General features: G+C 72.2%; 44 protein-coding genes, 2 tRNA genes and 1 pseudogene (1 of these 47 only partly in view). 30 read left to right on the forward strand and 17 right to left on the reverse strand.

Annotation, left to right across the window (positions count from 1 at the left end; genetic code table 11):
• Window positions 1-151 precede the first annotated feature (151 nt).
• Window positions 152-3,013, reverse strand: a complete 2,862-nt coding sequence (locus ACZ5Y0_RS05565; RefSeq protein WP_469127307.1) for a DEAD/DEAH box helicase — start codon at window positions 3,011-3,013, stop codon at window positions 152-154.
• A gap of 498 nt (window positions 3,014-3,511) precedes the next feature.
• Here ACZ5Y0_RS05565 and ACZ5Y0_RS05570 point away from each other — a divergent pair, with 498 nt between their 5' ends.
• A complete protein-coding gene (locus ACZ5Y0_RS05570; protein WP_469127308.1) occupies window positions 3,512-4,249 on the forward strand; it encodes a ferritin-like fold-containing protein in 738 nt (245 codons plus the stop codon).
• Between the two features lie 254 nt (window positions 4,250-4,503).
• Here ACZ5Y0_RS05570 and ACZ5Y0_RS05575 read toward each other — a convergent pair whose 3' ends face one another.
• The 4 genes from ACZ5Y0_RS05575 to ACZ5Y0_RS05590 form a co-directional block, all read right to left on the reverse strand.
• Entirely contained in the window at window positions 4,504-4,773 is a 270-nt protein-coding gene (locus ACZ5Y0_RS05575) for a hypothetical protein (protein WP_469127309.1), read from the reverse strand.
• A gap of 206 nt (window positions 4,774-4,979) precedes the next feature.
• On the reverse strand, window positions 4,980-5,207 hold the full coding sequence (locus ACZ5Y0_RS05580) for a DUF3107 domain-containing protein (protein WP_073493074.1): 228 nt from the start codon (window positions 5,205-5,207) through the stop codon (window positions 4,980-4,982).
• Between the two features lie 145 nt (window positions 5,208-5,352).
• A complete protein-coding gene (locus tag ACZ5Y0_RS05585) occupies window positions 5,353-5,994 on the reverse strand; it encodes a TetR/AcrR family transcriptional regulator (protein WP_366062522.1) in 642 nt (213 codons plus the stop codon).
• 219 nt (window positions 5,995-6,213) lie between these two features.
• Complete coding sequence (locus tag ACZ5Y0_RS05590; protein WP_469127310.1) at window positions 6,214-6,435, reverse strand: hypothetical protein; 222 nt, start codon at window positions 6,433-6,435, stop codon at window positions 6,214-6,216.
• Between the two features lie 198 nt (window positions 6,436-6,633).
• Between ACZ5Y0_RS05590 and ACZ5Y0_RS05595 the strand changes: the two genes are divergently transcribed.
• The 7 genes from ACZ5Y0_RS05595 to moeZ all read left to right on the forward strand — a co-directional run bounded on the left by ACZ5Y0_RS05595 (window position 6,634) and on the right by moeZ (window position 15,907).
• Window positions 6,634-7,830 carry an alpha/beta fold hydrolase gene (locus tag ACZ5Y0_RS05595; RefSeq protein ID WP_469127311.1) on the forward strand — a complete coding sequence of 399 codons (1,197 nt, stop codon included), beginning with the start codon at window positions 6,634-6,636 and terminating at the stop codon, window positions 7,828-7,830.
• Window positions 7,831-8,039: 209 nt separating this feature from the next.
• Complete coding sequence (locus ACZ5Y0_RS05600; protein WP_469127312.1) at window positions 8,040-9,344, forward strand: DUF3152 domain-containing protein; 1,305 nt, start codon at window positions 8,040-8,042, stop codon at window positions 9,342-9,344.
• 252 nt (window positions 9,345-9,596) lie between these two features.
• Window positions 9,597-11,420, forward strand: a complete 1,824-nt coding sequence (locus tag ACZ5Y0_RS05605; protein WP_469127313.1) for a DUF3492 domain-containing protein — start codon at window positions 9,597-9,599, stop codon at window positions 11,418-11,420.
• On the forward strand, window positions 11,417-12,745 hold the full coding sequence (locus ACZ5Y0_RS05610; RefSeq protein ID WP_469127314.1) for a hypothetical protein: 1,329 nt from the start codon (window positions 11,417-11,419) through the stop codon (window positions 12,743-12,745). The genes ACZ5Y0_RS05605 and ACZ5Y0_RS05610 overlap by 4 nt, the downstream gene beginning before the upstream one ends.
• A 220-nt stretch (window positions 12,746-12,965) precedes the next feature.
• Entirely contained in the window at window positions 12,966-13,928 is a 963-nt protein-coding gene (locus ACZ5Y0_RS05615; protein WP_469127315.1) for an NAD-dependent epimerase/dehydratase family protein, read from the forward strand.
• On the forward strand, window positions 13,916-14,668 hold the full coding sequence (locus ACZ5Y0_RS05620) for a spherulation-specific family 4 protein (protein ID WP_469127316.1): 753 nt from the start codon (window positions 13,916-13,918) through the stop codon (window positions 14,666-14,668). Before ACZ5Y0_RS05615 ends, ACZ5Y0_RS05620 begins: the two co-directional genes overlap by 13 nt.
• A 60-nt stretch (window positions 14,669-14,728) precedes the next feature.
• Window positions 14,729-15,907, forward strand: a complete 1,179-nt coding sequence (gene moeZ / locus ACZ5Y0_RS05625) for an adenylyltransferase/sulfurtransferase MoeZ (protein WP_469127317.1) — start codon at window positions 14,729-14,731, stop codon at window positions 15,905-15,907.
• A gap of 65 nt (window positions 15,908-15,972) precedes the next feature.
• Here the strand turns inward: moeZ and ACZ5Y0_RS05630 are convergent, their stop codons facing one another.
• The 3 genes and pseudogenes from ACZ5Y0_RS05630 to ACZ5Y0_RS05640 all read right to left on the reverse strand — a co-directional run bounded on the left by ACZ5Y0_RS05630 (window position 15,973) and on the right by ACZ5Y0_RS05640 (window position 21,257).
• Window positions 15,973-17,535: an alpha/beta hydrolase gene (locus tag ACZ5Y0_RS05630; protein WP_469127318.1), complete on the reverse strand. Its 1,563-nt coding sequence runs from the start codon at window positions 17,533-17,535 to the stop codon at window positions 15,973-15,975.
• A gap of 457 nt (window positions 17,536-17,992) precedes the next feature.
• A pseudogene (locus tag ACZ5Y0_RS05635) lies at window positions 17,993-18,477 on the reverse strand (alpha/beta hydrolase); the annotation flags it as partial.
• A 74-nt stretch (window positions 18,478-18,551) separates the two neighbouring features.
• Window positions 18,552-21,257 (reverse strand): lysylphosphatidylglycerol synthase transmembrane domain-containing protein, encoded by a 2,706-nt coding sequence (locus ACZ5Y0_RS05640; protein ID WP_469127319.1) that lies wholly within the window; start codon window positions 21,255-21,257, stop codon window positions 18,552-18,554.
• Window positions 21,258-21,442: 185 nt separating this feature from the next.
• On the opposite strand from ACZ5Y0_RS05640, the gene ACZ5Y0_RS05645 reads away from it, so the two are divergent.
• The 5 genes from ACZ5Y0_RS05645 (at window position 21,443) to nudC (ending at window position 31,979) form a co-directional block, all read left to right on the forward strand.
• A complete protein-coding gene (locus ACZ5Y0_RS05645) occupies window positions 21,443-21,856 on the forward strand; it encodes an MGMT family protein (RefSeq protein ID WP_469127320.1) in 414 nt (137 codons plus the stop codon).
• Between the two features lie 306 nt (window positions 21,857-22,162).
• Window positions 22,163-25,537: an ATP-dependent helicase gene (locus ACZ5Y0_RS05650; protein ID WP_469127321.1), complete on the forward strand. Its 3,375-nt coding sequence runs from the start codon at window positions 22,163-22,165 to the stop codon at window positions 25,535-25,537.
• Window positions 25,538-25,883: 346 nt separating this feature from the next.
• Window positions 25,884-29,384 carry a UvrD-helicase domain-containing protein gene (locus ACZ5Y0_RS05655; protein WP_469127322.1) on the forward strand — a complete coding sequence of 1,167 codons (3,501 nt, stop codon included), beginning with the start codon at window positions 25,884-25,886 and terminating at the stop codon, window positions 29,382-29,384.
• Window positions 29,385-29,472: 88 nt separating this feature from the next.
• Window positions 29,473-30,876 (forward strand): dipeptidase, encoded by a 1,404-nt coding sequence (locus ACZ5Y0_RS05660; RefSeq protein ID WP_469127323.1) that lies wholly within the window; start codon window positions 29,473-29,475, stop codon window positions 30,874-30,876.
• 158 nt (window positions 30,877-31,034) lie between these two features.
• Window positions 31,035-31,979 (forward strand): NAD(+) diphosphatase, encoded by a 945-nt coding sequence (gene nudC, locus ACZ5Y0_RS05665; RefSeq protein ID WP_469127324.1) that lies wholly within the window; start codon window positions 31,035-31,037, stop codon window positions 31,977-31,979.
• Between the two features lie 89 nt (window positions 31,980-32,068).
• Here nudC and ACZ5Y0_RS05670 read toward each other — a convergent pair whose 3' ends face one another.
• On the reverse strand, window positions 32,069-32,311 hold the full coding sequence (locus ACZ5Y0_RS05670; protein ID WP_351094991.1) for a mycoredoxin: 243 nt from the start codon (window positions 32,309-32,311) through the stop codon (window positions 32,069-32,071).
• A gap of 248 nt (window positions 32,312-32,559) precedes the next feature.
• Here ACZ5Y0_RS05670 and ACZ5Y0_RS05675 point away from each other — a divergent pair, with 248 nt between their 5' ends.
• The 4 genes from ACZ5Y0_RS05675 (at window position 32,560) to ACZ5Y0_RS05690 (ending at window position 36,125) form a co-directional block, all read left to right on the forward strand.
• Window positions 32,560-34,764: an ATP-dependent DNA helicase UvrD2 gene (locus ACZ5Y0_RS05675; RefSeq protein WP_469127325.1), complete on the forward strand. Its 2,205-nt coding sequence runs from the start codon at window positions 32,560-32,562 to the stop codon at window positions 34,762-34,764.
• Between the two features lie 167 nt (window positions 34,765-34,931).
• Window positions 34,932-35,258 carry a hypothetical protein gene (locus ACZ5Y0_RS05680; protein WP_469127326.1) on the forward strand — a complete coding sequence of 109 codons (327 nt, stop codon included), beginning with the start codon at window positions 34,932-34,934 and terminating at the stop codon, window positions 35,256-35,258.
• A gap of 175 nt (window positions 35,259-35,433) precedes the next feature.
• The gene (locus tag ACZ5Y0_RS05685; protein ID WP_030038270.1) at window positions 35,434-35,802 is read left to right on the forward strand and encodes a WhiB family transcriptional regulator; all 369 of its coding nucleotides are present in this window, start codon (window positions 35,434-35,436) and stop codon (window positions 35,800-35,802) included.
• Window positions 35,799-36,125, forward strand: coding sequence for a hypothetical protein (locus ACZ5Y0_RS05690; RefSeq protein WP_469127327.1), 327 nt, complete (start codon window positions 35,799-35,801; stop codon window positions 36,123-36,125). The genes ACZ5Y0_RS05685 and ACZ5Y0_RS05690 overlap by 4 nt, the downstream gene beginning before the upstream one ends.
• 171 nt (window positions 36,126-36,296) lie before the next feature.
• Here the strand turns inward: ACZ5Y0_RS05690 and ACZ5Y0_RS05695 are convergent, their stop codons facing one another.
• Window positions 36,297-37,667 carry an ABC1 kinase family protein gene (locus ACZ5Y0_RS05695; protein ID WP_469127328.1) on the reverse strand — a complete coding sequence of 457 codons (1,371 nt, stop codon included), beginning with the start codon at window positions 37,665-37,667 and terminating at the stop codon, window positions 36,297-36,299.
• Window positions 37,660-38,877 carry a TOMM precursor leader peptide-binding protein gene (locus tag ACZ5Y0_RS05700; protein ID WP_469127329.1) on the reverse strand — a complete coding sequence of 406 codons (1,218 nt, stop codon included), beginning with the start codon at window positions 38,875-38,877 and terminating at the stop codon, window positions 37,660-37,662. The genes ACZ5Y0_RS05695 and ACZ5Y0_RS05700 overlap by 8 nt, the downstream gene beginning before the upstream one ends.
• A gap of 237 nt (window positions 38,878-39,114) precedes the next feature.
• Between ACZ5Y0_RS05700 and ACZ5Y0_RS05705 the strand changes: the two genes are divergently transcribed.
• From ACZ5Y0_RS05705 to ACZ5Y0_RS05720, 4 genes are all read left to right on the forward strand, one after another.
• Window positions 39,115-39,714, forward strand: a complete 600-nt coding sequence (locus tag ACZ5Y0_RS05705) for a M48 metallopeptidase family protein (protein WP_469127330.1) — start codon at window positions 39,115-39,117, stop codon at window positions 39,712-39,714.
• Between the two features lie 135 nt (window positions 39,715-39,849).
• The gene (locus tag ACZ5Y0_RS05710) at window positions 39,850-41,529 is read left to right on the forward strand and encodes a TerD family protein (protein ID WP_469127331.1); all 1,680 of its coding nucleotides are present in this window, start codon (window positions 39,850-39,852) and stop codon (window positions 41,527-41,529) included.
• Between the two features lie 11 nt (window positions 41,530-41,540).
• Window positions 41,541-42,221 carry an AIM24 family protein gene (locus ACZ5Y0_RS05715; RefSeq protein ID WP_469127332.1) on the forward strand — a complete coding sequence of 227 codons (681 nt, stop codon included), beginning with the start codon at window positions 41,541-41,543 and terminating at the stop codon, window positions 42,219-42,221.
• An 18-nt stretch (window positions 42,222-42,239) separates the two neighbouring features.
• Complete coding sequence (locus ACZ5Y0_RS05720; protein WP_469127333.1) at window positions 42,240-42,995, forward strand: AIM24 family protein; 756 nt, start codon at window positions 42,240-42,242, stop codon at window positions 42,993-42,995.
• 61 nt (window positions 42,996-43,056) lie between these two features.
• On the opposite strand, the gene ACZ5Y0_RS05725 is transcribed toward ACZ5Y0_RS05720, so the two are convergent.
• Both ACZ5Y0_RS05725 and ACZ5Y0_RS05730 read right to left on the reverse strand, forming a co-directional pair.
• The gene (locus ACZ5Y0_RS05725) at window positions 43,057-43,578 is read right to left on the reverse strand and encodes an NUDIX hydrolase (RefSeq protein ID WP_469127334.1); all 522 of its coding nucleotides are present in this window, start codon (window positions 43,576-43,578) and stop codon (window positions 43,057-43,059) included.
• The gene (locus tag ACZ5Y0_RS05730) at window positions 43,575-45,086 is read right to left on the reverse strand and encodes a zinc-dependent metalloprotease (RefSeq protein ID WP_469127335.1); all 1,512 of its coding nucleotides are present in this window, start codon (window positions 45,084-45,086) and stop codon (window positions 43,575-43,577) included. Before ACZ5Y0_RS05730 ends, ACZ5Y0_RS05725 begins: the two co-directional genes overlap by 4 nt.
• 192 nt (window positions 45,087-45,278) lie before the next feature.
• Here ACZ5Y0_RS05730 and ACZ5Y0_RS05735 point away from each other — a divergent pair, with 192 nt between their 5' ends.
• The 4 genes from ACZ5Y0_RS05735 (at window position 45,279) to ACZ5Y0_RS05750 (ending at window position 48,558) form a co-directional block, all read left to right on the forward strand.
• Window positions 45,279-46,388 (forward strand): SDR family oxidoreductase, encoded by a 1,110-nt coding sequence (locus tag ACZ5Y0_RS05735; RefSeq protein ID WP_469127336.1) that lies wholly within the window; start codon window positions 45,279-45,281, stop codon window positions 46,386-46,388.
• 274 nt (window positions 46,389-46,662) lie between these two features.
• Complete coding sequence (locus tag ACZ5Y0_RS05740; RefSeq protein WP_469127337.1) at window positions 46,663-47,124, forward strand: molybdenum cofactor biosynthesis protein MoaE; 462 nt, start codon at window positions 46,663-46,665, stop codon at window positions 47,122-47,124.
• A gap of 111 nt (window positions 47,125-47,235) precedes the next feature.
• Window positions 47,236-47,400, forward strand: a complete 165-nt coding sequence (locus ACZ5Y0_RS05745) for a hypothetical protein (protein WP_388710095.1) — start codon at window positions 47,236-47,238, stop codon at window positions 47,398-47,400.
• 63 nt (window positions 47,401-47,463) lie between these two features.
• On the forward strand, window positions 47,464-48,558 hold the full coding sequence (locus ACZ5Y0_RS05750; protein WP_469127338.1) for a YlbL family protein: 1,095 nt from the start codon (window positions 47,464-47,466) through the stop codon (window positions 48,556-48,558).
• A gap of 19 nt (window positions 48,559-48,577) precedes the next feature.
• Here ACZ5Y0_RS05750 and ACZ5Y0_RS05755 read toward each other — a convergent pair whose 3' ends face one another.
• Complete coding sequence (locus ACZ5Y0_RS05755) at window positions 48,578-49,120, reverse strand: PPA1309 family protein (RefSeq protein WP_469127339.1); 543 nt, start codon at window positions 49,118-49,120, stop codon at window positions 48,578-48,580.
• Between the two features lie 164 nt (window positions 49,121-49,284).
• Between ACZ5Y0_RS05755 and ACZ5Y0_RS05760 the strand changes: the two genes are divergently transcribed.
• The 4 genes from ACZ5Y0_RS05760 to ACZ5Y0_RS05775 all read left to right on the forward strand — a co-directional run bounded on the left by ACZ5Y0_RS05760 (window position 49,285) and on the right by ACZ5Y0_RS05775 (window position 54,797).
• A complete protein-coding gene (locus tag ACZ5Y0_RS05760; RefSeq protein ID WP_469127517.1) occupies window positions 49,285-52,251 on the forward strand; it encodes a UPF0182 family membrane protein in 2,967 nt (988 codons plus the stop codon).
• Window positions 52,252-52,292: 41 nt separating this feature from the next.
• Window positions 52,293-52,366, forward strand: a tRNA-Met gene (locus tag ACZ5Y0_RS05765).
• 205 nt (window positions 52,367-52,571) lie between these two features.
• Complete coding sequence (locus ACZ5Y0_RS05770; RefSeq protein WP_469127340.1) at window positions 52,572-54,467, forward strand: tetratricopeptide repeat protein; 1,896 nt, start codon at window positions 52,572-52,574, stop codon at window positions 54,465-54,467.
• Between the two features lie 256 nt (window positions 54,468-54,723).
• A tRNA-Met gene (locus tag ACZ5Y0_RS05775) sits at window positions 54,724-54,797 on the forward strand.
• 125 nt (window positions 54,798-54,922) lie between these two features.
• On the opposite strand, the gene ACZ5Y0_RS05780 is transcribed toward ACZ5Y0_RS05775, so the two are convergent.
• Window positions 54,923-55,339, reverse strand: coding sequence for a Fur family transcriptional regulator (locus ACZ5Y0_RS05780; protein ID WP_469127341.1), 417 nt, complete (start codon window positions 55,337-55,339; stop codon window positions 54,923-54,925).
• A 144-nt stretch (window positions 55,340-55,483) separates the two neighbouring features.
• Between ACZ5Y0_RS05780 and ACZ5Y0_RS05785 the strand changes: the two genes are divergently transcribed.
• A complete protein-coding gene (locus ACZ5Y0_RS05785; protein ID WP_469127342.1) occupies window positions 55,484-56,935 on the forward strand; it encodes a catalase in 1,452 nt (483 codons plus the stop codon).
• 71 nt (window positions 56,936-57,006) lie between these two features.
• Here the strand turns inward: ACZ5Y0_RS05785 and ACZ5Y0_RS05790 are convergent, their stop codons facing one another.
• Window positions 57,007-57,402: a CBS domain-containing protein gene (locus ACZ5Y0_RS05790; RefSeq protein ID WP_469127343.1), complete on the reverse strand. Its 396-nt coding sequence runs from the start codon at window positions 57,400-57,402 to the stop codon at window positions 57,007-57,009.
• 142 nt (window positions 57,403-57,544) lie between these two features.
• Window positions 57,545-57,671: the end of a histidinol-phosphatase gene (gene hisN / locus ACZ5Y0_RS05795; protein ID WP_469127344.1), read on the reverse strand. It continues 674 nt past the right edge of the window; 127 of the gene's 801 nt are visible here — the last part of the coding sequence; its start codon lies beyond the right edge, outside the window; its stop codon occupies window positions 57,545-57,547.

The following is a 57,671-nucleotide window of genomic DNA, read 5'->3' on the forward strand; positions in this document are numbered from 1 at the left end:
GAGAACTTCTGGCACGGCGGGTCGGGGGTCGTCGGACTGCCGTGCGCCCCGCGCGGAGGCAACGGCGCGGGGCGCACCTGCCGGGAACGCCGACGGCCCGGTCGCCCCACCAGGGAGGGACCGGGCCGTCGGACTGTGGCCTTGCGGACGATCAGCTCTCCGCGGACTCCGCGGCGGCCGTCGCCTTGCGCGAGCGCCGCGCCTTCGGCTTCACCTCGCCGGCGGCACCGGCTTCGGCGGCCGGTGCCGTGGCGGTGGCCGTGGTCTTGCGGGTGCGGCGCGGCTTGGTCTCCGGCTCCTGCGCGGCCTGGGCCGGGATGTCGACGACGGTGGCCGTCGTCTCCGGCTGGGCGGCCTTGCGGGTGCGGCGGGGCTTGGCCTCCGTGGCCTCGGCGGTGTCGGCCGCGACCTCGGCGGCCGGGGCGGCGGTCTTGCGCGTACGGCGCGGCTTGGCCTCCGTGCCCTCGGCGGCGTCGACAGCGGCTTCGGCGGCCGGGGCGGCGGTCTTGCGCGTACGACGCGGCTTGGCCTCCGCGCCCTCGGCCTTGTCGACCGTGCCCTCGGCAGCCGGGGCGGCCGTCTTTCGGGTCCGGCGCGGCTTGGCCTCAACGGCGTCCTCGGCGACGGGGGCCGGGGCGGCGGTCTTGCGCGTACGGCGCGGCTTCGCCTCCGTGCCCTCGGCGGCGTCGACCGCGGCTTCGGCGGCCGCAGCCGCCGTCTTGCGCGTACGACGCGGCTTGGCCTCGACCACGTCGGCGGCGTCCGCCGCGGCTTCCGTCGCGACCGCGGCCTTGCGGGTGCGGCGCGGCTTGGTCTCCGTGGCCTCGGCGGCGGCTTCGGCGGCCGGTGCCGTGGCGGTGGCCGTGGTCTTGCGGGTGCGGCGTGGCTTGGCCTCCGTGCCCTCGACAGCGGCTTCGGCGGCCGGTGCCGTGGCGGTGGCCGTGGTCTTGCGGGCGCGGCGCGGCTTGGTCTCCGGCTCCTGCGCGGCCTGGGCCGGGATGTCGACGACGGTGGCCGTCGTCTCCGGCGGGGCGGCCTTGCGGGTGCGGCGGGGCTTGGCCTCCGTCGCCTCGGCGGTGTCGACGGCGGCTTCGGCGGCCGGTGCCGGGGCGGCGGTCTTGCGCGTACGGCGCGGCTTGGCCTCCGTGGCCTCGGCCTTGTCGGCCGCGACCTCGGCGGCCGGGGCCGCCGTCTTGCGCGTACGACGCGGCCCGGCCTCGGTGGCCGGAGCGGCGATCTCCACGGCGTCGACCGCGGTCTCGGCCGGGGACGTCGCCTTGCGGGTGCGGCGGCGCGGCCTGGCCTCCGACGCCTCCGCCGCGTCGACCACGGCTTCGGCCTCGGGGGCCTCCTTCACGGACGTCTGGGCGGGGATCTCCACCGCCGTCCCGACCGCCGTCTCCGTCACGCTCACCGGTGCCTCCGCGTTCCTGCGGGTGCGGCGGCGGCGCGGCTTGGCGGCCTCCGGGGCGTCGAGGACCGGGCTCTCCACGGTCGTCGCGACCGCTTCGGCGGCCTCGGGGACGCCGACCGGCGTCACGGACGCCGCCGTAGCGACCTCCTGCGCCCCTGTGGGCCGCCCCCGGCGTCGGCGTCGCGGCGTACGCGGGGAGGTCGCGTCCTCCGCGGCAGGTGCCTGCTCGGGTGCGACGGTCGCGGCGGGGGCCGATGCGTCGAGGGGCTCGCCGTTGCGCGTGCGGCGCCGGCGGCGCGGCGTACGGGCGGGGCGCTCGCGCTCGGCGGAGCGGGACTCGTCCCGGCCGCCCCCAGGGCGCTCACCGCGGTCGTTTCGGTCGTTCCGCCCACGTCCACCACGGCCGCCCGGCTCGCCGAGGTCCTCCATCTCCTCCGCGGCGAGTCCGGCGCGCGTGCGCTCCGAACGCGGCAGGACACCCTTGGTGCCCGCGGGGATGTTGAGCTCCTCGAAGAAGTGCGGGGACGTGGAGTACGTCTCCGGCGGGTCGGGGAACTTCAGGTCCAGCGCCTTGTTGATGAGCTGCCAGCGCGGGATGTCGTCCCAGTCGACGAGGGTGACGGCGATGCCCTTGGCGCCCGCGCGGCCGGTGCGGCCGATGCGGTGCAGGTACGTCTTCTCGTCCTCGGGGGACTGGTAGTTGATGACGTGGGTGACGCCCTCGACGTCGATGCCGCGGGCGGCCACGTCGGTGCAGACGAGGACGTCGACCTTGCCGTTGCGGAAGGCACGCAGCGCCTGTTCGCGGGCGCCCTGGCCGAGGTCGCCGTGGACGGCGCCGGAGGCGAAGCCGCGCTGCTGGAGCTGGTCGGCCAGGTCGGCCGCCGTGCGCTTGGTGCGGCAGAACACCATGACCAGGCCGCGGCCCTCGGCCTGGAGGATGCGCGCGACCATCTCGGGCTTGTCCATGTTGTGCGCGCGGTACACGTGCTGCTTGGTGTTCGCGACGGTCGCGCCCGCGTCGTCCGGCGAGGTGGCGTTGATGTGCGTCGGCTGCGACATGTAGCGGCGCGCGAGACCGATGACCGCGCCCGGCATGGTCGCCGAGAACAGCATGGTCTGACGCTTCACCGGAAGCATGTTGATGATCTTCTCGACGTCGGGCAGAAAGCCCAGGTCGAGCATCTCGTCGGCCTCGTCGAGGACGAGCGAGCGGATGTGTTTCAGGTCGAGCTTCTTCTGGCCCGCGAGGTCCAGCAGTCGGCCCGGAGTGCCGACGATGACGTCGACGCCCTTCTTCAGCGCCTCGACCTGGGGCTCGTAGGCCCGGCCGCCGTAGATGGCGAGAACGCGCACATTGCGCACCTTGCCCGCGGTGAGCAGGTCGTTGGTGACCTGCGTGCACAGCTCGCGGGTGGGGACGACGACGAGCGCCTGCGGGGCGTCGGTCAGGTCCTCGGGCGTGGCGCGGCCGGCCTCGACGTCGGCGGGGACGGTGACGCGCTGGAGAAGCGGAAGGCCGAAGCCGAGCGTCTTTCCGGTGCCTGTCTTGGCCTGGCCGATGACGTCCGTGCCCGTCAGGGCCACCGGGAGCGTCATTTCCTGGATGGGGAAGGCGGTGGTGATGCCGACGGCCTCGAGGGCTTCGGCGGTCTCGGACAGAATCCCGAGCTCTCGGAACGTGGTAGTCAGGGCGGTGCCTCTTCTGTGTGCGCGGTGCGAGGCGAGCGCGGGGGTCGTGTCGGACCGTGCCGGGGACGTCGGCCGCCCGTGGGGCAAAGCCGGCAAGACACGGGACCTCTGCCGACGCTCTAGCGTTCGTACCGCTGAGGGATTCCCTCCGGTCGTCGTACGCGATGTGCCGTACGGCCAGGGAGGGCTGTCGGGTCGGAGCCGATCGGGCCACCGACCGGGCATCCTCATACCTGCGGCCCGTCGAATACTCGGCAGGCGCATTACCACCATACCCCGAACTCGCGCACATGTGATGGCCGATTCGGTCACGTTGTGGTTGTCACACCGTCGGACGTGGTCCTTCGCGTCGTCGTCGTCACACTGATTGACCAGGGACTTCCGTCCCGTGACGGGCGGGCTATTGTGCGCTGCATGACGAGTTCTGACAAGCCTGAGAACGCCGCCACCGGTATCGCCGCCCAGGACTGGGCGAAGGCATCCGCCGACCCGCAGTACCGGGCCGCGGTCGTGGACCTGCTCGGCGCGCTCGCGTACGGCGAGCTGGCGGCGTTCGAGCGGCTCGCCGAGGACGCCAAGCTGGCCCCCACGCTGGAGGACAAGGCGGAACTGGCGAAGATGGCGTCGGCCGAGTTCCACCACTTCGAGCGGCTGCGCGACCGGCTCACGGAGATCGGCGAGGAACCGACGCGCGCGATGCAGCCGTTCGTCGCCGCGCTCGACGGCTTCCACAGGCAGACCGCCCCGTCGGACTGGCTGGAGGGCCTCGTCAAGGCCTACGTCGGCGACTCGATCGCCAGCGACTTCTACCGCGAGGTCGCGGCCCGGCTCGACACCGACACCCGCGCGCTGGTGCTGGCCGTCCTCGACGACACCGGTCACGCCGGCTTCGCCGTCGACCGGGTGCGCGCGGCGATCGACGCGGAACCGCGTGTGGGCGGGCGGCTCGCGCTGTGGGCCCGCCGGCTGATGGGTGAGGCACTGTCGCAGTCGCAGCGGGTGGTGGCCGACCGCGACGCGCTGTCGACGATGCTCGTCGGCGGTGTCGCGGACGGGTTCGACCTCGCGGAGGTGGGCCGCATGTTCTCGCGGATCACCGAGGCGCACACGAAGCGGATGGCGGCGCTGGGGTTGGCCGCGTAGCGCTCCGCGGGCGGCGTCCTGGGTCGGTCGCCTGACCGGAAGGCTGCCTCGTTGCGCAGCCGGGCCGCGGGCGTGGCCCTCGGCGGTGTGCGGCTGTGCGAACAGCTCCCCGCGTCCTCTCGGGCGGCCCCGCGAGGGCGTCCTCGCGGGGCCCTCCGCGAGGGGGTCCTCCGCGAGGGGGTCCTCCGCGAGGGGGTCCTCCGCGAGGGGGTCCTCCGCGAGGTCCTCCTCGGTGGTCCTGCGAGGGCCCGCCGTCAGGCGGTCGCTGATCGGCGGCGGAGTCTCGTCGCCGGGCGCAGGAGCAGGGACAGGGAAGCGGTGGAGACGATCACCGCGCCGAGGAGACCCACGAGCGGCGAACCGGGACCCACCGCGCTGTGGGTGACGAAGTCACCGAACAGGGCTCCGGCGACGCCCGTCGCCAGCACGAGCGTGCGGGCCGGGAGCCGGTGGGACAGGCGGTGGACCGCCGCCCACGCGAGCACGAGACCGAGCACAGCGGAGCCGAGCGCTTCCAAGATCATCCGAGGTCCCTCCAGGCGGCCGGGCTGTGCACCAAGGTCGTAGCCCGTCATACCCGTGACCTGCGGAATGCAATCCTCCCTCGTGGCCGGGTCGTGCTCCGTCCGTGAAAGGGCAATGTGCGGGAATGCGGTGCCCGCGGGTGCGGCGGGACGCGGAAGGGGCCCGGCAGCCGAACGGCCGCCGGGCCCCTTCCGTCGAGCGTCGCCTACAGCGCGCCGAATCCCACCTTGCGCGGGGCGGGCTCGCCCAGCTCCACGTAGGCCAGGCGGTCGGCCGGAACCAGGACCTTGCGGCCGTGCTGGTCCGTGAGGCTGAGCAGCTGCGACTTCCCGGCCAGGGCGTCGGCCACCACGCGCTCGACCTCCTCGGGCGTCTGACCGCTCTCCAGAACGATCTCGCGGGGCGCGTGCTGCACGCCGATCTTGACCTCCACGGCTAAGTCCCTCCGACGATCACGAGGTGCGCGGGCGTCCGCGCCGTACGCTGCACACATTAGCCCGGTGAGGGGACGCGTACCGCGCGGCCGTCCACGCCAGGAGCGAACAGCGAACGGGAACAAACGGCCGGGACGGCGTCGCTCAGTGCTGCTCGATGCCGTGCAGCGGGAATCCCGCGATGCCCCGCCAGGCCAGGGAGGCCAGCAACTGCACCGCCTGGTCGCGCGGGACGCTGCGGTCGCTGTGCAGCCAGGAACGGGCCACGACCTGCGCGAGGCCACCGAGACCGGAGGCCAGCAGCATCGACTCCGCGCGCGAGAGACCGGTGTCCTCGGCGATGACTTCGCAGATCGCCTCGGCGCACTCGTTGGTGACCTTGTCGACGCGCTCGCGCACGGCGGGCTCGTTCGTCAGGTCCGACTCGAAGACCAGGCGGAAGGCGCCGCCGTCGTCCTCGACGTACGCGAAGTACGCGTCCATCGTCGCGCGGACGCGCTGCTTGTTGTCCGTCGTCGACGCGAGCGCGCTGCGCACGGCCTGGATGAGCGACTCGCAGTGCTGGTCCAGCAGGGCCAGGTAGAGGTCGAGTTTGCCCGGGAAATGCTGATACAGCACCGGCTTGCTGACGCCGGCGCGTTCGGCGATGTCGTCCATCGCGGCCGCGTGGTACCCCTGCGCGACGAAGACCTCCTGGGCGGCGCCCAGCAGTTGGTTCCGTCGGGCACGGCGCGGCAGGCGGGTGCCTCGCGGGCGCGCCGCCTCAGTCTGCTCGATGGCTGTCACGCCGCCTCCCAAAGTCGTCCCTCTTGCGGTGTGCCGCCGCGCCGCCATCGTACTTTTCGGTAACCGTGGTGCGCGCGGTGCGAGCGCAGAATTTCACGGACCGGACGACGACAAAAGCCGTAGGTAACGTTTCAGAGCGGGGCGTAGTGGGAAGAAACGCTGCTTCAATTCGGCGGACGGCGGTCGCCGACGTCTCCTCGATGGCCGACGCCAGTCTTCTCAGCGGTAGTCGTCCTCGTCGTGCGAGACGACTCGCGCCTGTTCGACGAGGTCGGCCTCGTTGGCCAGACCGGGGTCGACGCCCTCCAGCGGGTCGTCGTTCCTCGGCGTGACATCGGCCTGCTGCTCGGCGGCGTCGTTCTCCGGCGCCTCGACGCCGATCTCCGCGGCGCCGTCCTCCTCGTCCGCGAACGTCTCCGGATCGGTGGGGTCGATGGCCATGACGGGCTCCCTTCCTACGGACGTCCCTGAAAATGCAGGGGCCACACGCGGGTGCCCTCTGTAAGAGCCTAGGAGACACCCGTTTCGGACGCTATGCGATGTGCCCACGAATCGTGCCGCCATCTCCGCGACGCGCGGCCGGCCTCTTGTGACGCCGAACACACGGGTCCAGACGTGATCGTCTCGTAACATTGCGGCATGTCTTCGACAGAGCTGCCGTCCGTGCCGCCCACCAGCGTGCTGCCGAAGGCCGCGTCGGTGCGGGTCGCCGAGGGCGAGAGAGTGCGGTCGGTCCGCCTGCCCGGCGCCACCCTGACGGTCCGCTCCAGGCCGCCCGCGCGCGCGGGACTCCAACCCGCGCTGTACGTCCACGGCCTCGGCGGTTCCTCGCAGAACTGGTCCGCGCTGATGGCACAGCTCGACGGCGTCGTCGAGAGCGAGGCCGTCGACCTCCCCGGTTTCGGAGACTCCCCGCCGCCGGACGACGGCAACTACTCCATCACGGCACACGCGCGTGCCGTGATCCGCCACATCGACGCGTCCGGCCGCGGACCCGTCCACCTCTTCGGCAACTCGCTCGGCGGCGCGGTGGCCACCCGTGTCGCGGCGGTCCGTCCCGACCTCGTGCGGACACTGACCCTCGTCTCGCCCGCCCTTCCGGAACTGCGAGTCCAGCGCACGGCGGTGCCCACGGGCCTGCTCGGCATGCCCGGCGTGGCGGCGCTGTTCACCCGGTTCACCCGCGAGTGGACGGCCGAGCAGCGGGTCCGCGGCGTCACGGCCCTGTGTTACGGCGACCCCGGGCGGGTCGGGCCGGAAGCGTTCGGTCACGCCGTGGAAGAACTCGAGCGGCGGATGCGGCTGCCGTACTTCTGGGACGCGATGACACGCTCCGCGCGCGGGCTGGTCAACGCCTACACGCTGGGGGGCCAGCACGGCCTGTGGCGCCAGGCCGAACGTGTCCTCGCCCCGACCCTGCTCGTCTACGGCGGCCGCGACCGGCTCGTCGGATTCCGCATGGCCCAGAGGTCGGCACGCGCCTTCCGCGACTCCCGCCTGCTCACCCTGCCGAACGCGGGGCACGTGGCGATGATGGAGTATCCGGAGACGGTTGCCACGGCGTTCCGGGAACTGCTGGAGGAGACGAGGGACCGGGCACCGGCTGTGGAGACGAGGGCCGGGACGAATACCGGCGCGCGCTCCGGTGTGGGGGCGAGGCGGGACGCCGACGGCGGGCCGGGGCCGGATGCGGGGACGGGATACGGAGCGGGCACCGGGTCCGGGTCCGCGCCGGATACGAGGTCCGCGCCGGATGCGGAGTCGGCGCCGGGAACCGGCTCGGGCTCCGGGGCGTTCTCCGAGCGGGCCGGCGGATCCGCGGGCTCGGGGAGCTGAGGGGGGTCGTGGGACGTCACAGTCGACGCGGGCCTGCGCCCAAGAGCGCGCCGCAGAAGGGCACCGACGGTGCCTCCCGGGGATCCGCGCCGGACGAAGCGCGGGGCGATCGCCCCGAGAATCCGGTCCGGCCCGCCGACGGGCCCTCCGCGACACCCGGAATCCCCGACGGGACCTCCGCTCGCGGCCTGCCCCGCTCGCCCGACGGGGTGCCCGCTCGCGGGGCGCCGAGACTCGCGGTCGGCACCCCCGCTCACGGGCTGTCCGTACCGGGCCGGCGCCGGGCCCCCGACAGCACTCCCGCCCACGGCGCGCCGCAGGTCCGCGGCGGGCACCCGGAGCAGCGTGAAGCCGGGGGCGCCTGGGGGGAGTTGAGGGACCGTACGGCGAGCGGTTCAGGCCCGCTGATCCCTCGGCAGCGACCCGAGGCCGCGGCCGGGGCAAGGCTGCGGCGGACGGATGCGGCGGGACCGCGCCAGGACTACCTCGACGCCTTCACCGAGGGCGACGACGTCTTCGCCCGCCGCACGCCCGTGGCGGCCGCGGCGACCACCGCACTCGCCACGGAGACCTGCGTCGTCCCGCGCCCCACCGACGCCTACGTCTCCGTCACCGACCGGGACGGGAGTCCCCGTCCGGCTGCCACGGGCGGCGGCATCGGCGGGTCCGAGGACGAGCCGCCCACCGGTGAGCCGGCGGCCAGGGGTGGCAAGGGCCGGGCCTTCACCGGGATCGCGGCCGCCGCCGTGACCACCGTGTTGGCCATCGTCGTGGCCGGCCAGGTCACCGACGCGCGCGACGACGACTCCCTCCAGTCGCAGGCCACGGCCGGCAAGGCCGCCCAAGGCGCCCGCCACGCCGCCGCGCCCGGCGCCGACCGGCCTAGCCCGTCGGCGTCACCGGGTGTGGTGCCGCTGACGTACGACCAGAAGATGAGCGTGCGGTTCCCGCTCGGGGCCACGGTCGCGGGGTCGGGAAGGTTCGACGCCGTACCCGGCATCGACAAGGCGCCCGGCAAGGGGCAGAAGTACACCTACCGCGTGGACGTCGAGCAGGGGCTCGGGCTGGACGCCGGACTGTTCGCACAGGCTGTGCAGAAGACGCTGAACGACGAACGCAGTTGGGCCCACGGCGGCGGGCGGACCTTCGAGCGCATCCATTCGGGCGAACCCGATTTCGTCATCACGCTCGCCAGCCCCGATACCACCGCCGACTGGTGCGCGAAGTCCGGCCTGGACACCACGCAGGACAACGTCTCCTGCGACTCGGCCGCCACCGAACGCGTGATGATCAACGCCTACCGGTGGGCGCAGGGGTCCAGGACCTACGGCGACGAGATGTACGCCTACCGGCAGATGCTGATCAACCACGAGGTGGGCCACCGCCTCGGTTACGGCCATGTCACCTGCGACAAGGACGGCGACCTGGCGCCGGTCATGCAGCAGCAGACGAAGTTCCTGGAGTACGACGGGGTCCGCTGTCTGCCCAACCCCTGGCCCTACCCGAACAGCTGACGCCTGGCCAGGGGGCGTCGGCGGGGCGTCCGGGGAGCGCCTCCGCGCGCCTCGGGAGACAGCGTTTCGCGCTCGCCCGATCTCTTAGCGCGACAGAACGCCACTCGTACGCGAAAGTTACGACCGTTCACCCCTTTTGGTGGTGCGATGGACAACCGTCCGTCGCACCACCGCCTTGTCCGCATACGTTCGTCCCGCTGCGAGCCGCCGGGTCAACGGCGGCTCCCGAGACGGGAGATCGGGGGTGCACGCGTGCGCATCGGACTACTTACGGAGGGTGGCTATCCGTATGTGAGCGGTGATGCGGGGCTCTGGTGCGACCGGCTCGTGCGCGGGCTCGAGCAGCACGAGTTCGACGTCTACGCGCTCAGCCGCACCGAGCGCCAGGAGACCGCGGGCCAGATCGCGCTGCCGCCCCAGGTCGGCCGCGTGCGCACCGCGCCGCTGTGGACCGCGCGGGACGACGGGGTGGTGCACGGACGCCGGGCCCGTCGGCGTTTCACCGAGCACTACGACGCGTTGGTGTCCGCGTTGTGCGAGGGAGCGCCCGCCGACACGGGCACGGACCGTTCCGCCCCCTTGGCGGACCGTTTCAGCAACGCGCTGTACGGGCTCGCGGAACTCGCCCGCGACGCGGGAGGCCTGGTGAGGGCGCTCCGCTCGGAGGCAGCCGTGCGCGCCCTGGAGTGCGCCTGCCGTGCGCCCGGCGCGCTCGGTGCGGCGCGCGAGGCGCGCGTACCCGATCTCCTCGCCGCCGCCGCACATCTCGAACGCGCCCTGCGCCCCCTCTCGCTCGACTGGTACGAGGACGGCGGAGGCGACGGGCTCGGTTCGGTCGACCTCTGCCATGCCACGTCCGGGGGCGCGGCGGCACTGCCGGGCCTGCTCGCCCGTCACTTCTTCGGCGTGCCGCTGCTCGTGACCGAGTACGGGGTCCGGCTGCGCACGCACTACCTGGGCGCCGGCGAGGGCGGGGCCTGCGGTCCCGGAGCGGATCCGGTTCCGGCCGCCGCTCCGATCCCGGAGGACGCACCGGCCGTGCGGTCCCTGTTGGCGGTCTTCCACGGCCGGCTGGCCGCCGAGGTGTACCGGCAGGCGGCCTGCGTCACGCCCGGCAACGCGCACGCCCGCCGCTGGCAGGAGCGCTGCGGTGCCGACCGGGCCAAGCTGCGCACGGTCTACCCGGGCATGGACGCCTCCCGCTTCAGCGAGGTCGGCGACTCTCCGGACGTCGCCGACCCGCGCACGCTGGTCTGGGTCGGCCGGGTGGAACCGGCCAAGGACCTGGTGTCCCTGCTCCACGCCCTCGCGGAGATCCGCAAGGAGGAGCCGGGCACCAGACTGCGGATCTTCGGCACGGCGGTCGGAGCGGAGGGCGAGGCCTACCTCGGCCACTGCCGGATGCTGGCCGCGCAGCTCTTCCCCGACGAAGCGGCCGGGCCGCACGCCGTCGGCGACAACCCGGTGTCGTTCGAGGAGATCGGCGGCCCTGAGGCACCCGGACTCGCCGAGGCGTACGCGGGGGGCGCCGTCGTCGTCCTGTCCAGCGTCGTCGAGGGGTTCCCGGTCGGCCTGGTCGAGGCGATGTTCTGCGGGCGCGCGACCGTGTCCACGGACGTCGGCGCGGTGGTCGAGGTCATCGGAGGCACCGGACTCCTCGTCCCGCCGCGCAACCCGCGGGCGCTCGCCGAGGCGTGCGTGGCGCTGCTGCGCGACCCGGCGCGCCGTGCGCGCCTGGGCGCGGCCGCCCGCGCACGTGCCCTCGAACTGTTCACCGTCGAGCAGAACATCGCGGCGTTTCACAGCGCTTACCTGGAGATCGTCTCCCGGAGCCCGGTTCGCCGGGTCGTCCTCGACGCGGCCGGCGCACCCCGGCCCTTCGCGGTCCCGGCCGAGGCGTGGCTGCCCGGCCGGTGGACCGGTCTCGGCGGACGGGCCGCCCCCCGCGACCCGGCCGGCTGGACGGCGGGACCTCCGGTGCGGGGTAGGGCCGCGGCGCGCGGTTCCACCGCCGGGCCGGGGCCGTCGTCGCCCCACCTCAGCACTCCCGTCGTCGCGACCGAGGGGGTCCGATGAGCGACCTGGGCGAACTCGACCACCCCGCGAGACGGGCGAACCCCCGGGGCGAACGCTCGCGGGAGTGGCTCGGGAGCGAGGGCGCCTCTGCGTCCACCGACGCTCCGACCGATTCCAGGGGACCGGCGGCGGCCACCCCGGCCGAGCGTCCCGCGCAGGGCCCCGGCGCACGCCCCTGTCCGGGCACCACCCCCGTCACCCCGCGGAGAGGCGGCGCCGTGGACCCGGTGAAGGCGCTGATGCACCGTCATCGGGACCTGTGCGAGCGGGCGGTCGATCCACTGGAGATCGCGGCGGGGCTGGAGGCCCACGGTGTCACCGACCGCACCGCCGCGCGGTTCCGGCACCGGGACGTCTTCACCCTCGCGGAGGAGATGTACGCCCGTGTTCCCCGAGACGGTGACACACCGCCGCGCCCGCCGTCCGCTCCGGCGCCACGGGCCCGCCTGGACTGGGCGCTGCTCGCCCTGCTGCCGGGCGCCCTGAGCGCCGCGACCGTCGTCGGCCTGCGTCTCACCCACGGTCAGGCCCGCCTCCTCGCGGTCGCCGCGGGTGTCCTGGCGGTGACCCTGGCCCTGCGTGCCGTGCTCCGCCGGGGTCCTTTGAGCCTCCGCGACGGTCGGGGCCCGTCGACCCCGCGCGGCCCGCGCCCCGGCCGGCACCGCACCGGCGGCCGGATCGGCTGGCTGCTCGCCTACGCGGCCCTCGGCGACGGCTTCCTGCGCGTCGCGGCCGACGGAGGCCCCGACGGCCTGCCCACCGGAACGGCCGATGGCCCCTGGCCACTCGCCGCGGCCCCGCTCTGCGCCCTCGCCCTGGCCTGCGCGCCCGCCGTATGGTGCGCGCACCTTCTCGTCGTCCGCGCCCGGCACAGGCTCGACACCAGCCGGGGCCTGAACGAGTTCGCCGCCTCCGTACGGCCGCTGCTGCTCGGCACCTTCCTCCTGTTTCTGGGCGCCCTCACGGTCCTCACCGGCCTCTGCGCGGCGGTCCTCGGCGAACCCCCCGCCTACGCGGGATCGCTCACCCTGGGAGCGCTGCTCTTTCTCTCCCGCCTCCTCACCGTCCACGGCTTCACCCATGCCCCGGCGGTCGTCCTCGGGACCGCCGGGGCGGCCGAGGCGATCGCCCTTGCCCTGCTGCTCGCGGGCCGGCTACCCGGCTGCGGCTTCCTGGCCGTACCCGTCGACACGATCGTGGCCGCCTGGGGCCCCGCCGGAGTGCCCGCCCTCGTCTGCGGGGCGGCGGCCCTGACCCTGCTGATCCACGCGACCCGCACTCTCACCAGGGCCTCGGCCCACGCGCGAACGGACCACCCGTGCTGACCCGGAGCCGTCCGCCCGCCCCCGACCACCGCGCGCCGCGCCACCCCCACCGTGCACGGACCGCACGACGCACGCGCTCCTCCACCCATGCAGTCCCCCTAAGGAGAGACCAGATGACCACCTCCCGATCCGGAGCGACCGGAGCCCCCGGGACACCCGCGGTCGCAGGAGCCCGCGCGGTCACCGGAGCAGCCGCGGCACACACCCCGGGAGCCGCACGATGAGGGTTCTGCTGACCGGAGCCAACGGTTACGTCGGCCGCTTCGTCGCCGACCGTCTTCTCGCCGACCCGGCCGTCCAGCTCACCGCGCTCGGCCGCGGCGACGACGCCGATGTCCGCTTCGACCTCGCGAGCGGCAGTCCCGGAGCCCTCACCCGCTTCCTCGACGCGGTCCATCCTCAGGTCGTCGTCAACTGCGCGGGCGCCACCCGCGGCGGAGCCCGGGAACTCACCCGGCACAACACCGTCGCCGTCGCCACCGTCTGCGAGGCGTTGCGCCGCAGCGGCTGCGGCGCCCGTCTCGTCCACATCGGCTGCGGTGCCGAGTACGGCCCCAGCCAGCCCGGTTCCTCCACCGCCGAGGACGCCGTCCCGCGCCCGGGCGGCCCGTACGGCGTCAGCAAACTCGCCGCCACCGAACTCGTCCTGGGCTCCGGCCTGGACGCGGTCGTGCTGCGGGTGTTCTCCCCGGCCGGGCCCGGCACCCCCGCCGGCTCTCCGCTGGGCCGGCTCGCCGAGGCGCTGCGCCGCGCCATGCAGTCCGGAGACGGTGAGCTGAAACTCGGCGGACTCGGCGCCCAGCGCGACTTCATCGACGTGCGGGACGTCGCCCGCGCCGTGCACGCCGCCTCGCTGTCCGCCGCGCAGGGCGTCATCAACATCGGATCCGGCCGTGCCGTCCGCCTCCGGGACGCCGCCGCCGTCCTCGCGCGTGTGGCCGGATACGGCGGCACCCTCCACGAACTCGACGGTCCTCCCGGCGGCCATCTCAGGCCGGCCATCGGTCATCCCCGCCCGGACTCCGACCACGTGGCACCGGTCGTGTACCCGTACCCGGACGGGTGCGGCAACTGGCAGCAGGCCGATGTCCGCACCGCCCGCGACCGGCTGGGCTGGCGGCCGCGCATCAACCTCGAGGAGTCCCTCGCCGACATCTGGATGGAGGCGGCATGTCGTATCTGACCGGCACCCGAACGGGCGCCGCCAGCACCGACGTCCGCACCGGGTTCGGTGTCCCCGGCTTCGCTCATCCCCTCGTCGCGCCGGCCGAGTGGGGGGAACTCGCCCGACCCGGTCGGCCCTTGCACTGGGTCGTCCTCGACGTCGCCGACGGACCCGGTGTCCGCCCAGACCCGCACTGCCTGGAGGCCGCGGGCCGGCTCCGCAACGCGGGCGTCCGCCTCCTGGGCCGCCTCGACGCCATCCACGGCGCCCGCGCCTTCGGCGAGGTGATCTCCGACGCCCACCGGTACCTCGACTGGTACCAGGTCGACGGCTTCCTCCTGGACCGCTGCCCGACCGAACGCGCCGAGCTGGCGGAGGTCCGCCGCACCGTCGGCACCCTCCGCGCGCTCCGTGACGCGCCCCACATCGTCCTCGGCCATGGCACCCATCCGCATCCCGGATACGCGGAGAACGCCGACCAACTCGTCACCTTCTCCGGCCCCTGGAGCGACTACCGCTGGTCGCAGGCGGCCGCATGGACCGCCGACCACCCGCCCGAGCGGTTCTGCCACTTCGTGCACGGTGTGCCTCGCGGGCACCTCGACGAGGCGCTGCGCATCGCGCGCTGGCAGGGAGCGGCGACGATCTGGTTCACCGACCGTCACGACCGCGACGGCGTGGCCGACCCGTGGGAGACCATGCCCGGCTACTGGGACGAGATCGTCTCGCGCATCGGAACAGGTGTCTCGGAATGTTGAAGGCCATGGCAGTGTTACGGGGAGAACAACCGTAGTGATTGACCGACCAACGGAGTCCCCGTGTCGCTGCCACCCCTGGTCGAGCCGGCTGCCGAGCTCACCGTAGACGAGGTCCGCAGGTACTCCCGCCACCTGATCATCCCCGACGTCGGGATGGACGGGCAGAAGCGGCTGAAGAACGCCAAGGTGCTGTGCGTAGGTGCCGGCGGCCTGGGCTCGCCGGCGCTGATGTACCTGGCCGCGGCGGGCGTCGGCACGCTCGGCATCGTGGAGTTCGACGAGGTCGACGAGTCGAACCTCCAGCGTCAGATCATCCACAGCCAGGCCGACATCGGCCGCTCCAAGGCCGAGTCCGCCCGCGACTCCGTCCTCGGCATCAACCCCTACGTGAACGTGGTCCTTCACGAGGAGCGGCTCGAGGCCGACAACGTGATGGACATCTTCAGCCAGTACGACCTGATCGTGGACGGCACGGACAACTTCGCGACCCGCTACCTGGTCAACGACGCCGCCGTGCTGCTGAACAAGCCGTACGTGTGGGGCTCGATCTACCGCTTCGACGGCCAGGCGTCCGTCTTCTGGTCGGAGCACGGTCCCTGCTACCGCTGCCTCTACCCGGAGCCCCCGCCCCCCGGCATGGTCCCCTCCTGCGCCGAGGGCGGCGTGCTCGGCGTGCTCTGCGCGTCCATCGGCTCCATCCAGGTGACCGAGGCCATCAAGCTCCTCACCGGCACCGGTGAGCCGCTGGTCGGCCGACTGATGATCTACGACGCCCTGGAGATGCAGTACCGCCAGGTCAAGGTCCGCAAGGACCCCGACTGCGCGGTCTGCGGCGAGAACCCGACCGTCACGGAACTCATCGACTACGAGGCCTTCTGCGGCGTCGTGTCCGAGGAGGCCCAGCAGGCGGCCGCCGGCGCCACGATCACTCCCAAGCAGCTCAAGGAGTGGATCGACGACGGCGAGAGCATCGAGATCATCGACGTCCGTGAGCCGAACGAGTACGAGATCGTCTCCATCCCGGGCGCCAAGCTGATCCCGAAGAACGAGTTCCTGCTCGGCACCGCCCTGGAGGGCCTGCCGCAGGACAAGAAGATCGTCTTGCACTGCAAGACGGGTGTCCGCAGTGCGGAAGTCCTCGCGGTGCTGAAGTCCGCGGGCTTCGCGGACGCCGTCCACGTCGGCGGTGGCGTGATCGGCTGGGTCAACCAGATCGAGCCGAGCAAGCCGGTCTACTGAGCCGACCTGCCTGCCTGACCGGCGGGGGCCGCGCGCACCACGGGTGCCCGCGGTCCCCGCCGTCGTCATGAGCAGACCTTGCCGTCCTCGGGCACCGTGCCGTCGAGCAGGTAGTCGTCCACCGTCGAGTCGACGCAGTCGCTCCCGCTGCCGTACGCCCCGTGACCCTCGCCCTTCCAGGTGAGCAGCACGCCCACGCCCTTGCCCAGCTCGTCCGCCATCCGCTGCGCGCCCTCGTAGGGCGTCGCCGGGTCGCCGGTGTTGCCGACCAGCAGGACGGGCGCCGCCCCGGGCGCGCTCACCTCCGGGCTGTCGAACTGTCCGGCCACCGGCCAGTCGTGGCACCATCCGGCCGTGTCCCAGCCCAGGAACGTGCCGAAGACGGGTGAGATCTTCTCGAACTCGGGCAGCAGCTTCTTCGTCTCCGCCAACGTCGGCCGCTGCCTGTCGTCCAGGCACGATATGACCCGCTGCGAGTGGGTCGTGGTGCCGTAGCTCCCCTCGCTGTCCCGCTCGTTGTAGGCGTCGGCGAGGGTGAGCAGCTCGGAGCCGTCGCCCTCCTGTGCCGATTCCAGGGCGCTGGTCAGGGTCGGCCAGCCCTCCTTGCTGTACAGCGGCAGGACGATCCCGGTGACGGCGAGCGTCTGGGTCAGCTTGCGCCCGGAGGATGTCGGCAGCGGGTCGGCGTCGATCCGCCGGAGCAGGTCGGCGATCTTCCGGCTGCCCTGCACGGGGTTCTGGCCGGTCGACCTCAGGTAGTTGTCGAGGGCCAGTTGAAACCCCTTCGCCTGGTTCTTCGCGTGCCCCACCGCGTCGGCGCTCGGGTCGACGACCGCGTCGAGGATCACCCGGCCCACCTTCTTGGGGAACAGGTGGGCGTACACGCCGCCGAGTTCGGTGCCGTAGGAGATACCGAAGTAGTGCAGCTGCGGGTCGCCGAGGACCTGGCGCATCAGGTCCATGTCGCGCGCGGTGTCGGTGGTCGAGACGTTCGCCATCAATTCCCCGGCGTCCTTCTGACAGCCCTTGCCGAAGTCGACGGCGTCGCGGAGATAGGCCTGCTCCTCGGCCGCGGTGTCCGGTGTGGAGTCGATCGACTCGGCGGCCTGGGTCTTCCTGTCGCTGCGGCAGCGCACGCCCCCGCTGGCGCCCACCCCGCGCGGGTCCCAGCTCACCAGGTCGTAGTGCTCGCGCAGGGAGGAGACCGTGGAGCCGTACGCCGGCATCGTCGACACGCCGGACCCGCCAGGACCGCCGAAGTTGAACAGCAGGGAGCCGATGCGTTCCTTCCCGGCGCCGCGGGACCTGGCGCGGATCAGCGCGAGATCGATCGTCTCCCCGTCCGGCTTCGACCAGTCCAGCGGCACCTTCACCTTCGCGCACCGCCACTCACCGCTCGGCGCCGCGGAGTCCGCGGTGGGACCGCAGCGGCCCCAGTCGGGCTTCTGTCCCGTCAGTGAGGCGGGCAGGGGTGTCGGGTTCGCGTCCGTGGTGCCGGAGGAGGCCGACGGGCGCGCGCCGGCCGTTCGTCCCTTGTCGTCGTCCCCGTCGTCCGACGAGCCGCCGCAGCCCGTCATCAGCAGTGCGGCGGCGGCCCCCAACGCCGTCCACCGTACGAATCGCGCCATGTGCGTCCCCCCTCGCGGGACCGCCCGCACCGGCGGCGGACGGCTGTCAGGCCATAGTAGGCGGATCGCAGCGCACTCGTCGGAGCCTGTGGACAACCCTCTGACCTGCACTGTCATCGAAAGGCGGGGTGTCACGAGCAGACGGTCCAGGCGGTCGGCACCTTCCCGTTCACCAGGTAGCCGTCCACCGCCGCCCGTCCGAACTTCCCGCTGTCGTACGCGCTGTGCTCCTGCCCCTCGGACGTCAGCTCGACCCCGACGCCCTGGCCAGGGCGTCCACCATCTTCCGGGCGCCCCCCTACAGGGTCGCCGGGTCGCCGGGTCGCCGGCGTTGCCGACCACGAGGACCGGCGCGGAGCCGGCCGCGCTCACGTCGCGATGGTCCGCGGCGCCCGGAACGGCCCGGTCGGTGCGTGTGCGGCGCGCTCGACGGCGTCTTCGGCTGTCATGTCCTGGAGTAGGTGCCGAGGTGCTGATCGTTCACGCAGCGCACGGCGGCGCTGCGGCCCACTCCGGGCGGGTCGAAGCTCACCGGGTCGTAGCGAGTGCGCAGGAGCGCGTAGTCCTCGCCGAACGCGGGCGGGGCGGTGACCCCCCAACCGCCGGGACCGCCGAAGTCGAACGGCAGTGAACCGATCCGCCGATGTCGGGACCGCTGGTCCGCGCCCGGATCAGTGCGACGCCGATCGTGTCGCCCTCGGGCTCGCTCCGGTCGAGGGGCGCCCGCATGGTCGCGCCCTGCCACTCGTCGCCGCCCGGCAGCGGTGAGGGGGCGTTGCCGCCGCCTTCGGACCGGACGGTGCGGGGCGGTTCCCTCCAGCTCAGCTCCTGTGCCGTCAGATCCTCGTTCTGCAAGTCCTCGCACCAGCCCGCCGGCAGCGAGGACGACAGAACGGCGGTGGTGCTGAGCAAGGCCACGCGCGGGCGGGAGAGGTGCGGCATGATCCCATCCCGGGGTCTACCGCACCCCGCGCGCGGGGCACCGTCCGTACGAGGAAAGGGCCGTTCTCGGGCCGTCAGAGGGCGCCCTTGCGGGTGAGGTGGGCGAAGGTCAGCCAGCCAGGCAGCACCGGCAGCCAGAGCGTCAGCAGCCGGAACAGCAGCACCGCGGGGGCGGCGACCTCCTTGGGGAGGCCGACTGCGATCAGACCGACCGTCAGCGTCGCCTCCACGGCGCCGACACCGCCCGGCGTCGGTGCGGCGGAACCGAGCGCGTTGCCGGCGAGGAAGACGACGGCGACGCTGGCGATGCTGATCGAGGTCGTCTCGTCGCCGAAAGCACGGATCGACGCGTCCAGACACATCACGAAGCAGGCCGTCAGCAGCAGCATGCCGCCGATGCCGGTGACCAGCTTCTGCGGCCGCTGGAGCACGTCCAGCATGCGCGGCACGACTCCCGCGAACAGCGACCTCACGCGCGTGACGACGAACTTCCGCAGGAACGGCACGGAGGTCACCACGAGCACCAGCACCGCCACGGTCAGCAGACCCGCGATGACGGTCCGGGACGGCGACAGTGACGGTGTCTTCTCGGTGCCGGTGAGATAGCCGAACGAGAGCAGCATCAGGATGTGGCAGCCGAGACCGAACAGCTGCGAGGCGCCTACGCTCGCCACCGCGAGCCCCGGCCGGACTCCCGCGCGCTGGAGGAACCGTGTGTTGAGGGCGACCCCGCCGACCGCGGCCGGTGCGACGATCTTCACGAAGGACCCGGCGACCTGCGCGGCCACCGTCCGCGGGAACGGCACCCGCTCCGGCACGAACCCCAACAGGCTCATCGCCGCCGCCACATAGCTCATCGCCGAGAACAGCACGGCCGCGGCGACCCAGCCCCACTCGGCGTTGGCGATGAGCGGACCGAACTCGATGTGTGTGAGCTGAGTCAGCAGGAAGTAGGCGCCGATCGCGCCGGCGATGAAGCTGATCAGCGTGCGCGGCCGCACCCGCTCCAGACGGGCGGGCTCCACCGGCGCCTGGGGCCGGATGAGCAGCACCTGGTGCCGGATCTGGGTGAGCAGGTCCTCCTCGCGGGCCTCGTCCAGTGCCTCGTCGATGGCCCTCTTCTCGGCCCGAGTCTCCGCGCGTACGGCCTTCTTCTCGGCCTTGTCCAGGGGAGTGCCGGTCTCGTGTCCGGCCGCTTCGTGGCGGGCCTGCTTGGCCTGCCGGGAGGCCTCCAGGACGGCGTCGCGCTCGCGCTCCGCACGCTCCCGCGCAAGTCTGCGCAGCGTCGCGCGCGTGGAGCGGCTCAACGCGATGGGCTGGAGCATCGGCAGACAGTCGGCGACGGCGTCGGGACCGAGCACGCTCACCGCGGACGCCACCGCGCGCTCGGCGCCCACCCGCAGGCCGAGCGTCACGAGCAGCTGAGAGGTGTCCATGCGCAGCAGCAGATCACCGGCCGCGATTTCGCCGACCCGCATGTCGGTGAGGATCACCGTGCCGGAACGATCCACCAGGATCGCGTCGCCGACCAGCCGGCGATGCGCGATGCGGCGGGACTGGAGGGCGCGCACCTGCTGCCAGGTGTCGTGCAGCAGCTCGTCGGTGATCTCCTCGTCCGAGAGCGAGTCCAGGGTGCGGCCGCCGGTGTGCTCGTACACGAGCATGACGGCGTCGGGGCCCAGCTCGGAGGTCGCGATCAGCTTCGGCGCGTTGGCACCGGCGGCGATCGCCGCGTAGGCCAGCAGTGCCTCCTGCTCCAGCGCCTGGCGCAGCGACTGGAGGCTGCTGCGGGTGGCGAAGCCGCGCAACGTCAGATTGCGCCACGCGCGGTAGAAGAAGCCCTGCGCCTGCTGCTCGCGGTCGACCACCGTGACGTCCAGCGGCCGCCCGTCCTCCAACGTGACGAAGTAGCGCCGGCCGCGGTCCCCGGTCTCCGGGGTCTCCGAGACCTCCTCGCGCGCGGCGCTCGCCGGGCGGAAGCCGACGTGCCGCAGGCCCGCCATCAGCGTCCGCCCCGTGGGCCGGACATTGGGCGAGCCGACCGCGTACAGGGTGCCGTACGCGACGGTCCAGCCGATCAGCACCGTCAGGATGATCGAGAAGGGTGTCGTGTAGCCGGTGACCAGCATGGAGAACGCGTCGAGCATCAGCACGATCCACAGCACCGCGCGCCAGCGCGGCCGTCGTGACATGCCGACGGCCGTCATGTAGGCGATGACGGGCGCCAGGTAGCCGTGGACGGGGTCGGTGAGGGCGTGGATGTCGCCCGGGGACGGCTGGGTGAGCGCCTCCTGGATCGAGTCCGGGGCGGCTTTGGCCACCCACAGGTCGGTGGCGAGCGTCACGCCGTGTGCGAGGACCGCCGCGAGCACGCCGTCGGCGATCCGCAGCCCGTCCCGCTTGATGAGCCGTTCGATGGCGAACGCCACCGGCACGAGCAGGATCGCGATGCTGGACGCCAGCCCGGCGATCTTGATGAGCAGATCGGGCGCCTGTCCGGTGCCCTTGTTGATGTCCTGTTCCAGCCCCGAGGTCGTTCCGTGCGCAAAGGCGGCGACGCCCAGCAGGACGACGACGGCGAGCACGCCGATCAACAGCCGCATGAGGTCGGAGGGGCGGTGCACGCGCGCGGGGAGCAGCGGTTCGTCGCCCTCGACCTCGTCGATGTGTGTCACCTCGACCAGGTCCTGGTCCTGTCCCGACGGGCCGGCGGTGTCCGGGCGCGGCGCAGCGTCAGAGGTTCCCTCCGGGTCCTCGGGATGCACACCCTGCTGCTTCATCGTCTCTTCTTGATCTCGTATCACCGGTCACCGCCCGCACGATGGTGGCATGCCCCACCGACACACAGGGGCATCAGGGTGCAAACGCGAGGCGGACAGTCTGCCCGAAGTACCGCCGTGGGGCGCCGGCCGCACAGGGGCGCGCACCCGCCGCGTTGTCGGTGGCGTGGGGCAGGATGGGGCGGATGAGCGAGCAGAGCCTTCCGGACGCCGCCCGCCCGGAGTACACCGGCGACACGCCGCCGAACCACGCCGACGACGCGCTGCCGGAGTACGCCGAGCGCGTCCTGGAGGTCGCGGACCTGATCCCGCGCGGGCGGGTCATGACGTACGGCGACGTGGCCGAGTGGCTCGAGGAGGGCGGGCCGCGGCAGGTCGGCCGGGTGATGGCCCTCTACGGCGGTGCCGTCCCGTGGTGGCGCGTGGTGCGCGCCGACGGTGTGCTGCTGCCGGGCCACGAACTGCGTGCCCTCGACCACTATCGCGCCGAGGGCACGCCTTTGAAGGCCGCGAGCAGAGCCGCCGAAGGGCATCTGCCGCGCCTGGACATGAGACGGGCGAGGTGGGACGGCGGTGAGCGTGCGGAGGGTCACACCTGACAGCTTCCGCCATCGACCCCGCCTTGCGGGACCTTGTGGCCCGTACGGGGGAAACGAGGCACGTCCGTGACATGGCGTACGTTCGAGGGGCGGGGGACCTGCGTGGCACGCGGGTCGCACGGGCCGTGAGGGAAGGAACGGAAGTCGTCCTTCCGAACTGCCCGTCGGCGTAGCGTCGGCCGCACGCTTCCCCCTCCCCGGGACCACCGCCCGCCTCGGGCGGCACCCGTCCCACCATGACCCCCTCTCGACGGCGCCCCGCGCCGGACGTGACGATCCGCACACCCACCAGGACCGGCGAACCACGTGAGCACCTCTTCCTCCACCAGGCGCCTGCCGCACCCCCAGGGGCGGCAGGGGAGCCGTGGCGCGTACCGGCTGGTGCGTACCCGGCCGACGCCGGTGGATCCCCCTCGTCTGGACGCCGCACAGCGCTCGGTGGTTGACCACACCACCGGCCCCCTGCTCGTCCTGGCGGGTCCGGGCACCGGGAAGACCACCACGCTCGTCGAGTCGGTCGCGGCCCGCGTGGCGCGCGGCGCCGACCCCGCGCGCATCCTCGTACTGACGTTCAGCCGCAAGGCGGCCGCCGAACTGCGCGACCGGATGGCGCTGCGCATGGGCGCCGCACGCGCACCCCGCGCCACCACCTTCCACTCGTACTGCTACGCCCTCGTCCGCGCCGAACAGGACAGCGACCTGTTCGCCGAACCGCTGCGGCTGCTCTCCGGTCCCGAACAGGACGTGGCCGTCCGCGAGCTGCTCGCGGGCCAGGTCGAACTCCAGCGGCACGGTCTCGCACACGTGCGCTGGCCGGACGACCTGCGCGCCTGCCTCACCACGCGCGGATTCGCCGACGAGGTCCGCTCGGTGCTCGCCCGCAGCCGGGAACTGGGGCTCGGTCCCGACGCCCTCGACGCCTTCGCCGGCCGCATCGGGCGCCCCGACTGGCGTGCCGCGGCCTCCTTCCTCGCCGAGTACCTCGACGTCCTCGACCTGCACGGCGTGATCGACTACGCGGAACTCGTCCACCGTGCCGTGCTGCTCGCCCACCGCCCCGAGATCGCCCGGCGGCTCGCCGCGCAGTACGACGCCGTCTACGTCGACGAGTACCAGGACACCGACCCCGCCCAGGTACGCCTGCTGCACGCCCTCGCGGGCGGCGGCCGCACCCTGGTCGCCTTCGGTGACCCGGACCAGTCGATCTACGCCTTCCGGGGCGCCGACGTGAACGGCATCCTGGAGTTCCCGCACGCCTTCCCGCGCCTCGACGGGCACCCGGCCCCCGTAGAGGTCCTGCGCACCTCCCGACGCTCCCGCGCCGCGGTGCTGGCGGCCACCCGGCTCGTGACCCAGCGCATGCCCCTGACCCGCCTCCCGGCGGAGAAGGTCCGCGCCCACCGCGACCTCGCCCCCGCGCGCGAGGGCGGCCGCGTCGAGGTCTACACGTACCCGACGGCCGGCACCGAACTGGACAACATCGCCGACATTCTGCGCCGGGCGCACCTGGAGGAGGGCGTGCCCTGGGGCGAGATGGCCGTCCTGGTGCGGGCCGGCTCCCGCACGATCCCCACGGTCCGCCGCGCCCTCACGGCCGCGGGCGTCCCCCTCGACATCGACGGCGACGACCTGCCCCTGCGCCACGAACCCGCGGTGGCCCCCCTGCTGACGGCACTGCGCGCGGTGGCCACGGCGGAGACGGCCTCGGGCACCGCACGGCCCGGCACGGGCGCCGACCGGCCCGGTGGGCAGGACGCGCCAGGTGACGGTGAAGACGGGCCCGGCGACGCGGAGGCGGCGCAGGCGTCCTGGCTCGACACCGAAACCGCCCTCATCCTGCTCGCCTCGCCCCTCGCGAGCATGGACGCCGCCGATCTGCGCCGCCTCGGACGTGCCCTGCGGGACGAGGAGCGGGCCGCGGGCAACCCCCTGCCGCCGCCGTCGGACGAACTGCTCGCGCGCGCCCTCGCCGAGCCGGAACGCCTGGCCGTGCACGACCCCGTGTACGCGCGCGGCGCCCAGCGCCTGGGCGCGCTGCTGCGGAAGGCCCGGAAACGTCTCGCGGGCGGAGGCACGGCCGAGGAGGCGCTCTGGGACCTGTGGGAGGGCACACCCTGGCCCACGCGCCTGGAGCGGTCCGCCCGCCGGGGCGGCGCGGCCGGCCGCAACGCCGACCGCGACCTGGACGCCGTGTGCGCGCTGTTCGCCACCGCCGCGCGCGCGGAGGAGCGCACCGGCGGGCGCGGCGCGCTGAACTTCCTGGCCGAGATCGAGGCCGAGGACATCGCCGCCGACACCCTCACCCGGCGCGCCGCGCGCCCCGACGCCGTACGACTGATGACCGCGCACCGCGCGAAGGGGCTGGAGTGGAGCCTGGTCGTCGTCGCGGGTGTGCAGGAGGGACTGTGGCCGGACCTGCGCCGCCGCGGCTCCCTGCTGGAGGCCGACCGCATCGGCCGCGACGGACTCGCCGAGCCGCTCACGCCGGGCGCCCTGCTCGCCGAGGAGCGCCGCCTGTTCTACGTGGCCGCCACACGCGCGCGTGACCGGCTCGTCGTCACGGCGGTGAAGGCGCCCGCGGACGACGGCGACCAGCCGTCCCGCTTCCTCACCGAACTCGGCGTCGAGCCCAAGGACGTCACCGGCCGCCCGCGCCGCCCCCTGTCGGTCGCCGCGCTGGTCGCCGAACTCCGTGCCACCACGGTCGACCCACGGGTCTCGGAACCGCTCAGAGAAGCCGCGGCGCGCCGTCTCGCCCGCCTGGCCGCCCTGTCCGACGAGGACGGCCGGCCCCTGGTGCCGTCGGCACACCCGTACCGCTGGTGGGGCATGTTCGAGCCGACCGAGAGCAAGGTGCCGCTGCGCGACCGCGACCGGCCCGTCGTGCTCTCCGGCAGCGCCCTCGAGCAGCTCGCCAACACCTGCGCCCTCCAGTGGTTCCTGGGCCGCGAGGTGAAGGCCGACGCCCCCGCCACCGCAGCCCAGGGCTTCGGGAACGTGGTGCACGTCCTCGCCGACGAGGTCGCCTCCGGACACACTCCGGCCGACCTCGCCGTCCTGACAGAGCGCCTCGACTCCGTGTGGAACGCGCTCGCCTTCGACGCGCCCTGGAAGTCGGCTCAGGAGAAGGAGCACGCGCGCGTGGCGCTCGAACGGTTCCTGAAGTGGCACGTCATGGACCGCACCGGCCGCACCTCGGTCGCCACCGAGCACGACTTCGACGTCACCCTGGAGGCGGGCGAGTACGAGGTCCGCATCCGCGGTCAGATGGACCGCGTCGAGGCCGACGGCCACGGCCGCGCCTATGTCGTCGACTTCAAGACCGGCAAAGCGGCGCCCACCGCGCGCGAGGTGGAACGGCATCCCCAGCTCGCCGTGTACCAGCTCGCCGTCCGAGAGGGCGCCGTCGACGAGGTCTTCGACGGCGCCCGCCCCGAACCGGGCGGCGCCGAACTCGTGCAGTTGCGCCAGGGTGCCGCCCAGCGGGACGGCGGCGAGAGCCTGCCCAAGGTGCAGACGCAGGAGCCGCTGGAGGGTGAGTGGGTCGGCGAACTGCTGGCCACCGCGGCAGGCAAGGTCCTCGACGAACGGTTCGCGCCCACCACCGGCCAGCACTGCACGCACTGCGCCTTCCGCGCCTCGTGCAGCGCCCGGCCGGAGGGACGCCACGTGGTGGAGTGAGTCCGCGGGTCGGGGTGGGCCGATGTGACACGGGGCCGGGAGGGGGCCGTGTGACCCGCGGCCTGAGGTTTCCGATGTGCCGCGCGGCCTGAGCGCCCCGGTGTGGCACGGGGGCGGGAGTGGGCCGGTGTGGCACGTGGTGCGATCGGGCTGTGCGGCCACGCACCGGCCCGTTGTCCGCCGAAAGCGCTGCTGCGCCACCCCGGCGTCGAACCGGGTGCGCGCTGTCCGCCACGCGGCGGACACCCTGGTGTGACGGACCGCACCACCTGTGCTGACCTGCGCGTCCTGCGTGGTGGCAGGCGATTTGTCATCGACTGTCAGTGCCCGCCGCTAGCCTCTCCCCATGCCCGCCCGTATCACCGATCCCGAACAGCTCAAGGAGCTTCTGGGGATCCCTTTCACCCCGGAGCAGACGGCCTGCATCACCGCGCCGCCCGCCCCGCAGGTGATCGTGGCCGGAGCCGGGTCGGGCAAGACGACGGTGATGGCCGCGCGCGTGCTGTGGCTGGTCGGCACCGGCCAGGTCGCCCCCGAGCAGGTCCTCGGCCTGACCTTCACGAACAAGGCCGCCGGCGAACTCGCCGAACGCGTCCGCAAGGCCCTGGTCAGGGCCGGTGTGACCGACCCCGACGTCATCGACCCGGACAACCCGCCGGGCGAGCCCGTGATCTCGACGTACCACTCCTTCGCGGGCCGCCTGCTGACCGACCACGGCCTTCGTATCGGCCTGGAGCCGACGTCCCGGCTGCTCGCCGACGCCACCCGTTACCAGCTCGCCGCGCGGGTGCTGCGTGAGGCGCCCGGACTCTACCCGGCACTCACCCGTTCCTTCGCCGACCTGGTCAGCGACCTGCTCGCCCTCGACTCCGAGCTGGCCGAGCACCTTGTGCGCCCCGAGGACCTGCGCGCGTGGGACGCCGATCTGTTGCACACCCTGGAGGGCGCCAAGCTCAGCAACGCCGACCTGCGCAAGGTGCCCGAGACGGCCGCCGCCCGGCGCGAACTCGCCGAGCTGGTGCTGCGCTACCGGGCCTGCAAGCGGGAGCGCGACCTGCTCGACTTCGGCGACCAGATCGCCCTCTCCGCCCAGCTCGCCCGGATTCCCGAAGTGGGCCGCCTCCTGCGCGACGAGTTCCGGGTGGTGCTCCTGGACGAGTACCAGGACACCTCCGTGGCCCAGCGCACCCTCCTGGCCGGCCTCTTCGGCGGTGGAACCGGGCACCCCGTCACCGCCGTCGGCGACCCCTGTCAGGCGATCTACGGTTGGCGCGGCGCCTCCGTCGCCAACCTCGACGACTTCCCCGAGCACTTCGCCCTCGCCGACGGCCGTCCCGCGACCCGGCAGGCGCTCAGCGAGAACCGCCGCAGCGGCGGCCGCCTCCTCGACCTCGCCAACGGTCTGGCCGAACCGCTGCGCGCGATGCACGCGGGCGTGGAGGCACTCCGCCCGGCCCCCGGCGCCGAGCGCGACGGCATGGTCCGCTGCGCGCTCCTGCCCACCCACGCGGAGGAGATCGACTGGATCGCCGACTCCGTCGCCCACCTGGTGAACACCGGCAAGGCACCCGGCGAGATCGCCGTCCTGTGCCGTACGGCCACCGACTTCGCCGAGATCCAGGGCGCCCTGGTCGCCCGGGACGTACCCGTCGAGGTGGTGGGCCTCTCGGGCCTGCTGCACCTGCCCGAGGTCGCCGACCTCGTCGCCGTCTGCCAGGTCCTCCAGGACCCCGGCGCCAACGCCTCCCTGGTCCGCCTGCTCACCGGCCCGCGCTGGCGCATCGGCCCCCGTGACCTCGCCCTCCTGGGGCGGCGCGCACGGCTGCTCGTGTCCCGCACGCGCGGGGGCGACGGAGACGACCCGGACCGGCGCCTCGCCGAGGCCGTCGAGGGGGTCGACCCCTCCGAGGTGATTTCGCTCGCGGACGCGCTCGACACCTTCCTCGAGACACCCCTGGAGGAAACCGGCGACGACGACGGACTTCCCTTCTCCCCGGACGCGCGCGTGCGCTTCGCCCGGCTCGCGGCGGAACTGCGCGACCTGCGGCGCTCCCTGTCCGACCCGTTGATGGACGTCCTGCACCGCGTCCTCGCCGTCACGGGCCTGGAGGTCGAGCTGTCGGCGTCCCCGCACGCCCTGGCCGCCCGTCGCCGCGAGACCCTGTCGAACTTCCTCGACGTCGCCGCCTCCTTCGCCGCCGCGGAGAGCGAGGCGAGCCTGCTCGCCTTCCTCGGCTTCCTGCGGACCGCCGCCCAGTACGAGAAGGGACTGGACAACGCCCTGCCCGGCGGGGAGAACACCGTCAAGGTCCTCACCGCCCACAGGTCCAAGGGCCTGGAGTGGGACGTGGTCGCCGTCCCGGGGCTCGTCACCGGCACCTTCCCCAGCGGCCAGGGCCGCGAGAAGTGGACCGCCCAGGCCAAGGTGCTGCCGCACGGACTGCGCGGCGACGCCGACACGCTGCCCGACATCGAGGCCTGGGGCTCCCGGGGCATGAAGGCTTTCCACGAGGCCATGAAGGACCACCAGCACACCGAAGAACTACGTCTCGGCTACGTCACCTTCACCCGCCCCCGCTCCCTGCTCCTCGGCTCCGGCCACTGGTGGGGTCCCAGCCAGAAGAAGCCCCGCGGCCCCTCCGCATTTCTCCAGGCCCTGCACGACCACTGCGCGGCCGGATACGGCGAGATCGAGGCCTGGGCCGACGAACCGGAGGAGGGCGAGGAGAACCCCGTCCTTCACCAGGCGTCCGCCGACCACATCTGGCCGCTGCCCCTGGACGACGCCGCGCTGACCCGCCGCCGTGCCGCCGCCGCGACCGTGCTCACCCACCTGGAGGACCTGGCCGCCACCGGGCCAGGCGCACCCACGGCCGCACACGACCCCGAGCCGCACGGCGATGCCGACTGGCCCGTACCGCCGGACGACGACGCACCGGACCCGTACGACGCACCGGACCCGTACGGGGAGCCGGACCCGTACGACGCACCGGAGCCGTACGGCGAGTACGAGCCGTATGACGAGCCCGACCCCTTCGACGAGGCGACCCCCGGTGCTCCCCGCGCCGAGGTCCCGGCCCACGGGGGTGGGCGGACCAGCACCCGCCCCGCCGTTCCGCACCAGGCGTCACCCCCCGAGCCGCGCCGGGCCCGCCTCACCCCCGAGGAGGCCCGTACGGTCGCCTCCTGGGACCGTGACCTGGACGCACTCACCGGGGAGCTGCTGCGCGCCCGGCGGAGCGTCACGGACGTTCCCCTGCCGGTGACGCTGACCGCGTCGCAGCTGCTGCGCCTGGCCGCCGACCCGGACGGACTCGCCCAGGACCTCGCCCGTCCGATGCCCAGCCCGCCCCAGCCGGCCGCGCGCAGGGGCACGAGGTTCCACGCGTGGGTGGAGGCCCGCTTCGAAGAGCTGACCCTGCCCTTCCTGGAGCCGGATGAGCTGCCCGGCGAGGACGCGGAGATCACCGACGAACGCGACCTGGAGGCGCTCAAGGAGGCCTTCGAGCGTACGGAGTACGCCCGGCGCACTCCGTACCGCGTCGAAGTCCCCGTCCAGCTCACCCTCGCCGGCCGCGTCGTACGGGGCCGTATCGACGCCGTCTACGAAGCGGGCGACGACGCCCGCCGGACGTACGAGATCGTCGACTGGAAGACCGGCCGGGGCCGTGACGGCGACCCGCTCCAGCTCGCCGTGTACCGGCTCGCGTGGGCGGAGCAGCAGGGTGTGCCCGTGGAATCGGTCACAGCGGCGTTCGTGTATGTACGCACCGGCGAGGTCGTACGGCCCGGGGATCTGCCGGACCGGGCCGCGCTGGAGCGCCTGTTGACACGGGAGGGGGCGTAGCAGGACGTTCGCGGCGGAACGGCCGCGCGATCAGACCAGGCGCAAGCGCCCGGTCAGGATGCCGGTGCGGCCGGATAGGCTCGTGACCATGAGCCAGACCCCGGACAGCGCCGTCCGCACGTACATCGAACGCCACCGTGCGGCGTTCCTCGACGACCTCGCCGAGTGGCTGCGCATCCCGTCGGTCTCGGCCCAGCCCGACCACGCGCCCGACGTACGCCGCAGCGCCGACTGGCTCGCCGCCAAGCTCAGGGAAACCGGTTTCCCGGCCGTCGAGGTCTGGCCGACGCCCGGCGCGCCCGCAGTCTTCGCCGAGTGGCCCTCCGGCGACCCGCAGGCACCCACCGTCCTGGTCTACGGCCACCACGACGTGCAGCCCGCCGCCCGCGAGGACGGCTGGGACAGCGACCCCTTCGAGCCGGTCGTCCGCGGAAACCGTCTCTACGCGCGCGGGGCCGCCGACGACAAGGGCCAGGTCTTCTTCCACACCCTGGGAGTGCGCGCCCACCTCGCCGCCACCGGCCGGACCGCCCCGGCCGTCAACCTCAAACTGCTGATCGAGGGCGAGGAGGAGTCCGGCTCCCCGAACTTCCGCGCCCTGGTCGAGGAGCACGCCCAGCGGCTCGCCGCCGACGCCGTGATCGTCTCCGACACCGGCATGTGGTCCGAGGACACACCGACGGTCTGCACCGGCATGCGCGGGCTCGCCGAGTGCGAGATCCGGCTGTCCGGGCCCGACCAGGACATCCACTCCGGCTCCTTCGGCGGCGCCGTGCCCAACCCCGCCACCGCAGCCGCCCGCCTCGTCGCCGCCCTGCACGACGAGGACGCACGCGTGACGGTCCCCGGCTTCTACGAGGGCGTCGTCGAACTCACCGACCGCGAGCGCGAACTCTTCGCCGAGCTGCCCTTCGACGAGGAGCGGTGGCTGCGCACCGCCAAGTCGTACGCCACCCACGGCGAGGCCGGGCACACCACCCTGGAGCGCATCTGGGCCCGCCCCACCGCCGAGGTCAACGGCATCGGCGGCGGCTACCAGGGCCCCGGCAGCAAGACGATCGTCCCCTCCTCCGCCTTCGTGAAGCTGTCCTTCCGGCTGGTCGCGGGACAGGACCCCGACCATGTGGAGAAGGCGGTCCGCGCATGGGCCGAGGAGCAGGTGCCCGCCGGCATCCGTCACGAGATCACCTTCAGCCCCGCCACGCGCCCGTGCCTGACCCCGCTGGACCACCCGGCCCTGCGATCCGTCGTGCGCGCCATGGGCCGCGCCTTCGAGGGACCCGTCCGTTTCACCCGTGAGGGAGGCTCGGGCCCCGCCGCCGACCTCCAGGAAGTACTCGACGCCCCGGTGCTCTTCCTGGGTGTCTCCGTCCCCTCCGACGGCTGGCACGCGCCGAACGAGAAGGTGGAGCTCGACCTCCTCCTCAAGGGGGTCGAGACCACCGCGTACCTCTGGGGCGACCTCGCCGAGACCTGGCGCCATGCGCCCTGACGGCCCCGCCCGGTCCGGAGCGACACCGCGCGCGGAGCACACTGGGAAGACCTCCCCGCACGGCGACACCGCACCGGACCAGGTCGCCGCCACCTGCCGCACGTCCCGCTGAACCGCCCGCCGAAACAACCGTTCCACCGGGGGAGTTGGAAGCACCCGTGACCACCTGGACCGACCAGAACGCCGACCGACCCATCTCGCTCACCGCCCCGAGCGGCATCGACCGCGCAGCCCACCACCGGCTGGACGAGGCCTGGCTGGCCGCGGCATGGAGCCACCCCACCACACGCTGCTTCGTCGTCTCAGGCGGCCAGGTTCTCGTCGACGAGACGCCCGACGGCCGGACCGAACTCGTCATGACCCCCTCGTTCGAGGCCCCTCTCACCGAGGCCCACCGCTACTTCCTGGGCACCGACGCCGACGGCGTCAGCTATTTCGCCCTCCAGAAGGACGCGCTGCCCGGACGCATCGACCAGTCCGCCCGCCCCGCGGGCCTGCGCGAGGCCGGCCTTCTGTTGTCCCCGCGCGACGCCGGCCTGATGGTGCACGCGGTCGGACTGGAGAACTGGCAGCGCACCCACCGCTTCTGCTCCCGCTGCGGCGAGCGCACGGTCATCGCCGCCGCCGGCCACATCCGCCGCTGCCCCGCCTGCGGCGGCGAGCACTACCCGCGCACCGATCCCGCGGTGATCATGGCCGTCACGGACGAGGACGACCGCATCCTGCTCGGCCGTCAGGTCCACTGGCCGGAGGGCCGCTTCTCGACGCTCGCCGGCTTCGTCGAGCCCGGCGAATCCATCGAGCAGGCGGTGCGCCGGGAGGTCTTCGAGGAGGCCGGCGTCACCGTCGGCCAGGTCGAGTACGTCGCCAGCCAGCCCTGGCCGTTCCCGTCCAGCCTCATGCTCGGCTTCATGGCACGCGCCACCTCCACCGTCATCGAGGTCGACGGCGACGAGATCCACGAGGCCCGCTGGTTCTCCCGCGACGAACTCGGCGCGGCCTTCGACTCCGGCGACGTCCTGCCCCCCTTCGGCATCTCCATCGCGGCCCGCCTGATCGAACTCTGGTACGGCAAGCCGCTGCCGACCCGCAGCTTCATGTGAGGCCCCACACGAAGAGGGCGGCCCCTGACATCAGGGACCGCCCTCTTCGTCGTACCGCCGGGTCCGCCGACGGTCAGGGGTACGGCGGGCTACGCGCCGATCTTCTGCTTGACCTGGGCCAGCGAGGGGTTCGTCAGCGTGGAGCCGTCCGGGAACAGCACGGTCGGCACCGTCTGGTTTCCGCCATTCGCCTTCTCCACGAACGCTGCGGACTCCGGGTCCTGCTCGATGTTGATCTCGTCGTACGTGATGCCCTCGCGGTCCATCTGGCTCTTCAACCGGCGGCAGTAGCCGCACCACGTGGTGCTGTACATCGTGACAGTGCCCGGCATGTCTCTCGCGCTCCTTCGGTGACTCGGGGATGTGGGGTCGCGCAGAGGGAACGCACGGAGAGGCACCGCCATTCCCGCGCGCGCCCCGAACCGACGTGACGCCTGGCGCAGCCGACCACGCGCCTGCCACGACCAGCCGGGGGCGCCGGCCGAGACGGGCTGTGACTCCGGCCGCATTGGTACGACTACCGGTACCCACCTGTGGACAACCGGCTCTCCCGTCTCCGGCGACCTGGCAGCATGGCTGTGTGACAGCAGCAACGCACTCCACCCTTTTCCCGCAGGTACCGGACTCGGCCGACGCGGTGCTCGACGGGCTCGACCCCGAGCAGCGCGAGGTGGCCACCGCCCTGCACGGACCGGTGTGCGTGCTGGCCGGAGCCGGGACCGGCAAGACGCGGGCGATCACCCACCGCATCGCCTACGGCGTGCGCGCCGGCATCCTGCAACCCTCGAGCGTCCTCGCCGTCACCTTCACCAACCGCGCCGCCGGAGAGATGCGCGGGCGGCTGCGCCAGCTCGGCGCCCAGGGCGTCCAGGCCCGCACCTTCCACTCCGCCGCCCTGCGGCAGCTCCAGTATTTCTGGCCGAAAGCGATCGGCGGCTCCCTGCCCCGACTCGTCGACCGCAAGGTCCAGCTCGTCGCCGACGCGGCAGCCGCCTGCCGTATCCGCCTCGACCGGGGCGAGCTGCGGGACACCACCGCGGAGATCGAGTGGTGCAAGGTCACCCAGACCGTCCCCGCCGACTATCCGGCGGCCGCCGCCAGGACCGGCCGCGAGACCCCGCGCGCGCCCGCCGAGATCGCCCAGCTCTACGCGGCCTACGAGGACCTCAAGCGGGAGCGCGGGGTCATCGACTTCGAGGACGTGCTGCTGCTGACCGTCGCCGTCCTCCAGGACCGGCAGGACATCGCCGAGCAGGTCCGCGCCCAGTACCAGCACTTCGTGGTCGACGAGTACCAGGACGTCAGCCCCCTCCAGCAGCGTCTGCTGGAGCTGTGGCTCGGTGACCGGGACACCCTGTGCGTGGTCGGTGACGCCAGCCAGACGATCTACTCCTTCACCGGAGCGACCCCCGACCACCTCCTCGACTTCCGTACCCGCCACCCCGGGGCCACCGTCGTCAAGCTGGTCCGTGACTACCGCTCCACCCCTCAGGTCGTCCACCTCGCCAACGGCCTGCTCGCCCAGGCGCGCGGCCGGGCCGCCGACCACCGCCTGGAACTGATCTCCCAGCGCGCACCGGGACCCGAACCCGTCTACACCGAGTACACCGACGAGCCCGCCGAGGCCGAGGGTGCGGCCCGCCGCATCCGTGAGCTGCTCGGTGCGGGCGTCCAGCCCGCCGAGATCGCCGTCCTGTTCCGCACCAACGCTCAGTCAGAGACCTACGAGCAGGCCCTCGCCGACGCCGGCATCCCGTACCAGCTGCGCGGCGCCGAGCGCTTCTTCGACCGCCCCGAGGTACGCAAGGCGATCAGCGCCCTCCGCGCCGCCGCCCGCTTCGGCGGCAACGACGCCCTCCTCGAGGACGTCGTGGACCTGCCCTCCCAGGTGCGCGCGGTCCTGTCCGGCGAGAACTGGACGCCCCAGCCACCGGCCGGTTCCGGTGCCGTCCGGGAACGCTGGGAGTCGCTGGCCGCGCTGGTGAACCTGGCGCAGGACTTCACCGCTGCCAGAGCGAGCGCGACCCTCGCCGACCTGGTCGCCGAACTCGACGAGCGCGCGGGCGCCCAGCACGCCCCGACGGTCCAAGGCGTCACGCTCGCCTCCCTGCACTCGGCCAAGGGCCTGGAGTGGGACGTCGTCTTCCTGGTCGGTGTCGCCGAGGGCATGATGCCGATCACCTACGCGCGCACCGACGAGCAGATCGAGGAGGAGCGCCGCCTGCTCTACGTCGGCGTCACCCGGGCCCGCGAGCGCCTGCACCTCTCCTGGGCGCTCTGCCGGTCGCCGGGAGGCCGCCCGAGCCGCCGTCCCAGCCGGTTCCTCGACGGACTGCGGCCCGGCTCGGGCGGAGCGGCCGGGCGCGGCGCCAGTGTCGGCGTCGGAGGCGTCGAGCGGGGTTTCCGGAGCGCGGCCGCGGGCGTGGTGGTCGTGCCGCGCCGGACCCAGCGCACCCCGGCCCGCTGCCGGGTCTGCGGGCGCACCCTGACCGACGGCGGCGAGATGAAGCTGATGCGCTGCGAGGACTGCCCCTCCGACATGGACGAGGGCCTCTACGAGCGGCTGCGCTCCTGGCGCGCGGTCCAGGCACGACGAGCTGGACAGCCCGCGTTCTGTGTCTTCACGGACAAGACCCTGATCGCGATTGCCGAGGCCGCCCCCGAGGAACCGGGCGACCTCGCGCGGATCCCGGGCGTCGGCATGCGCAAGCTCAACCGCTACGGAACCGATGTTCTGGCCCTCTGCGCAGGCCAGGATCTGGCGGCCGAGGACGAGGAAGACTGATCCGAACTCGTCGGAAAAATAGTTTGCGCATGCCCCAGGAATCCCCATAGGTTCTTAGGCACGAGAACAGAGGCCTTCTCCAAGGCCCCGGTTCCGTGCTGTACTTACATATCCGTCGAACTGGGTTCATTTCCGGTTCCCCGAGACGCCGAGAGGAGGCGATTCCAGTGATCATCATCAACACCAACTCCGTCAGCACCGCCAAACTGACCGATCGCTCGAACGTCTCCACGTGCATTCTCGCCGCCTCGAACCTGGGCACCGGTCTGTCCGGCATTCGTGCCGGCCGGCTGGCGTCCTCCTCCGTTGCCCCCGCGGGCCTCCTTGTCCGCGAGCGCAGTGAGCGACCGACGAAGGCACTGGAAGCGGCAGTAGCGGCGCAGGCGAAGGCCTATGCCTTTACGGCGACCGGTGCCGGTGCCCGGAAGCAGACGACGCAGCACCACCTGATGTGGGCCTTCCGTGGGCCAGAACCCTGGAGTGATCCAGCCTGATCGTCGATCAGGCCGGCGCCTTCAGGGCCGCGGAACCCCACCCGGGATCCGCGGCCCTTCTGTTTGTCCCCGACCGGGGCGGCAGAGCGAGGGGGCCTCGGGACAAGAGAAAACCCCGGTACCAAGCCGCCACCCGGCCCGACAGGGCCGGAACGACCAGACGAGGAAGACGACCGTGCAACTCGAAGCGCACGCCCCGTCCGTACCGCCTTCCGAAACGATCCCCCCGCCCGGCCTCACGGAGGACTCCACCTTGACCCCGCTCACGGCGCTCACCGCGCTCGACGACGCCATCGAGAACCTCGGCGTACCCGTCCCCTGCCGCTCCTACGACCCGGAGGTCTTCTTCGCCGAGTCGCCGGCGGACGTGGAGTACGCCAAGTCCCTGTGCCGCACCTGCCCGCTGGTCGAGGCCTGCCTGGCCGGTGCCAAGGAGCGGCGCGAGCCCTGGGGCGTCTGGGGTGGCGAGCTGTTCGTCCAGGGTGTCGTCGTCGCCCGGAAGCGGCCGCGTGGCCGCCCGCGCAAGAACCCGGTCACCGCATGAACACCATCGCAGGAACGATCGACCGTCCCCTCACGCACGACCCCAAGAAGCAGGCCCCGATGAAGCCGTCCACCAGCGAGCCCGCAGGCTCCGCGATCCAAGACGTCACCACCACCGGCGCGAACGACTCGCGTCAGAACAGGACCCGCGAGATGCAACTCATCCCAGAAGCCCTGGCTCGTGCGCATATGCACGACCGCCTGCACGAGGCCGAGCAGGAACGCCGGGCCATGCGCCTGGTGACCGCTCGCCGGATGCAGCGTCGGGCCGAGCGCGCCTCGCTGCGTGCTCGCCGGGCGCTCGCCATGGCCGTGATGCAGTAACCCCTTCCACCTGAAGCGGTGGCCTCCCGGTAAGGGAGGCGAAGCTCTCCCCGCGGGGACCGGTCCGTCCGAACGGACCGGTCCCCGCAGCACGTTGCGCCACGGAAGCCGGGATGACGCGGCCGACGGGCGGCCGACCCGGCCAGGTGATCACTCGCCCCTGGCCGCCGGTCACGCCTGCGCGACGGAACCCTCCGCCTCCGGGCCGTCGTCGAGGACGAACCCCGGCAGCCACTCCTCCAGTTCCTCCCGCAGCCGTACCGTCGCACCGAGCTGGCACAGCACGCCGATCGTGCTGAGCGTCACCCGGTGGATCAGCAGGTAGGCCGGAGGCAGGTTGAGCTGCCTGCCCAGTTGGTAGGCGGGGGAGCGCGGGTCAGCGATCCGGGCCGCCTGGCTGCGCATCCAGTCCCGGGTGAACGTGAACTCGTCGACCAGTGCCGGTTCGATGATCGGCAGAAGGTAGTCGAGGACCGCGTCGGGCTCCAGCTCGATGGACTCCTTGACGAACCCCTCCTCGCGCAGCAGCTCGTAGACCGCGTTCGCCTCGCCGTCGAGGGTCATGCGCAGCGAGGTGCCGATCGTCCGGGGCAGCCCGCCGGGGAGCCGGTCGACGGTGCCGAAGTCCAGGACGCCCAGACGCCAGTCGGCCTCGCCCTCCGGGCCGCCGGGCACGAGACGGAAGTTGCCGGGGTGCGGGTCGGCGTGCAACAGACCGGTCCGGGCCGGGCCGGAGAAGAGGAAACGCGACAGCAACTGGCCGGCGCGGTCGCGCTGCTCGGGGGTGCCGCCGGAGATCACCTCGGACAGGGGCACGCCGTCGATCCACTCCGTGACCAGGACCTGGTCGCACTGGTGGACCACCGCCGGGACCACGACATCGGGATCGCCGCGGAACTCTTCCGCATGCGCCTGCTGGGCCTGCGCCTCCAGCCCGTAGTCCAGCTCCTCCGAGACACGGTCCCGGAGTTCAATGATCAGCGGCTTGATGTCCATGCCGGGAATGAGGGGGCCCAACAGCCGGGCGAAACGGCTCAGTTGGTTCAGGTCCGACAACAGGGCCTCGCCCGCGCCGGGATACTGGACCTTGACCGCCACCTCCCGCCCGTCGTGCCACACCGCCCGGTGCACCTGGCCGATCGAGGCTGCCGCGGCCGGCTTGTCGTCGAACCTGAGGAACAGTTCTGGCCAGCCCTCGCCGAGCCGCTCCGCGAGCACGGAGTGCACCGTGCGGGTCGGCATGGGCGGCGCGGCCTCCTGGAGCTTGGTGAGGGCCGCGCGGTAGGGGCCGGCGACCTCCTCGGGCAGGGCGGACTCGAACACGGACAGGGCCTGCCCGAACTTCATCGCACCGCCCTTCAACTCGCCGAGAACCTTGAACAGTTGCTCCGCGGTGCGCTGTTGCAACTCCCGGCCGACGATCTCCGCGGACTCACCCACGATCCGTTTGCCCAGGCCCCAGGTGGCGCGGCCCGCGATGCCGAGCGGGAGCGCGGCGAGCTTGGCGGTCCGGGTGACCGCCTTCCGGGGAAGATCAGACATGCGCCCTCCAGGTCCCAGAAAGCCGCGCCGCGTCTGCCGTACGGCGTAACTCCTTCGAATGCCGTTGCTCCGTCATTGTCGCGCGCGACTGCGCGTCCTCGGCCAAGGTGTGTTCCTCATTACCTTTCTCCGCCGTCCCGCATGGGCATGCGGGGTGCGGCCACACCGGTCGCGCATGCCACTGGAGGGTCGGCAACGACACCTCCCAGCGTGCGTCCAGGCTGGAAGGGGATGAGCCGTCGAGAAAGGCGAGCGCGTGGGCCGCCGCCAGCCCCGCGACCGTGGTGGCCAGCGTCAGGTCGCAGGCGCGGACGGCGCGCCGCGTCCCGGAGTGCCACTGCGCGACCAGCCGGGGCCACGCCGGATCCCGGTCGGTACGCGCCTGGTGCAGGCACCCAGCGCAGGCCGTCTCACCGGGCAGGACCAGTGGGCCGACCACCCCCGTCGCCTCCACGACCCCCGCGTACAGATGCGGTGTGCCCGAGTCGATCAGGGACTCGGCCTCGGACGGAGCCGGGGCGTGCACGGAGACGTCGTCCCGTGGGGCGAGGATCACCAGGGAGAAACCCGGCACGTCCGTCCCGCCCGGTGAGCGGCTGCTCCGACGGGGCGCCCGGCACGGCGCGGCCCGGCGCACCGCACGACGGGCGGACTCGTCCCGGCGCTCACCGATCGCGTCGGCAGGCAGTCCGCCCGGAGCGACGTCCCCCGGCTCCACCACGCCACCGTCGCGCACGTCCACCTCGCCGATCCCCGCGCCCGAGAGCAGCGAGGCCAGCACGGCACCCACCCGGCCGGCACCCCGTACCTGCACCCGGAGCCGGCGTCGGGCGGCCAGGTGCTCGATGGCCCCGCCCGGCTCCGACGTGGTCAGCGACAGCGACGCGAGGTCCGGGCGCAGCCGGTCCATGACGTCCTTCCTCTCCCGCAGGGCGACCCCGTCCGCCCCGCCCCCGCGCGCGTCGTCGAGCAGGCCTGCCCCCGCCAGCCGCCGCACCAACTGATCCACATGCCCGTCCGGCAGGTCCATCCGCTGCCCCTCCTCGCGCAGGAGAGGGAGCCCGCGGGTTCCGTCCAGCAGGTCCAGGAAACTGCCCGTCGCCGTGTCCACCGGGCCGAGCGTCAGCGCGTGCGCCGGGGCCAGCCCGAACTGCACGGTGTTCAGGTCACGCCAGCCGCGCCGCAGCGCGGGCTTCACCATCGGATGCATCGAAGGCCCCCGTCGCACTGGAATCTCCCCGTACGCCGACGGGGCGGGGCCATGGGGCGCTCGCTCCGCCGACGAATGCCAGCATGCCCGGCCGCGCCGAGGGGTGCCGAAGGTTGTCCACAGGGAACGGAATTCATCGTACAAATCCGTCGTACGAGGCAAGCGCGAGCCGGGGGATCGGAACCGAACCGCCCCGGAGTCGGGACTTCCCCCGTTCGCAGCGGGTAACGTCGGTGCGTGCCCGCCGATCCACTGCACCGCGCCGGAACGCCACAGCGCAGCACGACGAGCCAGCCGCCGAGCGGCTCACGCGCGAGCGTGATCGAGGTCCGCAGGAGCGCCCGACGACGCCGGACGGTCTCCGCGTACCGCGAGGGCGATCGCACCGTCGTGCTCATCCCTGCCCGCATGTCCGAGGCCGAGGAGCAACGCTGGGTGAGCGTCATGCTCGACAAGCTCGCCGCGCAGGAGAGCCGTCGCCGCATCCCCGGCGACGCCGAGCTGGCCGACCGCGCAGAGCGGCTGTCGGCCCAGTACTTCGACGGCCGGGCCAGGCCCGCCACGGTCCGCTGGGTGACCAACCAGAACACCCGCTGGGGCTCGTGCACCCCTGCCGAGGGCAGCATCCGCCTGTCGCACCGCCTCAAGGGCATGCCGGAGTACGTCGTCGACTACGTGCTCCTCCACGAGCTGGCGCACCTGCTCGTGCCCGGTCACGGCCCCGACTTCTGGCGGTTGCTGGAGGCGTATCCGCGCACCGAACGGGCCCGTGGCTACCTGGAAGGGGTGGTCGCGGCCGAGCGGTTGCCCCACCTGCCCGGCACCCGCGGGGAGTGAGTTCCGCGCGCGGGTCGTCCGGCAGCGTCCCGCGCGGGTTGTGTACCGGCTCTGTACCGACATCGTCCGGTGTCCGAGTTTGCCGTTAGCCTGACGCGACGCACTCGCAATCGGGATGGGGGACGGTCGTAACGCATGTCCAGGGAATTCCAACGCGGCCACAAGGCCAGGATCAGTGACCTCACGGCGGGCACGGATCTGTACGTAGGTGTGCAGATCTCCGGCCCCGGCCTGACCTTCGACATCAGCTGCTTCGGCCTCGACGCCGACGAGCGGCTCTCGGACGACCGGTACTTCGTCTTCTTCAACCAGCCGAAGACCCCCGAGGAGTCCGTTCAGCTCCTGGGCGCGCAGGCGGGCGACACGGAGTCCTTCCGCGTCACTCTGGACCGGATCCCCCCGCAGATCCGCAGGCTGTCCTTCACCGCGACCCTCGACGGCGCGGGCCAGATGTCGCAGATCGCCCCCGGCTATCTGCGGATCGTCGCGGGCGGCGAGGAGGTGGCCCGCTACTCCTTCGGCGGCTCGGAGTTCTCCACCGAGCGCGCAGTGATGCTGGGCGACTTCTACTTCAAGGACGGGTGGCGCTTCGCGGCCGTCGGACAGGGCTTCGACGGCGGTCTGGACGCGCTGCTGAAGAACTTCGGCGGTGAGGTCGCCGAGGAGGAGGCGCCCGTCGCCGCGCCGCAGCCGCAGTCCGGCGCCGCTCCCGGCTTCGCCCCGCCCGCCTTCGGCGCCCCGCCCGCCCCGGCACCGGCCCCACAGCAGCCGCAGCCCGCCGCCCAGGGCTTCGCCCCGCCGGCCGGCCCGCCTCCGGCCGCGACCCAGCCGCCCGTGCACGCCGCGCCGACGATCATCGCGCCCATGACCCCGCCGGGCGGAGTCCAGGTCCCGCCTCCGTCCCCGGCGCCCTACGGCCAGCCCGGCCAGCAGCCGTACGGTCAGCCGCAGCAGCAGCAGCAGCTCGGCCGGCCCGGCGCGCCGAGCGCCCCGCCGCCCCCCGGCTACGGGCAGCCTCCGGCGCCGCAGGCCCCCACGCCGCCCCCCGGCTATGGCCAGCCGACCCCGCCGCCGGGCTACGGCCGGCAGCCGGCTTTCGGCCAGGTACCCGGCCAGCAGGCCTACGGCGTGCCCCAGGGCGCGCCGCAGGGGGGCGTCGGTGTGGCCGCGGCCCTCCAGCAGTTCAAGGAGACGCCCACGGGGCAGCGCTGGACGCAGCAGAACCGGAAGCTGATCCGCGTCGACCTCGGCGTCGGCGGCCAGCCGGTGCTGGCCCGGCAGGGCAGCATGGTGCTCTATCAGGGCAAGGTCGACTTCAGTTACAAGGGCGCCGGATTCGCCGGCCGGATCGTCGGCAACGCGACCGGCCAGGAGATGCAGCTGATGCGCTGCACCGGCCAGGGACAGGTGTTCCTCGCCGAGGACTCCACCATGCTGCACCCCATCGAGTTGCAGGGCGACGGCATCTGCGTCTCCGCGGAGAACGTCCTCGCCTTCGACGAGAGCCTCCAGTACGAGGTCCGCCGCATCGAGGGTCACGGCATCCCCGGCGGCGCCCTCTTCACCATGCAGTTCACGGGCACCGGCACGATCGTCGTGAAGACGCACGGCACGCCCGTCGTCCTGCCGGTGACGCCGACGACCTTCGCCGACTGCAACGCCGTCGTCGCCTGGTCCGCCGCGGCCCAGGTCGTCGTCTCCAGCCAGGTGCGCATGCGCCGCAACGCCTACCCGGGCGACACGGGAGAGAGCGTGAACCTCCAGTTCCGGGCCGCTCCCGGCAACTTCATCGTCGTCCAGCCGTACGAGGTCTGAGGGAGCCCGTCATGAACCAGCCGCTCGCGGGCTTTGCCCCCGCACCCGTCACCGCCCGGATGGAGAACCACGGCAACCACATGCTGAAGGTGGCCCTCCAGACCGGAAGCGACCTCCTCGCGCGCGTGGGCTCGATGGTCGCCTACGAGGGCTTCATCCAGTACGAACCCAACCCGCCGGCCGTGCGCCAGATCGCGCGCGACTGGATGACCGGCGAGGGCGCGCCCCTGATGAAGTGCTCCGGCGACGGCCTGCTCTACCTCGCCGACTACGGCGCGAACGTCGTCGTGATCAACCTCAACGGCGACGGCATCTCCGTCAACGCCACCAACCTGCTCGCCTTCGACGCCCACCTCACCTGGGGTGTCGAGCGGGTCAAGGGTCTGGCGAAGTTCGCCGGACAGGGACTGTGGAACACCAAGATCTCCGGGCAGGGATGGGTCGCCCTGACCTCCCGGGGCAAGCCGATCGTCGTCGACTGCGGCGGCGGTGAGAACGAGACCTACGTCGACCCGGACGCGCTCGTCGCCTGGTCCCCGAACCTCAAGGTCAAGGGCAAGCGCAGCTTCAAGGCGCAGTCGTTGATCGGCCGGGGCAGCGGCGAGGCCTACCAGATGGCCTTCTCCGGTGAGGGGATCGTCGTCGTCCAGCCCAGCGAGGACAGCACCGACCGCCTTCGGGTCCGGGGCTGAGGGGGAGCCAGAGTCACCATGCAGAGCCCGCTTTTCGCCTACAACGACCAGCAGACGCAGGAACGCTGGAGCCTCCAGAACAAGCAGATGCTGCGCGTCGCCCTGGAGGGCCACGACGACGTCCTAGCCCGCAAGGGCACGATGGTCGCCTACCAGGGACTCGTCGAGTTCGACGCCGAGTTCCAGAGCAACAGCCGGTCACGCGCGCGTGCGCGGACCGGCGAGGGCCTGGACCTGATGCGCTGCCACGGGCAGGGCATCGTCTACCTCGCCAACCTCGCCCAGCACATCCACCTGGTCGAGGTCGACCACGAGGGGCTGACCGTCGACAGCAGCTACGTCCTCGCCATGGACTCCGCACTGCACCACGAGGTCATCGCCGTCGACAGCCTCTACGGCATCTCCGGCTCCGGGAAGTACCAGCTCAACATCACCGGCCGCGGCAGGGTCGCGCTGATGACCTCGGGCGCGCCGCTGATGCTTCAGGTCACGCCCGACAAGTACGTCAACTGCGACGCGGACGCCATCGTGGCCTGGTCCACCGGGCTGCGGGTGCAGATGCAGGCGCAGACCCACTCCTCCGGGGTGTGGCGGCGACGCGGCAACACGGGTGAGGGCTGGGAGCTGAGCTTCATGGGCACCGGCTTCGCGCTGGTCCAGCCGAGTGAGCTGCTGCCGCCGCAGAACGCCCAGATCGGATCCGGTGTCGCCGCGCAGTACGGCATGGGCCAGCAGGGGGCGCGGGCGCAGAACCAGGGCAACGCCTGGAGCTGACCGTCCGGAGAACGGACGTGAGGGGCGACCGCCTGGTGGGCCGCCCCTCACGCGTGCCGCCTCACAGGCGCGCCCGCGTCGCCTCCAGCAGGCGGACGACCGACTCGTCCGCCACCCCCGCGACCGCCTCGTAGGGATACCAGCGCAGGTCGAGGGACTCTTCGCTGATGGCCTCGGTGGAGCCGGGCGGGGACACAGCCGCGTACTGGACGTCGAGATGCCAGTGGCACGGGGCCGGGATCGGATGGCGGTCCAGCCGGACCGGGCCGCCCGGCAGCAACGTCAGACCCGGGATGCCGGACTCCTCGGTGGCCTCACGCAGGGCGGCTGCCGCCAGGGAGACGTCCTGCGGCTCGCAGTGGCCGCCCATCTGGAGCCACATCCGCAACTTCCTGTGCAGGGTCAGCAGCACCCGTCCCCGCTCGGGGTCGATCACCAGGGCGCTCGCCGTCAGATGGCCGGCCTCGCAGGCCTTCCACATGCCGTCCGGGTGCGCCGCCAGGTGGTCGAGGTAGTTCTGGCGCAACTCGCCCTGGTTCTCGTACGCCTTCAGTACGAGAACCGCGTCGTCGTGCAGGCTCACTCGGTGCTGTCGCCCTTGCCCTCGTCGGTGTCGTCGTCCTTCCTCAGGTTCGGCTTCTCGCCGGAGTCCGGAACCGGACCGGAACCCGAATCGGGACCGGAACCCGCGTCCGAACCGGTGTCCGCGCCGCCGTTCGCCGCTTCGCCGAGCATCGTTTCCCACTCGGAGAAGTCCATCTGCTCGCGGTGCACGAAGCCGTCCGGATCGTCCAGGTCGGCGGCCGTCGGCAGCATGTCCGGGTGGGCCCACAGCGCGTCGCGGCCGTCGACGCCGCGCGCGTCCGTCAGCGAGGCCCACAGCCGGGACGCGTCCCGCAGGCGGCGCGGGCGCAGCTCCAGACCGATCAGCGTCGCGAACGTCTGCTCCGCCGGACCGCCCGTGGCACGACGTCGGCGCAGGGTCTCGCGAAGGGCGTCCGCGGACGACAGGCGCGGCTTGGCGGCCGCGTGAACCACCGCGTCGACCCAGCCTTCCACCAGCGCCAGAGCCGTCTCCAGACGAGCCAGGGCGGCCTTCTGCTCCGGGCTGTCCTCCGGCTGGAACATGCCCTGCTGAAGGGCGTCCTGAAGCTGCTCGGGGTTCTGCGGATCGAACTGGCCGACCACGTCCTCCAGCTTGGCCGTGTCCACCTTGATCCCGCGCGCGTAGCCGTCGACCGCGCCGAACAGGTGCGAGCGCAGCCACGGGACGTGCGCGAACAGGCGCTGGTGTGCGGCCTCGCGCAGGGCGAGGTAGAGCCGCACCTCCTCCTTCGGGACGCCCAGGTCCTTGCCGAACGACTCGATGTTCAGCGGCAGCAGCGCGGCCTTGCCAGCCGGACCGAGCGGCAGCCCGATGTCGGTCGAGCCGACGACCTCGCCCGCGAGCACGCCGACGGCCTGCCCGATCTGGGAGCCGAACATGGCGCCGCCCATCGAGCGCATCATGCCGATCAGCGGGCCCGCCATGGCCTGCATCTCCTCCGGCAGGACATCGCCCATGGCCGCTCCGACACGCTCGGCGACCGGGTCGACCAGCTCCTTCCAGGCGGGCAGGGTCGCCTCGACCCACTCCGCGCGCGACCACGCCACGGCGGTGCCCGCGCCGGACGGCAGGGAGGTCGCGTCGTCCAGCCACAGGTCGGCCAGACGGACGGCCTCCTGCACGGCGGTCCGCTCGGCGGGGCCGACGCTCGCGTCCTTGACGCCGTCGGAGGTGCCCTGGGAGACCGTCTGGCGGGCGATCTGCTTGGCCATGTCCCAGTTCACCGGGCCGCCCTCGTAGGAGAGCATCTGGCCCAGCTGCTGGAACGCGGCGCCCAGGTCGGTCGGGTTCAGCGAGCCGAACATGGCGGCGAGCGGATTGTCCGCGCCGGGGCCGCCGAAGCCGCCGCCGCCGGGCAGCCCGCCGAAGCCGAACGGGTTGGCCGGTCCCTGACCACCGCCGCTCTGCGGGTCCTTCTTCTTGCCCTCGTCGCCGTCGTCCGGCTCCTCCGGCGGAAGGCCGAATCCGAATGGGGTGTCACTCACGGGGTTCCTCGGCTGGTAAGGCCACCGGCTCTGGTCCGGCGGCGCGGCTGCCCTGCAACACCACCCAGCGTAGACACCCGGGCTCGATCGGGCCTCGGTGCTTCGCCGACCAGCGGCCTGCGGCAGGATGGATGCACCTGGTACGAACGCGTCACTCACGCCCGTATGGAAAACAACCGCTGGAGACACCTGGTGAGTTCCCCAGATCCGCAGGTTCGCGCAGCGCGAAACCCCTCGACCCCGCGCGGGCCGCGCGGCCCCGTCGTCGCCGTCACCGGCGCCGCGACCGGGATGGGCGCGCTGCTGACCGAGCGGCTCGCCGCGTCCGACGACATCAAGCAGGTCATCGCCATCGACGAGCGGCGAGGAGAGTGCGACGCGGCGCAGTGGCACATCCTCGACGTCCGCGACCCGGCGATCGCCGAGAAGCTGCGCGGCGCGGACGTTGTCGTCCATCTGGCGCTCGATCTCGACCTGGGGAGCGAAGCCGCCGCCCGAACGGCCTACAACGTGCGCGGGACGCAGACGGTGCTGACCGCCGCCGCGGCCGCCGGGGTGCACCGCGTGGTCCTGTGCACCTCCGCGATGGTCTACGGGGCGCTGCCGGACAACGAACTGCCGCTGTCGGAGGACGCGGAGCTGAAGGCCACGGCGGAGGCGACCGGCGTCGGGGACCTCCTGGAGATCGAGCGGCTCGCGCGGCGCGCCCCTCGCGCGCATCCGGGGCTCAACGTCACCGTGGTGCGGCCGGCGGTGCTGGTGGGCGGCACGGACACCGCGCTGACCCGGTACTTCGAGTCGCCCCGGCTGCTGGTCGTCGCCGGATCGCGGCCGGTCTGGCAGTTCTGCCACGTCGAGGACCTGTGCGGGGCACTGGAGTACGCCGTCCTGGAGAAGGTCGACGGGGAACTCGCCGTGGGCTGCGACGGCTGGCTGGAGCAGGAGGAGGTCGAGGAGCTGAGCGGGATCCGGCGGATGGAGCTGCCGTCGGCGGTCGCGCTCGGCGCTGCGGCCCGGCTGCACCGGATCGGGCTGACGCCCTCCCCGGCGGGGGACCTGGCGTACACCATGCACCCGTGGGTGGTCAGCGGCAGCCGGCTGCATGACGCCGGGTGGCGGCCTCGGTGGACCAACGAGGAAGTCCTCGCGGAGTTGCTGGCGGAGGTCTCGGGACGGCGCACCGTCGCCGGACGGCGGCTGGGGCGGAAGGACGCGACGGCCGCGGGCGCCGCTGGGGCGACGGTGGCTCTGCTGGGCGCTGCCGCCGTGGTGCGGCGGGCCCGTAAGGCGCGGCGGCGGTAGCGGCCCTGGTGGGTGACCCTCCGGGAAGTCTTCCCGCTGCCGCTCGCCTCCCCTTCGCTTCCCCTCCCTCCGCTTCCCCTTCTCGGGTTCGCTCCAACGGGGGACCCCGTCCGTCTCCGGAAGCGGTCGCCCCGGCCGCCCGTTCCGTCCTGTGCGGCCCGTCCGCGGGCGCCGGACGGGCCGCACACTGCTGTAGGCGGCTCCCGCCCCTACGCGTGCGTGCCGGGCGGTCCCGCTGTTCCCCCTTCTCGTCGGGGTGCGGCACGATGGGGGTATGGCACCCAGTGATGATCACCCCGGTGAGCAGGCCGCGCCGGATCCCGTCAAGCTGATCGCGATCCGGGACAGCGCGCTGTCCCTGGACGAGGTCTTCCGGGCCGTGGGGGACGACGCGGCGGGCGGGACGGCTCTGTTCGTGGGGACCGTGCGCAACCACGACGGCGGCGCCGACGTGGACACGCTCGGGTACTCCAGTCATCCCAGTGCCGAGGCGGAGATGCGGCGGATCGCGGAGAAGGTCGTCGCCGAGTACCCGGTGCGGGCGCTCGCTGCCGTGCACCGGGTGGGGGACCTGAGGGTCGGCGATCTCGCCGTCGTCGTCGCCGTGTCCTGTCCGCACCGGGGCGAGGCATTCGAGGCCTGCCGCAAGCTGATCGACCAGCTCAAGCACGAGGTGCCGATCTGGAAGCACCAGAGGTTCTCCGACGGCACCGAGGAGTGGGTCGGGGCCTGCTGACCTCCCACCCGTCCGGTTGCGTAACCCCACCCCTGGCACGAGCGTTGTCCGTGCGGAGGGTTAATCTGCTGATCAGTCAGTAGCGGTCGCACGTGGGGTTGGGAGGTCGGCATGGGGGCGCTCGCCTGGTTGCTGATTCCGCTGGTCGCCGCCGTCGGTGCCGGTCTGTGGGGCAGTTGGGCCAATCGCACGCGCAAGGCCCGCGGCGACGGCCCCGAACTGGACGGTTACGCGCGCTTCCGGGCGGCCATGGAGAGGTCCCACTCGGGCACCTGAGGCCCCTGACCCCGGCGGTGGCCCTGACGGTGCGCCGACAGAACCGTCCCGTACTGTCGAGTCATGCCACGCCGCACCGCGACGATGCTCGCCTCCACCCTGATGCTGATCGCGCTCCTCTGCGCGGGAGTACTCATCCCCGTGCCGTACGCGGAGATGTCACCGGGGCCGACGGTGAACACCCTCGGGGAGCACGGCGGCGAGCCGGTGCTCCAGATCGCCGGGCGCAAGACCTACCCGACCGACGGTCACCTCAACATGACGACCGTGCGGGTCACCAGTGCCGACTACCGGATGAACCTCGTCGAGGCCGTCTACGGATGGCTCGCGCACGACAACAAGGTCGTCCCGCACGACACGCTCTACCCGGACGGCAAGACCGAGGAGCAGTCGACCCAGGAGAACGCCGAGGAGTTCAGCCAGTCCCAGGAGAGCGCCAAGGTCGCCGCCCTGAGGGAACTGGACGTCCCGGTGCGGTCCTGGGTGATCGTCTCCACCGTCGTGAAGGGATCGCCCGCCGAGGGCCGGCTGCACGCCGGAGACGTGATCAAGGACGTGGACGGCACGGCGGTGAAGGAACCGTCCGACGTGGCGAAGCTGGTGACGAAGCACGAGCCCGGCGAGAACGTCGTCTTCACCATTGTGCCGGCCAAGGACCAGGCCGCCGCCGAGAAGGACAACAGGACGGCGACCAGGACGCGGAAGGTCACGATCAGAACCGCTGCCTCCGACGACACCGGCGCGAAGCGGGCCATCGTGGGGATCTCCGCCGGCACCGACCACACGTTCCCGTTCACGATCGACATCAAGCTCGCCGACGTCGGCGGCCCGAGCGCCGGCCTGATGTTCGCGCTCGGCATCTACGACAAGCTGACCCCGGGCAGCCTGACCGGCGGGAAGTTCGTCGCCGGCACCGGCACCATCGACGACGACGGCAAGGTCGGCCCGATCGGCGGCATCGAGATGAAGACCGTCGGCGCCCGCGACAAGGGCGCCCAGTACTTCCTGACGCCCGCCGACAACTGCGCGTCCGCCGCCAAGGACACCCCCGGCGGCCTCACGCTCGTCAAGGTGAACACCATCGACGACGCCCTGGGCGCGCTGAAGGACATCCGCAGCGGTGACACCGCCGACCTGCCGAAGTGCACGGCCGGCTAGACCGTGTGGCGACGCGGGGCTACTCCTCGAACGTCGCCGACAGAGCCTCGGCCAGGCCCGGGACCAGGTCGGAACCGGTGAGGACCTCCGTCGGGGAGTCCTTCTCGCGCAGCCGCAGGGCCGAGTCACGGGCGCCGTCACGCAGGACAGCCACCGTCATCCGGACCTCCTGACGGTCGGGGTGCTCGGCCACCCACTGCGTCAGCTTCGCCTCGCTCAGCCCCTGCGGGACCTGGGCCTCGGCGGACGGGGGCAGCATCAGACGTTCCACGGTCAGCGCACAGCCGACCACCGCGTCGGGCCAGGCGATCGTCGCGAGGAACTCGTCGAGCGGCTTGTCCGTTGGCACTTCGTCCTGCTCGATCGGGGTGAGACCGGTGGTCTCGGGCGCGTCCTCCAGACCGAGCTGGGCGGCGAGCGCGGGTTCCTGGGTCCGCAGCCGTGCGGTGTCTACGAGGGCGAAAAGGCGGGCGGGCTGGTCCCAGCCGAGGCCGGAGGCGTACTCGTCGATCTCGAGTACGGCTCGGGTGAGCGGGCTCGCCGCCATGGGAGTGTTGGACATGGTCACAATCCTGCCTCGTTCAGGGCCGGAATCGGGAACCGAGTAAAGGGTGAGTAAGTTGCATAGGTGTGGGCCCGCGATCACGGGGGGCCACGGAGGGTCCACGAAGACGCGGGCCTGACGGATCAACAGCGAACCTCGGGGTGCGAACCTTGGCTTTCCAGATGCCGGACCGCGGCGGAGGCCCGACCGGGCCACGGATCAGAGTGGGCCGCCCGTCCCGGCGTGTCCGGACTCTGCTCATGACACTTGGCGTGCTAGCCGTCCTGGGCATGGCGTTCACCATGTTCGCCGGTTTCTGGACGGACTGGCTCTGGTACCGGTCGGTGAAGTACTCCTCCGTCTTCACGACCACCCTGTCGACCAAGATCGGGCTCTTCTTCGTCTTCGGTCTGCTGATGGCCCTCGCGGTCGGGTTCAACATCTGGCTGGCCCACCGCCTGCGGCCGCCGCTGAGTGCCATGTCGATGGAACAGCAGAGCCTCGACCGGTACCGCATGGGCATCGCACCGTACAAGAAGTGGCTGCTGCTCGCGATCACCGCCCTCGTCGGGCTGATCGCCGGGGCTTCGGCGTCGGGGCAGTGGCGGACCTGGCTGATGTGGGTCAACGGCGTGTCCTTCGGACAGAAGGACCCGCAGTTCCACCTCGACGTGTCCTTCTACGCCTTCGACCTGCCCTGGTACCGCTTCCTGCTCGGGTTCGGCTTCGCCGCCACGATCCTCTCCCTGATCGCCGCCGCGCTCACCCACTACCTCTACGGCGGGCTGCGCGTCACCAGCCCCGGCGCGCGCGCCACAGGCGCGGCCACCGGACACCTGTCGGTGCTGCTGGGCGTCTTCGTCGCCCTGAAGGCGGTCGCGTACTGGCTCGACCGGTACGGCCTGGCGGTGAAGTCCAGCGACTTCAAGGCCACCGACAACTGGACCGGCCTGCGCTACGTCGACGCCAACGCCTACCTGCCGGCCAAGACGATCCTGTTCTGCATCGCGGTCATCTGCGCCCTGCTGTTCTTCGCCACCTTGTGGCGGCGTACCTGGCAGCTGCCCGTCATCGGCTTCGGCCTGATGGTGCTGTCCGCGATCCTGATCGGCGGCCTGTACCCGGCGATCGTCCAGAAGTTCCAGGTCCAGCCGAACGAGCAGGCCAAGGAAGCGCCGTACGTCGAGAAGAACCTCAAGGCGACCCGCGAGGCCTACGGCATCGAGGGCGCCCAGGTCACCGACTACTCGGGGACGAGCAAGACCGAGGACAAAACGACGCTGCGCGACGACGTGGCCGGCGCGGCGAGCATCCGCGTCCTGGACCCGAACATCGTGTCGCCGACCTTCCAGCAGCTCCAGCAGATCCGGAAGTACTACGCCTTCCCGACGAACCTGGACGTGGACCGCTACAGCGTGAAGGGCCAGGACCAGGACACGGTCATCGGCCTGCGCGAACTCAACCTCGCGGGCGTGGACAAGCAGAACTGGATCAACAACCACTTCCGCTACACCCACGGCTACGGGGTGGTCGCCGCCAAGGGCACCACCGCGGACACCGACGGCCGCCCGGCCTTCACCGAGTCCAACCTGCCGTCGGAGGGCGTGCTCGGGAAGTACGAGCAGCGCGTCTACTACGGCGAGAAGACGACCACGTACTCGATCGTCGGCGGTCCCCAGAAGGAGATCGACTACTCCGACGACCAGGGCGAGAAGACCACCAGCTACACCGGCAAGAGCGGGGTCAACCTCTCCAACCCGGTCAACCGGGCGGCGTACGCGGTGGCGTTCGGTGAACCGCAGATCCTGTACTCCGGCGCGATCGGCGAGGGTTCGAGGATCCTCTACAACCGCACGCCCAAGGAGCGCGTCGAGGCGGTCGCCCCGTGGCTCACCATCGACGGCGACGCGTATCCGGCGGTCGTGGGCGACCGGGTCCAGTGGATCGTCGACGCGTACACGACCACCAACGGATACCCGTACGCCTCGCGTACGACCCTCGGCGACACGACGGCGGACTCGCTGACCGCCGCCAACAACAACCGCGCGGTGGTGGCCCAGCAGAACCAGGTCAACTACATCCGCAACTCGGTGAAGGCGACCGTGGACGCGTACACCGGCGAGGTCAAGCTCTACCAGTGGGACACCAAGGACCCGGTGCTGAAGACCTGGATGAAGGCCTTCCCCGGCACGGTGGAGAAGAAGTCGGAGATCTCCGCGGACCTGATGGCCCATCTGCGGTACCCGCAGGACCTGTTCAAGGTCCAGCGGGAGCTTCTCACCCGCTACCACGTGAAGGACGCGACGACGTTCCTCAGCGGCAGCGAGGTGTGGCAGGTGCCGAACGACCCGACCAACCAGTCGAACGACGCGGTACCGCCGTACTACCTGAGCATGAAGATGCCCGACCAGAAGGCGCAGGCGTTCTCTCTGACGACGACCTTCACGCCCAACGGCCGGGACAACCTCAGCGCGTTCATGTCGGTCGACTCCGAGGCCGGCACCTCCGACTACGGCAAGATCAGAGTCCTGAAGCTACCGACCAGCACGACCGTCGACGGCCCCAAGCAGGTGCAGAGCCAGTTCAACTCCGAACAGGACATCGCCGAGTCCATCAGGCTGCTGAAGGGCGGCGACTCGGAGGTCGAGTACGGCAACCTGCTGACGGTGCCGCTCGACGGAGGACTGCTCTACGTGGAGCCGGTCTACGTACGCGGTGGTGGACTCAAGTACCCGCTGCTGCGCAAGGTGTTGGTGTCCTACGGAGGCGTCACCGCCTTCGAGGACTCCCTCGACGAGGCCCTCAACAAGGTCTTCGGCACGGAGGGGGCGACACCCAAGCCGCCCGCGGACGACGGTGGTACCACCCCGCCACCCGCGACCGGCGACGCGACGGTCCAGGAAGCCCTCAAGGATGCCCAGGAGGCCTTCACCGCGGGCCAGGAGGCCCTCAAGAAGCCCGACTGGGAGGCCTACGCCAAGGCGCAGGCGGAGCTCGAGGCCGCGCTGAAGCGGGCCGAGGACGCGCAGGCCGCGACGGACAAGAACGGCGGGAGCAGCCCGCGCCCCGGCAGCTCGCCGAGCGCGAGCGCCAAGCCCGGGACCAGCGCCAGTCCCAAGCCGGGGCGGAGTGGCAGTCCCAGCGGCTGATCAAGGGCCACCCCGCGTCGTGGTACGGTTGTGGAACACGACGCGGGGTGGAGCAGCTCGGTAGCTCGCTGGGCTCATAACCCAGAGGTCGCAGGTTCAAATCCTGTCCCCGCTACTCCAGGCGAAGGCCCGGATCCTGAAAAGGATCCGGGCCTTCGTGGTGTGCGAACGCATGTCCCCGCGGTCTGATCGCCGTGCCGCCGTGGGGAATTGGGGCATCTGTGTTTGACTTGTCTCTCTGTGGGCATGTCGACAAAACGCTGAAGTGACCTCACGGGCTGCGGTATACCAGGTGTACCCGGGTTGCAGGTGGTGCGACGATGGACGTTATGGGGGACAAGGCAACTCTGTTCGAGACAGGGCGATTTGTGCAGCCTTCCGGTTGGGAAGCGACCCCGGACGAGACCTTCGACGAGACCTTCGACGAGACCTCGAAGGAGGCCCCGGAGGAGGCCTCCGGCATGGGCCGGGACGAGACGGGGGAGGCCGTCGAGGAAGCGCGCCGACGGCTCGCCGCCGAGGCCGGCGACGTCGAGGCCATGAGCGTCCTCGGGGCCCTGCTGCTGCGCCGCGGCGATCTCGACGGAGCCGAACCCCATCTGCGTGCCGCCACCACGGCGGGCGACCGTGCCGCCGCCAACAACCTGGGCGTCCTCCTCCACCAGCGCGGCTACCCCGACGAGGCCGCCGGATGGTGGCGGGTCGCCGCCGTCGCCGGCTCCGCGCCCGCGGCGCACGCGCTGGGCCGCCACCACCGCGAGCGCGGTGACGAACCGGCCGCCGAGTACTGGCTGCGCCAGGCCGCCGAGCAGGGACACGTCCTGGGCGCCTACGCCCTCGCCGACCTGCTGGAGCACCGGGGGGACCGGTCGGGCGCCGAGCGCTGGATGCGGGCCGCCGCCGAACGCGGGCACCGGGAGGCGGCGTACCGGCTGGCGCGGGCGCTCGACCGGAGAGCGCCGTGCCTCCCCGGCGGGCAGGGGAACGCCGTCGACAACGGTGTCGCGGTGCCGGCGGAGGCCGAGCAGTGGTACCGGCAGGCCGCCGCCCGCGGACACCGGCGGGCCGCACTGCACCTCGGGACCATCCTGGAGCGGCGCGGCGAGCTGAAGGAGGCCGGGCGCTGGTACCTGACGTCCGCCAAGGACGGCGAGCCCCGGGCCGCCTGCGCCCTCGGGTTCCTGCTGCGCGACGCCGGTGACACCGAGAACGCCGCCATGTGGTGGCTGCGCGCCGCCCAGGACGGCGACGGCAACGCGGCCAACGCGCTGGGCGCCCTGTACGCCGAGCGCAACCAGACCCAGACCGCCGAGCGCTGGTACCGGGCGGCCATGGACGCCGGGGACGACAACGGCGCTTACAACCTCGCCCTGCTCTGCGCGGAGCAGGGGCGCACCGCGCAGGCCGAGCAGTGGTACCGGCGCGCCGCCTACGCCGGGCACCGCGAGGCCGCCAACGCGCTGGCCGTCCTGCTCCTCCAGGGCGGGGACGCGGCCGGGGCCGAGCCGTGGTTCTCGAAGGCCGCGGAGGCGGGCAGCGTCGACGCCGCCTTCAACCTGGGGATCCTGTTCGCCGGCCGCGGCGAGGACGAGGTCGCGCTGCGCTGGTACGAGCGCGCGGCGGCGGCCGGGCACACCGAGGCGGCGCTCCAGGTGGGCATCGCCCGGCTGCGGGAGGGAGACGAGCAGGCCGCCGAACGGCATCTGCGGTGCGCGGCGGGCGGGGGCAGCGCGGAGGCGGCCTACCGGCTGGCGTCCGTGCTCGACGCCCGTCGGCCGCCCCAGCCGGCGCACGAACTGGGCGAGACCGTGCACGAGAAGACCGAGTGCGAGGAGTGGTACGAGCGGGCGGCGACCCAGGGGCACCGGCGGGCGCAGGTGCGCGTCGGGATGCTGGCCGCCGCGCGGGGCGATGTCGTGCAGGCGGCGCGGTGGTACCGGACGGCCGCGGAGGCCGGCTCGCGCAACGGAGCCTTCAATCTGGGGCTGTTGCTCGCGCGGGAGGGCAGCGAGCCCGAGGCGGCCGTGTGGTGGACGCGGGCGGCCGACGCCGGGCACGGGCGGGCGGCGTTGCGACTCGCCCTCGTCTACGCGCGTCGGGGGGAGCTGGCGGAGGGGCAGCGGTGGGCGGACCGGGCGGTGTCGCTCGGGCCGGGGGAGGTGGCGGAGCGCGCCGCGCGGCTGCGGGACGCCCTGCGGGAGGAACTGTCGGCGTGAGTCCCGGGGACGGGGGTCGGCGATGTGTTCGCCGGACTTGGCCCTCACCCAGGCTTGAGGGTTGTCGCCGCGCCGGAAGGTGGTTGCGCTCCCGCCGCCCCGCCCCGGAGGGCCGCCGCCCTCAGCCCCCGCCCCGGCCCGGACGGCCTCGTCCTCGGACGCCGGACGGGCTGAGGCTCCCCTGACCTGCGATGACGGGCTTCGGCTAATTGATTTGCTTCTTCCTCTTGCCCTGACGTACTGTTGCACTCAACGGCGCGGGGTGGAGCAGCTCGGTAGCTCGCTGGGCTCATAACCCAGAGGTCGCAGGTTCAAATCCTGTCCCCGCTACTGAAGGTCGAGGGTCGGAATCCGAAAGGATTCCGACCCTCGACCCATTTCCGGTTCCGGGCCGTACCGAGGCAGCGCGAAGCCCCGCCATCCCTGAGGATGCCGGGGCTTCGGTGTGGCGTGGGTTATGCCGCCGCGCAGTTCGGGCAGATGCCGCGGTACGTCATCTCGACACCCGAGACGGTGAAGCCGAAGCGCTCCGCGTCGGGGAGGTCGGCCAGCGGATTGCCGCTGGGGTGGACGTCGCGGATCGCGCCGCACTGGGCGCAGACCAGGTGGTGGTGCGGCCGGTGCGCGTTCGGGTCGTACCGCTTGGCGCGCTTGTCGGTGGCGACCTCGAGCACCTCGCCGAGGGAGACCAGCTCGCCGAGCGTGTTGTAGACGGTCGCCCGGGAGATCTCGGGCAGCTTGGCGACAGCCCGCGCGTGGACCTCGTCGGCCGTCAGATGGACGTGTTCGCCGTCGAGGACCTCGGCCACGACACGCCTCTGCGCGGTCATCCGCCATCCGCGTCCGCGCAGCCGTTCCAGAAGGTCGCTCATGAGCACCAGCCTAACAGCAGGGGGAGCCGAGTCCCGAACAGGTGTGACTTTGGAGCGTTGCTTGACTTGGACAAAGTCCATTGTAGGATCGAGACCGGTCTTAGCCAAGCAACAGGATGGTCGGGAATGACGCAGGAGGCGCACGTGACGCAGGGTCCGCTCACGACGGAGGCCGGCGCGCCGGTGGCCGACAACCAGAACAGCGAGACCGCGGGCATCGGAGGCCCTGTGCTCGTCCAGGACCAACTGCTCCTGGAGAAGCTGGCGCACTTCAACCGTGAGCGCATCCCGGAGCGCGTCGTGCACGCCCGCGGCGCCGGCGCCTACGGCACCTTCACGGTCACCGCCGACGTCACCCCGTACACCCGGGCGGCGTTCCTCTCCACGGTCGGCAAGCAGACGGAAACGTTTCTGCGGTTCTCGACCGTGGCCGGCAACCTCGGTTCCGCGGACGCTGTCCGCGACCCGCGCGGATTCGCGCTGAAGTTCTACACCGAGCAGGGCAACTACGACCTCGTCGGCAACAACACCCCGGTGTTCTTCATCAGGGACGCCATCAAGTTCCCCGACTTCATCCACACCCAGAAGCGCGACCCCTACACGGGCTCGCAGGAGGCGGACAACGTCTGGGACTTCTGGGGGCTCAGCCCCGAGAGCACTCACCAGGTGACCTGGCTGTTCGGCGACCGCGGTATTCCGGCGAGCTACCGCCACATGGACGGCTTCGGCTCGCACACCTACCAGTGGAACAACGAGGCCGGCGAGGTCTTCTGGGTCAAGTACCACTTCAAGGCCGACCAGGGCATCAGGAACCTGACCACAGAGGAAGCCGTGCGCCTCTCCGGCGTCGACCCCGACTCGCACCAGCGGGACCTGCGGGAGTCGATCGAGCGCGGTGACTTCCCCACCTGGACCGTGGGGGTGCAGATCATGCCGGCGGCCGAGGCGGCGACCTACCGCTTCAACCCGTTCGACCTCACGAAGGTGTGGCCGCACGCCGACTACCCGGTGATCGAGTTCGGCAAGCTGGAGCTCAACCGCAACCCGGAGAACGTCTTCGCCGAGGTCGAGCAGTCGATCTTCTCCCCGGCCCACTTCGTGCCCGGCATCGGTCCCTCGCCGGACAAGATGTTGCAGGGCCGCCTCTTCGCCTACGGCGACGCGCACCGCTACCGCGTCGGCATCAACGCCGACCACCTGCCGGTGAACCGCCCGCACGCCACCGTGGCGCGCACCCACGCGCGGGACGGCCTCCTGTACGACGGCCGCCACGGCGGGGCGAAGAACTACGAGCCGAACAGCTTCGGCGGACCGTTCCAGACCGACCGTCCGTTGTGGTCCGCGACCGCCGTGACCGGCGGCACGGGCAACCACCCGGCGCCCGTCCACGCCGAGGACGACGACTTCGTGCAGGCGGGCAACCTCTACCGGCTGATGTCGGAGGACGAGAAGGAACGCCTGATCGCGAATCTGGCGGGCTTCATCGCCAAGGTCTCCCGCGACGACATCGTCGAGCGCGCGATCGACAACTTCCGTCGGGCCGACGGAGACTACGGCAAGCGGCTGGAGGCCGCGGTCCAGGCCCTGCGCGGCTGAACTCCAGCACTGGACCGCTTGTCGTGAGCGGACGGGCCGGACTCCCCGAGGGGAGTCCGGCCCGTTTGTGCTCACAGGGCCGGCGCGGGCTGCCGTACGGGGGCCCAGCAGCGGATGATGTCGCGGACGGAGACGATGCCGACGGCCTCCTCGCGCTCCAGGACGACGAGATGGCGGAAGCCGCCGTGCGCCATGGCCGCGGCGGCCTCCTCGAGGGTCCACGTCGGGGCGGCGAAGACGACGTCGTTGGTGGTGTGGGCGTGGGTGCGTTCCGTGTCCGGGCTCTGGCCCTGGGCCACGGAGTCGAGGATGTCACGCTCGGTGAGGATGCCGATGCCGCCGGCGTCGGGGTCGTGTACCAGGGCCGCGCCGACGCGGCGTGCGGACATCAGCGCGGCGGCCTGCCGGAGGGTGTGTGCGGGGCCGATGGTGAGCACCACCGGGCTCATGGCGTCGCGGACGATCATGGGCTGAGCACCTCCTAAGAATCCACTGGTGCACGGATTCACAAATGCACAAGTGGGGGTGCTGTCAGCGTGGCAGGCGAAGCGGGGGTCAACAAGAGGGCGTGCGCGACCAATTGAGGGCGCACGCGCTCATCTGTGTGGATCAGTTGCGCTCGTTGAGGTAGCCCAGCAGCTCGTCGTGGAGCAGACCGTTCGACGCGGCCGCGTTGCCGCTGTGCGGGCCCGGACGGCCGTCCAGGCCGGTGAACGTGCCGCCGGCCTCCGTCACC

Source organism: Streptomyces sp. NPDC033216, from assembly GCF_055577115.1.

Bases quoted from the DNA above. Each gene is read 5' to 3' on its own strand.
- ACZ5Y0_RS05565 (WP_469127307.1), bottom strand. From the start codon at position 3,013: ATGACGCTCCCGGTGGCCCTGACGGGCACGGACGTCATCGGCCAGGCC.
- ACZ5Y0_RS05575 (WP_469127309.1), bottom strand. From the start codon at position 4,773: ATGATCTTGGAAGCGCTCGGCTCCGCTGTGCTCGGTCTCGTGCTCGCG.
- ACZ5Y0_RS05590 (WP_469127310.1), bottom strand. From the start codon at position 6,435: ATGGCCATCGACCCCACCGATCCGGAGACGTTCGCGGACGAGGAGGAC.
- ACZ5Y0_RS05595 (WP_469127311.1), top strand. From the start codon at position 6,634: ATGTCTTCGACAGAGCTGCCGTCCGTGCCGCCCACCAGCGTGCTGCCG.
- ACZ5Y0_RS05610 (WP_469127314.1), top strand. From the start codon at position 11,417: ATGAGCGACCTGGGCGAACTCGACCACCCCGCGAGACGGGCGAACCCC.
- ACZ5Y0_RS05615 (WP_469127315.1), top strand. From the start codon at position 12,966: ATGAGGGTTCTGCTGACCGGAGCCAACGGTTACGTCGGCCGCTTCGTC.
- ACZ5Y0_RS05620 (WP_469127316.1), top strand. From the start codon at position 13,916: ATGTCGTATCTGACCGGCACCCGAACGGGCGCCGCCAGCACCGACGTC.
- ACZ5Y0_RS05630 (WP_469127318.1), bottom strand. From the start codon at position 17,535: ATGGCGCGATTCGTACGGTGGACGGCGTTGGGGGCCGCCGCCGCACTG.
- ACZ5Y0_RS05640 (WP_469127319.1), bottom strand. From the start codon at position 21,257: ATGAAGCAGCAGGGTGTGCATCCCGAGGACCCGGAGGGAACCTCTGAC.
- ACZ5Y0_RS05645 (WP_469127320.1), top strand. From the start codon at position 21,443: ATGAGCGAGCAGAGCCTTCCGGACGCCGCCCGCCCGGAGTACACCGGC.
- ACZ5Y0_RS05655 (WP_469127322.1), top strand. From the start codon at position 25,884: ATGCCCGCCCGTATCACCGATCCCGAACAGCTCAAGGAGCTTCTGGGG.
- ACZ5Y0_RS05660 (WP_469127323.1), top strand. From the start codon at position 29,473: ATGAGCCAGACCCCGGACAGCGCCGTCCGCACGTACATCGAACGCCAC.
- ACZ5Y0_RS05670 (WP_351094991.1), bottom strand. From the start codon at position 32,311: ATGCCGGGCACTGTCACGATGTACAGCACCACGTGGTGCGGCTACTGC.
- ACZ5Y0_RS05690 (WP_469127327.1), top strand. From the start codon at position 35,799: ATGAACACCATCGCAGGAACGATCGACCGTCCCCTCACGCACGACCCC.
- ACZ5Y0_RS05695 (WP_469127328.1), bottom strand. From the start codon at position 37,667: ATGTCTGATCTTCCCCGGAAGGCGGTCACCCGGACCGCCAAGCTCGCC.
- ACZ5Y0_RS05700 (WP_469127329.1), bottom strand. From the start codon at position 38,877: ATGCATCCGATGGTGAAGCCCGCGCTGCGGCGCGGCTGGCGTGACCTG.
- ACZ5Y0_RS05710 (WP_469127331.1), top strand. From the start codon at position 39,850: ATGTCCAGGGAATTCCAACGCGGCCACAAGGCCAGGATCAGTGACCTC.
- ACZ5Y0_RS05715 (WP_469127332.1), top strand. From the start codon at position 41,541: ATGAACCAGCCGCTCGCGGGCTTTGCCCCCGCACCCGTCACCGCCCGG.
- ACZ5Y0_RS05720 (WP_469127333.1), top strand. From the start codon at position 42,240: ATGCAGAGCCCGCTTTTCGCCTACAACGACCAGCAGACGCAGGAACGC.
- ACZ5Y0_RS05740 (WP_469127337.1), top strand. From the start codon at position 46,663: ATGGCACCCAGTGATGATCACCCCGGTGAGCAGGCCGCGCCGGATCCC.
- ACZ5Y0_RS05745 (WP_388710095.1), top strand. From the start codon at position 47,236: ATGGGGGCGCTCGCCTGGTTGCTGATTCCGCTGGTCGCCGCCGTCGGT.
- ACZ5Y0_RS05750 (WP_469127338.1), top strand. From the start codon at position 47,464: ATGCCACGCCGCACCGCGACGATGCTCGCCTCCACCCTGATGCTGATC.
- ACZ5Y0_RS05755 (WP_469127339.1), bottom strand. From the start codon at position 49,120: ATGTCCAACACTCCCATGGCGGCGAGCCCGCTCACCCGAGCCGTACTC.
- ACZ5Y0_RS05760 (WP_469127517.1), top strand. From the start codon at position 49,285: ATGCCGGACCGCGGCGGAGGCCCGACCGGGCCACGGATCAGAGTGGGC.
- ACZ5Y0_RS05770 (WP_469127340.1), top strand. From the start codon at position 52,572: ATGGACGTTATGGGGGACAAGGCAACTCTGTTCGAGACAGGGCGATTT.
- ACZ5Y0_RS05780 (WP_469127341.1), bottom strand. From the start codon at position 55,339: ATGAGCGACCTTCTGGAACGGCTGCGCGGACGCGGATGGCGGATGACC.
- ACZ5Y0_RS05790 (WP_469127343.1), bottom strand. From the start codon at position 57,402: ATGATCGTCCGCGACGCCATGAGCCCGGTGGTGCTCACCATCGGCCCC.